This window comes from Aureimonas sp. Leaf427, from assembly GCF_001425485.1.
Taxonomy (GTDB): Bacteria; Pseudomonadota; Alphaproteobacteria; order Rhizobiales; family Rhizobiaceae; genus Plantimonas.
On the sequence record NZ_LMQW01000001.1, the window covers coordinates 57672 to 113563 of the forward strand.

General features: G+C 67.0%; 51 protein-coding genes and 1 pseudogene (2 of these 52 cut by a window edge). 25 read left to right on the forward strand and 27 right to left on the reverse strand.

What is annotated here, in order from left to right:
* Nucleotides 1–284, reverse strand: the beginning of a protein-coding gene (rpoD, locus tag ASG62_RS00210) for an RNA polymerase sigma factor RpoD (RefSeq protein ID WP_057180240.1). It extends 1699 nt beyond the left edge of the window; 284 of the gene's 1983 nt are visible here — the first part of the coding sequence; the start codon lies at nucleotides 282–284; its stop codon lies beyond the left edge, outside the window.
* A 316-nt stretch (nucleotides 285–600) separates the two neighbouring features.
* A complete protein-coding gene (gene dnaG / locus ASG62_RS00215; RefSeq protein ID WP_056689512.1) occupies nucleotides 601–2559 on the reverse strand; it encodes a DNA primase in 1959 nt (652 codons plus the stop codon).
* A gap of 479 nt (nucleotides 2560–3038) precedes the next feature.
* On the opposite strand from dnaG, the gene ASG62_RS27785 reads away from it, so the two are divergent.
* The gene (locus ASG62_RS27785) at nucleotides 3039–4076 is read left to right on the forward strand and encodes a calcium-binding protein (RefSeq protein ID WP_156381902.1); all 1038 of its coding nucleotides are present in this window, start codon (nucleotides 3039–3041) and stop codon (nucleotides 4074–4076) included.
* A gap of 131 nt (nucleotides 4077–4207) precedes the next feature.
* On the opposite strand, the gene ASG62_RS00225 is transcribed toward ASG62_RS27785, so the two are convergent.
* Nucleotides 4208–4663, reverse strand: a complete 456-nt coding sequence (locus ASG62_RS00225) for a GatB/YqeY domain-containing protein (protein ID WP_056689515.1) — start codon at nucleotides 4661–4663, stop codon at nucleotides 4208–4210.
* Nucleotides 4664–4994: 331 nt separating this feature from the next.
* Between ASG62_RS00225 and carA the strand changes: the two genes are divergently transcribed.
* The 7 genes from carA (at nucleotide 4995) to ASG62_RS00260 (ending at nucleotide 13086) form a co-directional block, all read left to right on the forward strand.
* Nucleotides 4995–6176, forward strand: a complete 1182-nt coding sequence (gene carA, locus ASG62_RS00230; protein WP_056689517.1) for a glutamine-hydrolyzing carbamoyl-phosphate synthase small subunit — start codon at nucleotides 4995–4997, stop codon at nucleotides 6174–6176.
* 139 nt (nucleotides 6177–6315) lie between these two features.
* Complete coding sequence (locus ASG62_RS25180) at nucleotides 6316–6699, forward strand: helix-turn-helix domain-containing protein (protein WP_082536950.1); 384 nt, start codon at nucleotides 6316–6318, stop codon at nucleotides 6697–6699.
* Between the two features lie 320 nt (nucleotides 6700–7019).
* Complete coding sequence (gene carB, locus ASG62_RS00240) at nucleotides 7020–10535, forward strand: carbamoyl-phosphate synthase large subunit (RefSeq protein WP_056689519.1); 3516 nt, start codon at nucleotides 7020–7022, stop codon at nucleotides 10533–10535.
* Between the two features lie 308 nt (nucleotides 10536–10843).
* A complete protein-coding gene (gene greA / locus ASG62_RS00245) occupies nucleotides 10844–11317 on the forward strand; it encodes a transcription elongation factor GreA (RefSeq protein WP_056689523.1) in 474 nt (157 codons plus the stop codon).
* 6 nt (nucleotides 11318–11323) lie between these two features.
* Nucleotides 11324–11593 (forward strand): BrnT family toxin, encoded by a 270-nt coding sequence (locus ASG62_RS00250; protein ID WP_056689525.1) that lies wholly within the window; start codon nucleotides 11324–11326, stop codon nucleotides 11591–11593.
* Complete coding sequence (gene brnA / locus ASG62_RS00255; RefSeq protein ID WP_056689527.1) at nucleotides 11580–11795, forward strand: type II toxin-antitoxin system BrnA family antitoxin; 216 nt, start codon at nucleotides 11580–11582, stop codon at nucleotides 11793–11795. Before ASG62_RS00250 ends, brnA begins: the two co-directional genes overlap by 14 nt.
* A gap of 217 nt (nucleotides 11796–12012) precedes the next feature.
* Entirely contained in the window at nucleotides 12013–13086 is a 1074-nt protein-coding gene (locus ASG62_RS00260; RefSeq protein ID WP_244487450.1) for a glycosyltransferase family 4 protein, read from the forward strand.
* A gap of 308 nt (nucleotides 13087–13394) precedes the next feature.
* On the opposite strand, the gene ASG62_RS00265 is transcribed toward ASG62_RS00260, so the two are convergent.
* Together ASG62_RS00265 and ASG62_RS00270 are read right to left on the reverse strand one after the other, a co-directional pair.
* Nucleotides 13395–14219, reverse strand: a complete 825-nt coding sequence (locus ASG62_RS00265; protein ID WP_056689529.1) for a glycosyltransferase family 25 protein — start codon at nucleotides 14217–14219, stop codon at nucleotides 13395–13397.
* A gap of 24 nt (nucleotides 14220–14243) precedes the next feature.
* Nucleotides 14244–16040, reverse strand: a complete 1797-nt coding sequence (locus ASG62_RS00270; protein ID WP_056689531.1) for an ABC transporter ATP-binding protein — start codon at nucleotides 16038–16040, stop codon at nucleotides 14244–14246.
* 148 nt (nucleotides 16041–16188) lie between these two features.
* Here ASG62_RS00270 and ASG62_RS26105 point away from each other — a divergent pair, with 148 nt between their 5' ends.
* Nucleotides 16189–16422: a hypothetical protein gene (locus tag ASG62_RS26105; protein WP_056689533.1), complete on the forward strand. Its 234-nt coding sequence runs from the start codon at nucleotides 16189–16191 to the stop codon at nucleotides 16420–16422.
* Here the strand turns inward: ASG62_RS26105 and ASG62_RS25185 are convergent.
* Nucleotides 16409–16690 (reverse strand): annotated as a pseudogene (locus ASG62_RS25185) (transposase); the annotation flags it as partial. The gene ASG62_RS26105 and the pseudogene ASG62_RS25185 overlap by 14 nt on opposite strands.
* 711 nt (nucleotides 16691–17401) lie before the next feature.
* On the opposite strand from ASG62_RS25185, the gene trxB reads away from it, so the two are divergent.
* The 4 genes from trxB to ASG62_RS00295 all read left to right on the forward strand — a co-directional run bounded on the left by trxB (nucleotide 17402) and on the right by ASG62_RS00295 (nucleotide 23729).
* Nucleotides 17402–18373 (forward strand): thioredoxin-disulfide reductase, encoded by a 972-nt coding sequence (trxB, locus tag ASG62_RS00280; protein WP_056689535.1) that lies wholly within the window; start codon nucleotides 17402–17404, stop codon nucleotides 18371–18373.
* 189 nt (nucleotides 18374–18562) lie between these two features.
* Nucleotides 18563–21190, forward strand: a complete 2628-nt coding sequence (mprF, locus tag ASG62_RS00285) for a bifunctional lysylphosphatidylglycerol flippase/synthetase MprF (RefSeq protein WP_056689537.1) — start codon at nucleotides 18563–18565, stop codon at nucleotides 21188–21190.
* On the forward strand, nucleotides 21187–22569 hold the full coding sequence (locus ASG62_RS00290) for a virulence factor family protein (protein WP_056689539.1): 1383 nt from the start codon (nucleotides 21187–21189) through the stop codon (nucleotides 22567–22569). Before mprF ends, ASG62_RS00290 begins: the two co-directional genes overlap by 4 nt.
* A 263-nt stretch (nucleotides 22570–22832) precedes the next feature.
* Nucleotides 22833–23729, forward strand: a complete 897-nt coding sequence (locus tag ASG62_RS00295; protein ID WP_056689540.1) for a LysR family transcriptional regulator — start codon at nucleotides 22833–22835, stop codon at nucleotides 23727–23729.
* A gap of 301 nt (nucleotides 23730–24030) precedes the next feature.
* Here the strand turns inward: ASG62_RS00295 and ASG62_RS00300 are convergent, their stop codons facing one another.
* Entirely contained in the window at nucleotides 24031–24645 is a 615-nt protein-coding gene (locus ASG62_RS00300; RefSeq protein WP_056689761.1) for a glutathione S-transferase family protein, read from the reverse strand.
* 124 nt (nucleotides 24646–24769) lie between these two features.
* Between ASG62_RS00300 and ASG62_RS00305 the strand changes: the two genes are divergently transcribed.
* On the forward strand, nucleotides 24770–25240 hold the full coding sequence (locus ASG62_RS00305) for an Lrp/AsnC family transcriptional regulator (protein WP_056689764.1): 471 nt from the start codon (nucleotides 24770–24772) through the stop codon (nucleotides 25238–25240).
* Between the two features lie 82 nt (nucleotides 25241–25322).
* On the opposite strand, the gene ASG62_RS00310 is transcribed toward ASG62_RS00305, so the two are convergent.
* Nucleotides 25323–26207 carry a LysR substrate-binding domain-containing protein gene (locus tag ASG62_RS00310; RefSeq protein ID WP_244487451.1) on the reverse strand — a complete coding sequence of 295 codons (885 nt, stop codon included), beginning with the start codon at nucleotides 26205–26207 and terminating at the stop codon, nucleotides 25323–25325.
* Between the two features lie 80 nt (nucleotides 26208–26287).
* Here ASG62_RS00310 and ASG62_RS00315 point away from each other — a divergent pair, with 80 nt between their 5' ends.
* Nucleotides 26288–26677, forward strand: a complete 390-nt coding sequence (locus tag ASG62_RS00315) for a tautomerase family protein (protein WP_056689541.1) — start codon at nucleotides 26288–26290, stop codon at nucleotides 26675–26677.
* A 39-nt stretch (nucleotides 26678–26716) separates the two neighbouring features.
* On the opposite strand, the gene ASG62_RS00320 is transcribed toward ASG62_RS00315, so the two are convergent.
* Nucleotides 26717–27385 (reverse strand): glutathione S-transferase N-terminal domain-containing protein, encoded by a 669-nt coding sequence (locus tag ASG62_RS00320; RefSeq protein ID WP_056689542.1) that lies wholly within the window; start codon nucleotides 27383–27385, stop codon nucleotides 26717–26719.
* Between the two features lie 20 nt (nucleotides 27386–27405).
* Nucleotides 27406–28611 (reverse strand): pyridoxal phosphate-dependent aminotransferase, encoded by a 1206-nt coding sequence (locus tag ASG62_RS00325; RefSeq protein ID WP_056689544.1) that lies wholly within the window; start codon nucleotides 28609–28611, stop codon nucleotides 27406–27408.
* A gap of 220 nt (nucleotides 28612–28831) precedes the next feature.
* Between ASG62_RS00325 and ASG62_RS00330 the strand changes: the two genes are divergently transcribed.
* The gene (locus ASG62_RS00330; protein WP_056689545.1) at nucleotides 28832–29443 is read left to right on the forward strand and encodes a glutathione S-transferase family protein; all 612 of its coding nucleotides are present in this window, start codon (nucleotides 28832–28834) and stop codon (nucleotides 29441–29443) included.
* 10 nt (nucleotides 29444–29453) lie between these two features.
* On the opposite strand, the gene ASG62_RS00335 is transcribed toward ASG62_RS00330, so the two are convergent.
* Nucleotides 29454–29981 (reverse strand): superoxide dismutase family protein, encoded by a 528-nt coding sequence (locus ASG62_RS00335; protein ID WP_056689546.1) that lies wholly within the window; start codon nucleotides 29979–29981, stop codon nucleotides 29454–29456.
* A 186-nt stretch (nucleotides 29982–30167) separates the two neighbouring features.
* On the opposite strand from ASG62_RS00335, the gene ASG62_RS00340 reads away from it, so the two are divergent.
* Both ASG62_RS00340 and ASG62_RS00345 read left to right on the forward strand, forming a co-directional pair.
* Nucleotides 30168–31097 carry a DMT family transporter gene (locus tag ASG62_RS00340; protein ID WP_056689547.1) on the forward strand — a complete coding sequence of 310 codons (930 nt, stop codon included), beginning with the start codon at nucleotides 30168–30170 and terminating at the stop codon, nucleotides 31095–31097.
* The gene (locus ASG62_RS00345) at nucleotides 31094–31489 is read left to right on the forward strand and encodes an acyl-CoA thioesterase (protein WP_056689549.1); all 396 of its coding nucleotides are present in this window, start codon (nucleotides 31094–31096) and stop codon (nucleotides 31487–31489) included. The genes ASG62_RS00340 and ASG62_RS00345 overlap by 4 nt, the downstream gene beginning before the upstream one ends.
* A gap of 47 nt (nucleotides 31490–31536) precedes the next feature.
* Here the strand turns inward: ASG62_RS00345 and ASG62_RS27100 are convergent, their stop codons facing one another.
* Nucleotides 31537–32037, reverse strand: a complete 501-nt coding sequence (locus ASG62_RS27100) for a hypothetical protein (protein ID WP_056689550.1) — start codon at nucleotides 32035–32037, stop codon at nucleotides 31537–31539.
* Between the two features lie 222 nt (nucleotides 32038–32259).
* Nucleotides 32260–33546 (reverse strand): extensin family protein, encoded by a 1287-nt coding sequence (locus ASG62_RS00355; protein ID WP_244487452.1) that lies wholly within the window; start codon nucleotides 33544–33546, stop codon nucleotides 32260–32262.
* Between the two features lie 226 nt (nucleotides 33547–33772).
* On the opposite strand from ASG62_RS00355, the gene ASG62_RS00360 reads away from it, so the two are divergent.
* Entirely contained in the window at nucleotides 33773–34057 is a 285-nt protein-coding gene (locus ASG62_RS00360; RefSeq protein WP_056689552.1) for a hypothetical protein, read from the forward strand.
* A 4-nt stretch (nucleotides 34058–34061) separates the two neighbouring features.
* Here ASG62_RS00360 and ASG62_RS00365 read toward each other — a convergent pair whose 3' ends face one another.
* The gene (locus tag ASG62_RS00365; RefSeq protein ID WP_156381903.1) at nucleotides 34062–34394 is read right to left on the reverse strand and encodes a hypothetical protein; all 333 of its coding nucleotides are present in this window, start codon (nucleotides 34392–34394) and stop codon (nucleotides 34062–34064) included.
* 161 nt (nucleotides 34395–34555) lie between these two features.
* Between ASG62_RS00365 and ASG62_RS26115 the strand changes: the two genes are divergently transcribed.
* The 3 genes from ASG62_RS26115 to uvrB all read left to right on the forward strand — a co-directional run bounded on the left by ASG62_RS26115 (nucleotide 34556) and on the right by uvrB (nucleotide 39196).
* Complete coding sequence (locus ASG62_RS26115) at nucleotides 34556–34831, forward strand: hypothetical protein (protein ID WP_056689554.1); 276 nt, start codon at nucleotides 34556–34558, stop codon at nucleotides 34829–34831.
* Between the two features lie 95 nt (nucleotides 34832–34926).
* Nucleotides 34927–35883 (forward strand): LysM peptidoglycan-binding domain-containing protein, encoded by a 957-nt coding sequence (locus tag ASG62_RS26120; RefSeq protein WP_056689556.1) that lies wholly within the window; start codon nucleotides 34927–34929, stop codon nucleotides 35881–35883.
* Between the two features lie 73 nt (nucleotides 35884–35956).
* On the forward strand, nucleotides 35957–39196 hold the full coding sequence (gene uvrB, locus ASG62_RS00380; RefSeq protein WP_056689559.1) for an excinuclease ABC subunit UvrB: 3240 nt from the start codon (nucleotides 35957–35959) through the stop codon (nucleotides 39194–39196).
* A 152-nt stretch (nucleotides 39197–39348) separates the two neighbouring features.
* Here the strand turns inward: uvrB and ASG62_RS25195 are convergent, their stop codons facing one another.
* From ASG62_RS25195 to ASG62_RS00385, 3 genes are all read right to left on the reverse strand, one after another.
* Nucleotides 39349–40137, reverse strand: a complete 789-nt coding sequence (locus ASG62_RS25195) for a deaminase (RefSeq protein ID WP_162245984.1) — start codon at nucleotides 40135–40137, stop codon at nucleotides 39349–39351.
* 294 nt (nucleotides 40138–40431) lie between these two features.
* Nucleotides 40432–40872, reverse strand: coding sequence for a hypothetical protein (locus ASG62_RS26125; protein ID WP_156381904.1), 441 nt, complete (start codon nucleotides 40870–40872; stop codon nucleotides 40432–40434).
* Nucleotides 40873–42415: 1543 nt separating this feature from the next.
* Nucleotides 42416–42943: a hypothetical protein gene (locus tag ASG62_RS00385; protein WP_056694808.1), complete on the reverse strand. Its 528-nt coding sequence runs from the start codon at nucleotides 42941–42943 to the stop codon at nucleotides 42416–42418.
* A 130-nt stretch (nucleotides 42944–43073) separates the two neighbouring features.
* On the opposite strand from ASG62_RS00385, the gene ASG62_RS00390 reads away from it, so the two are divergent.
* Both ASG62_RS00390 and ASG62_RS00395 read left to right on the forward strand, forming a co-directional pair.
* Nucleotides 43074–44234, forward strand: coding sequence for a PA0069 family radical SAM protein (locus tag ASG62_RS00390; protein WP_056694806.1), 1161 nt, complete (start codon nucleotides 43074–43076; stop codon nucleotides 44232–44234).
* Between the two features lie 357 nt (nucleotides 44235–44591).
* Nucleotides 44592–45374 carry a ribonuclease HII gene (locus ASG62_RS00395; protein WP_082537208.1) on the forward strand — a complete coding sequence of 261 codons (783 nt, stop codon included), beginning with the start codon at nucleotides 44592–44594 and terminating at the stop codon, nucleotides 45372–45374.
* A 261-nt stretch (nucleotides 45375–45635) separates the two neighbouring features.
* Here the strand turns inward: ASG62_RS00395 and ASG62_RS00400 are convergent, their stop codons facing one another.
* The 10 genes from ASG62_RS00400 to ASG62_RS00445 form a co-directional block, all read right to left on the reverse strand.
* Complete coding sequence (locus ASG62_RS00400; protein ID WP_056694804.1) at nucleotides 45636–46115, reverse strand: F0F1 ATP synthase subunit B; 480 nt, start codon at nucleotides 46113–46115, stop codon at nucleotides 45636–45638.
* 12 nt (nucleotides 46116–46127) lie between these two features.
* Complete coding sequence (locus tag ASG62_RS00405) at nucleotides 46128–46733, reverse strand: F0F1 ATP synthase subunit B (protein WP_056694802.1); 606 nt, start codon at nucleotides 46731–46733, stop codon at nucleotides 46128–46130.
* 85 nt (nucleotides 46734–46818) lie between these two features.
* On the reverse strand, nucleotides 46819–47046 hold the full coding sequence (locus ASG62_RS00410; protein ID WP_056500380.1) for a F0F1 ATP synthase subunit C: 228 nt from the start codon (nucleotides 47044–47046) through the stop codon (nucleotides 46819–46821).
* A gap of 84 nt (nucleotides 47047–47130) precedes the next feature.
* Entirely contained in the window at nucleotides 47131–47880 is a 750-nt protein-coding gene (locus ASG62_RS00415) for a F0F1 ATP synthase subunit A (RefSeq protein ID WP_056694801.1), read from the reverse strand.
* Between the two features lie 120 nt (nucleotides 47881–48000).
* Nucleotides 48001–48408, reverse strand: coding sequence for an AtpZ/AtpI family protein (locus ASG62_RS00420; RefSeq protein ID WP_082537207.1), 408 nt, complete (start codon nucleotides 48406–48408; stop codon nucleotides 48001–48003).
* 95 nt (nucleotides 48409–48503) lie between these two features.
* Complete coding sequence (locus tag ASG62_RS00425) at nucleotides 48504–49760, reverse strand: cell wall hydrolase (RefSeq protein WP_056694798.1); 1257 nt, start codon at nucleotides 49758–49760, stop codon at nucleotides 48504–48506.
* A gap of 216 nt (nucleotides 49761–49976) precedes the next feature.
* A complete protein-coding gene (der, locus tag ASG62_RS00430) occupies nucleotides 49977–51410 on the reverse strand; it encodes a ribosome biogenesis GTPase Der (protein ID WP_056694796.1) in 1434 nt (477 codons plus the stop codon).
* 85 nt (nucleotides 51411–51495) lie between these two features.
* A complete protein-coding gene (locus tag ASG62_RS25200; protein WP_082537206.1) occupies nucleotides 51496–52518 on the reverse strand; it encodes a tetratricopeptide repeat protein in 1023 nt (340 codons plus the stop codon).
* A gap of 291 nt (nucleotides 52519–52809) precedes the next feature.
* Entirely contained in the window at nucleotides 52810–55059 is a 2250-nt protein-coding gene (locus tag ASG62_RS00440) for a xanthine dehydrogenase family protein molybdopterin-binding subunit (protein ID WP_056694794.1), read from the reverse strand.
* Between the two features lie 16 nt (nucleotides 55060–55075).
* Entirely contained in the window at nucleotides 55076–55528 is a 453-nt protein-coding gene (locus ASG62_RS00445; RefSeq protein WP_056694791.1) for a (2Fe-2S)-binding protein, read from the reverse strand.
* Nucleotides 55529–55873: 345 nt separating this feature from the next.
* On the opposite strand from ASG62_RS00445, the gene ASG62_RS00450 reads away from it, so the two are divergent.
* Nucleotides 55874–55892, forward strand: partial view of a putative bifunctional diguanylate cyclase/phosphodiesterase gene (locus ASG62_RS00450; protein WP_162246014.1) — the 5' end (the start) only. Its footprint extends 1883 nt past the window's final position; the window shows 19 of its 1902 coding nt (coding positions 1–19); the start codon lies at nucleotides 55874–55876; its stop codon lies beyond the right edge, outside the window.

Consider the following 55892-nt stretch of genomic DNA (forward strand, 5'->3'; position numbering starts at 1 on the left):
TCCTTCTCCTCGGCTTCCTTCTCCTCCTCGCCGTCGGCCTCCTCTTCCTCGACGACGTTGATGCCCATGTCGTTCAACATGGCCATCGTGTCCTCGATCTGCTCGGAGGTCACGTCTTCGGAGGTGAGGACGGAGTTTAGCTTGTCCATCGTGACGAAGCCGCGCTTCTTGGCGGCCTTGATCATCTTTTTGACGGCATCATCCGAGAGGTCGAGCAGAGGCCCGTCCGGGGTTTCCGGACGCTCTTCGACGGCCGTTTCGCTGTCCTTGGCCTTCGTCGCCATTCGTTTCCGTCTCCAGTTCGCGCGCCAAGCCCGCTGCAGTCCGAGCCGGCCGCGCAAGGCTGGGGCGTCGCGTTCCCGACCTTAGCCGCAGACCGTTAACGTCCGCTTAACCATATTGCGCATCGCCGCTCGTCGCGGTCCCACGCACCATGGCGCCTGTAAGAAGGCGCAATGCCCATCGATTTCAAGTTCGCCGTCGCACGAAAGGTTCTAAAAAGAGTTCCCATGCCGCCCGAAAGCCGCATCCGTACGCTACCGACCTCTTCAGCCCCATGAGATCCAGCCCATAGCGCCCTTTACGCACGAATGCGAGATTTCAATAGCCTTTGGTCGCACGGCCCGACAAAATGCCGAAACCGTCGATCAGAGCTTCCGTCCCGTTGGGGTCCTGCAACTCGCGCTTGACCTCCACCACATGGGCGAAAGCCTGCTCGGACGGCTGCACGCCGAGCGCCTCTTCAGCCGTCCTCAATTCCCTATTTAGAGACCGGGACCGGTGATGCAAGTGGAGCGCCTGGCGCAGCGACTCGCGCGCATCCTCGGGCGCTGCGCCCGACAGGAAGCTCCAGTCCCCCCGCAAGCGCACCTGCGTCTCGAAGGCCTCGAACATGTCCCGCATGCCGCGATCGGCCAGCGCCTTCAGGAGCACCTCCCGGTCGTTGACGGCGGACGCCGAGACGACGTCGAGCACGGCCGAGCGCAGCTTTGCGAGGTCGCCCGGCTGGATGTCGAGATCGGCGAAATAGTCGAAGGCCTCGTCGAAGAGGACGGGATGATTGATGAAGCCGACGACGATCGTCGTCTCGCGCAGTGCCGGCGTCGTTGCGGCGACCGGCTTCAGGAGGCGCGAGCGGGTCAGCCGGTCTGAGGCGACGACGCGCTTGGAGGCCGAGCCCAGTCGGGGCTCGTCACGCCCGCGAAACTCCCGCCCGCCGCCACCCTCCGGCCGGCGTCCGCCGGCGCCGCGCTTGCCGCTCCTGTCGCGGCCCGGCGATCCAAAGAAGGCGCGCAGGCGCTCGTCGACGTCCTGAAGATAGTGCCGGCGCACGCTCTCGTCGCCGATCTGCCGGGTCAGTCCCTTCAGCCGGTGTTCCAGATCCGCCCGGCGCTCGGGCGTGTCGAAGGCGCCGCCGGCGGTCTCGCGCATCCAGAGGAGATCGGCCAGCGGCCGCGCGCTCCCCAGCACCGCCCGGAAGCCATCGGCCCCGCGCTCGCGAACGAGATCGTCCGGGTCCTGTCCGCCGTCGAGAAGGGCAAAGCGCAGAGAGCGGCCGGGTTTCAGCGCCGGCAGCGCCACCTCGGCCGCGCGATGCGCCGCCTTCAGGCCGGCCGGATCGCCGTCGAAGCAGAGGATCGGTTCGGGCGCATTGCGCCAGAGGAGTTCGAGCTGGCGATCGGTCAACGCGGTGCCGAGCGGGGCGACGGCATTCTCGAAGCCGGCCTGGGCGAGCGCGATGACGTCGACATAGCCCTCGACCACGACGAGCGTGCCGGCCGCCTTGGAGGCCCGGCGCGCGCGCGCGATATTAAAGAGCGTCGCCCCCTTCACGAAGACGTCCGTCTCGGGCGAGTTGAGATATTTGGCGGAGACGTCGGACGACAGGGCCCGGCCGCCGAAGGCGATGACGCGCTCCTGGGCGTCCTCGATCGGGAACATGATGCGGTCGCGGAACCGGTCGTAGGAGACCGCGATGCCCTCGCCGTGGACGACGAGACCGGCGGCCTCGATCTCGGCCTTGCCGACGCCCTTGGCCGCCAGGAACTCCTTCAGCCGGTTGCGGCTCTCCGGCGCGTAGCCGATGCCGAAGAGCTTCTGCGTCTGCGGATGGATGCCGCGATCGCGCAGATAGGCGCGCGCCTTCGCGCCCTCCGGCTCCTGCAGCATACCCTGGAAGAAGCCGCTTGCAAGCTTCAGCGCATCGAGGATCGTCGCGCGCTGTCCGTCCCGCTTCTCCGCCTCCGGATCGCGGGCCGGCATCTGCAGCCCCGCCTCCCCCGCCAGCCGCTCCACGGCCTCGGGAAAGGAAAGGCCCTCGGCCTCGACGAGAAAGCGGAAATGATCGCCCGACACGCCGCAACCGAAGCAGTGGTAGCGGCCCTTGCGGTCCTCGCAATGGAAGGAGGGCGACTTCTCGGAGTGGAACGGGCAGCAGGCCCAGAAGTCGCCCTTGCTGCTCTGGGTCTTCCGGCGATCCCAGGTCACGCGCCGGCCGACCACGTCCGAGATCGGCACGCGGTCGCGAATGTCGTCGAGAAACTGAGGCGAGAAGCGCATGGGACCGATGATCTTGAAATGAGCGGCGTTCGATCCGACGGGACCGCGCCGCCGGAACGAGACTAGCAGATGTCGCCTCCGGAGTCAGATCGCAATGGGCGGGCCGCCATGAGGAGGCCAACGTCGCACGCCTGTCGCCGTTGGACGCTACACGCGGGGCGCGCACGGACTGCCTTCGGAACCCTACGAACCCGAGTGGGTAAGGTAAATTATTGGTTGTGGCCTCAAGAAAGACAAAATTGCATTAACCAGCCGTTCATCATCTTGAATACCGCATACTGTTATGTCATTCGAAGTCTAGCGGCGAGCTTCGCTCACGAATTTCGTGAATTCATCGTCGCCAACGAGATTATATCAGGTTTACTGACCAGTTCTATTCTCGATTTGACACAGATTTGAACGAATAGACTCCAGTCTTAGCGACAGCGGGCTGGTCTTCGCCCCATCACGTCTCAAAATGACGCAACAGGAGCCTGGAAGTGGCAACGATCTACGGCACAGTCAACGACGACATTCTCTACGGCACTAACAGCGATGATACGATTTTCGCTGGCGAAGGAAACGACACGGTTACAGGCAACAAAGGCTTGGACACCGTTTACGGCGGCGCAGGCAATGATCGCATTTCCGGCAGCGACGGTGACGACAAGCTCTTCGGCGACGACGGTGACGATCGTCTTTTCGGCAATGGCGGCAACGATGAGCTGCATGGCGGCGCCGGCAACGATAATCTCGACGGTAGCGACGGCGACGACACGCTCTTCGGCGACGACGGCGACGACATCCTGAACGGCAATGGCGGAAACGACCACCTCTACGGCGGCGCCGGCAAGGACTTCCTTTTCGGCTCCAACGGCGCTGACTATCTCGACGGCGGCGACGGCAACGACAACCTCCAGGGCGCCGACGGCAACGACATCCTGCTCGGCGGCAACGGCAACGACTGGCTAAGCGGCGGCGAAGGCAACGACAATCTATATGGCGGCGAAGGCAACGACGAGCTCGTCGGCGGCACGGGAACCAACGAGCTCTACGGCGAGAACGGCGACGACACGCTGGTCGGCGGCAACGAGGTCGACTCCCTGTTCGGCGGCGCCGGCAAAGATCTCCTGTTCGGCAATCTTGGTCGCGATCAGCTGACCGGTGGCGCTGGCTCGGACATCTTCCAGTTCCGCACGACCGCGGATTCGGCCGTCGGCGCGGGAAACCGCGACCAGATCCTTGATTGGACGCCGGATTCCAAGAGCTACGTCTGCCACAAGGGTTTCGTGACCGTTCAGGGCGACCAGATCGACCTTTCGGCCATCGATGCCGACAGCAGGGCATCGAACGGCGACACCGCCTTCAAGTTCATCGGCTGCGGCAACTTCACGGCCGCCGGCCAGGTCCGCTACTTCTTCGAGAACGGCAACACGATCGTTCAGCTGAACACGGACAACAACCGCTGCACCGTCGAGTCCGAAATCCAGCTCACCGGCATACGCGATCACCTCGTGGCCTCGGACTTCATTCTCTAAGCCTTCGGGCAAAGCTTAGAACACCGCACGATCGGGAGGCCCGGACAGTCCTTGTCCGGGCCTTCTGCATGACAACCCGATGCCCTTCGGCGTTCTTAGACGCGGCAGAAGCCCGCGTCCTAACGCACCCGTCAGCCGGCGGTCAGCTGGCGCTTCACCACGCCGTTGGCCTTGCCGAAGTCCATCTGTCCGGCATGGCGTTCCTTCAGCGCGCCCATGACGCGGCCCATGTCCTTCATGCCGGCCGCGCCGAGATCGGCGATGGTCGCGGCGACGGCGGCCTCCATGCCGGCCTCGTCCATCTGCGCGGGCATGAAGCCGGCGATGACGGCGATCTCCTCGCGCTCCTTGGCCGCAAGCTCCGGGCGCGCATTGTCCTCGTAGATCTTGGCCGATTCCTCGCGCTGCTTGACCATCTTGGTCATGATCTGCACGATCTCGTCGTCGGACGCGGCCTCGCGGTTCTGCCCGCGATTGGCGATGTCCTTGTCCTTGATGGCGGCGTTGACGAGGCGCAGCGTGCTCGTCCTCGCGGCGTCGCGCGCCTTCATGGCGTCTCTCAGGGCTTCCGTGATCGCGGCGCGCATGGCGGCCTCCTCGTCCGTCGTTTCAGGGGTCGTTGATGGCGCGTTCGGCAGCCGGCCTCTAGCCGGCTCCTGCCTTGCAAAGCCGTTCCGGGGAGGTAAACTTGGGCAAAACCATGCGCAAGAGACTTGCGGTCCGGGCCGGGAGCGTCGATATCGAGGCTCGACAGAAGCCGGCGCCTGCCCGACGTCCGTCCGCCATGCCCGGCGGCCGGGCGTTTTCGCGCGACGGGTCGGACAAGCGTTCGGTGCGCCGGACAGGCCGACCGAACCCGTCCTTGCCGGCAAGACGCCCGGACCCGAGAGGGTCGCTAGGAAGATTGAGAGGTACGCCATGACCGAAGCCTGGACCACCCGCATCCCGACCGCGCTCCTGGTGCTTGCCGACGGCACGGTGATCGAAGGCGACGGGCTCGGCGCCACCGGCATCGTCGAAGGCGAGGTCTGCTTCAACACGGCGCTGACCGGCTACCAGGAAATCCTGACGGACCCGTCCTATTCCCGCCAGATCGTCACCTTCACCTTCCCCCATATCGGCAATGTCGGCGCCAACGAGGAGGATGCCGAAGACCTCGTTCCTGCCAATGCCTGTGGCGCGGTCGGCGCGATCTTCCGTGCCGAGGTCTCGACGCCCTCCAACTACCGCTCGTCCGGCGGCCTCGACGCCTGGCTGAAGAAGCGCGGCGTCATCGCTTTGTCCGGCATCGACACCCGTGCCCTCACCGCCCACATCCGCGAGCGCGGCGCGCCGAACGCCGTCATCGCGCATGATCCCAATGGCGTGTTCGACGTCGAGGCCCTGAAGGCGCGTGCCAGAGCCTGGTCCGGCCTCGTCGGTCTCGATCTCGCCAAGGACGTCGCCGTCGGCCAGTCGGTCGTGTGGAACGAGAAGGCCTGGGTCTGGAACGAGGGCTTCGCCCGCGAGGAGGCGCCCCGCTACAAGATCGTCGCCATCGACTACGGCACCAAGCGCAACATCCTGCGCCTCATGTCCGACCGCGGCGCCGAGGTCATCCTGATGCCCGCCACCGCGACGGCAGAGGAGGTCATGGCGCACCATCCCGACGGCGTGTTCCTGTCGAACGGCCCGGGCGATCCGGAAGCGACCGGCGACTACGCCGTGCCGACGATCCAGGGCTTGATGGAGACGGGCGTTCCGATGTTCGGCATCTGCCTCGGCCACCAGATGCTGGCGCTGGCGCTCGGCGGCAAGACCGAGAAGATGCACCAGGGCCACCATGGCGCGAACCATCCGGTGATGGACCACACGACCGGCAAGGTCGAGATCGTCTCCATGAACCACGGCTTCGCGGTCGAATCGGCCTCGCTCCCCTCAAGCGTCGAGGAGACGCACATCTCCCTCTTCGACCAGTCCAATTGCGGCCTTCGCGTCCGCGACAAGCCGATCTTCTCGGTCCAGCACCATCCCGAGGCCTCCCCCGGCCCCCAGGATTCGCACTATCTCTTCGACCGCTTCTTCCAGATGATCGACGAGAAGCGCGCCGGCACCGCTTGACCGGAACGGATGGGGAATTAAGCAGACCGGTGAAAAACTTCGCCGGCTGACCATCCCGGCATCTTGATTGTGACAGCCTGAGCGGCTCTCTCGAAGCCGTTCGCCCGTTCCAAACGGGCTTCGTCGCAGGAGGGATGCCGTGGAACCCGACGAATTTCGCCAGTGGCGCAAGAGCCTCGGCTGGAAGCAGAAGGACGCTGCCGAGAAGCTCGGCCTGAAGAAGCGCGTCATCCAGTATTACGAGAAGGGCGATCGCGACGGGAAGGCCGTCGCCATTCCGACATCGGTGGAACTGGCCTGCCTTGCCCTCGCGCTCGGCCACGACGCCTGGGACGGCGAGGTCGCCGCCCGCGCCATCGAAGGCCGCACCGCGCCGACACCGCTCCCCGATGATGCGCCGCTAGAGGCCCTGGCCGCGCTGGACGGGGCCGATGGAGACGGCCCCTCCCCGGAAGCGCAGGCCTTCGTCGAGCCGGGCGAGGCATCCCCGTCGAACGACGGACATCCCCACGACCACGGCTGACGCCCGGACGATCGGTCCGGACGGACTGTGGCGGGCAGCATGTCCCTGACCGGACTCGGACTTCGGCAGAATCCGGTGGCGGGGCATGGTCGAACTCGAGCGGCGCTTGAGCATCTCTCGCTCAAGTTCGTCCGGCCGAGGGGCTCATCCACCCGGCCAACCGGCCTTGAATCGCACGAGCGTCCCGCCGGGCCTTTCACTGCGCGATGCTTTTGCCTATAAGCCGGTCCTAGCCTGACGAACCGTCCTCTGCCACCGGCCGCGAGCCTTTTCCGCGACCGGCTTTGGCGCGCGACGATGCTAGCCGACGAAAGACCGCCATGCCCAAGCGCACCGACCTGTCCTCCATCCTCATCATCGGTGCGGGACCGATCATCATCGGTCAGGCTTGCGAGTTCGACTATTCCGGCACGCAGGCCTGCAAGGCGCTGAAGGCGGAAGGCTATCGGATCATCCTCGTCAATTCCAATCCGGCGACGATCATGACCGACCCGGATCTCGCCGACGCCACCTATATCGAGCCGATCACGCCCGAGGTCGTCGCCAAGATCATCGAGAAGGAGCGCCCCGACGCGATCCTGCCGACGATGGGCGGCCAGACCGCGCTGAACACGGCGCTCTCGCTGAAGCGCATGGGCGTGCTCGACAAGTTCAACGTCGAGATGATCGGCGCCGACGCCGCCGCCATCGACATGGCCGAGGACCGCGCCCTCTTCCGCGAGGCGATGAAGCGGATCGGGCTGGAGACCCCGAAATCGCTTCTCGCCAACGCGACCGAGGCCAAGAAGGCCGACAAGAAGGTCTACGAGGACAAGAAGGCGGCCATCGTCGCCGAGACGCCGGCCGGCGAAGCGCGCGACAAGGCGCTGGCCATGCTGGAATACGAGTGGCTGGGCGGCGAAGTCGAGCGCAAGCAGCGCTACATGACGCGCGCTCTGGCGGCCGCGGCGGAGGCGCTCGACGAGGTCGGTCTTCCCGCCATCATCCGCCCCTCCTTCACCATGGGCGGCACGGGCGGCGGCATCGCCTACAACAGAGGCGAGTTCTTCGAGATCGTCGAGGGCGGGCTCGACGCCTCGCCGACGACGGAAGTGCTCATCGAGGAGAGCGTGCTCGGCTGGAAGGAGTACGAGATGGAGGTCGTCCGCGACAAGGCGGACAATTGCATCATCGTCTGCTCCATCGAGAACATCGATCCGATGGGCGTCCACACGGGCGATTCCATCACCGTCGCGCCGGCTCTGACGCTGACCGACAAAGAATACCAGATCATGCGCAACGCCTCGATCGCGGTCCTGCGCGAGATCGGCGTCGAGACCGGCGGCTCCAACGTCCAATTCGCCGTGAACCCGGAAAACGGGCGCCTCGTCGTCATCGAGATGAACCCGCGCGTCTCGCGCTCCTCCGCGCTCGCCTCCAAGGCGACGGGCTTCCCGATCGCCAAGATCGCGGCCAAGCTCGCCGTCGGCTTCACGCTGGACGAGCTCGACAACGACATCACGGGCGGCGCGACGCCGGCCTCCTTCGAGCCCTCGATCGACTATGTCGTCACCAAGATCCCGCGCTTCGCCTTCGAGAAGTTCCCGGGCGCCTCGACGACGCTGACCACGGCGATGAAGTCGGTCGGCGAGGTCATGGCGATCGGCCGCACCTTCCAGGAGTCGCTGCAGAAGGCGCTTCGGGGCCTGGAGACCGGCCTGACAGGCCTCGACGAGATCGAGATTCCCGGCCTTCGCGCCCATTCCGTTGAAAAAGGGGCCAACGACGACCGCAACGCGATCCGCGCCGCGCTCGGCACGCCGACGCCGGACCGGTTGCGCATGGTGGCGCAGGCCATCCGCATGGGCACTTCGCTCGACGAGGTGCATCAGATGTGCCGCATCGACCCGTGGTTCCTGGAGCAGATCGACGGCATCATCCAGATGGAGGCCCGCATCCGCGAGCATGGCCTTCCGCAGGACGCCGCCAATCTGCGGCACCTGAAATCCATGGGCTTTTCCGACGCGCGCCTCGCTTCGCTCACCAAGCGCGAACCGGCCGAGGTCTCCCGCCTGCGCGAGCGGCTGGACGTGCACCCGGTCTTCAAGCGGATCGACACCTGCGCCGCCGAGTTCGCCTCGCCGACGCCCTACATGTACTCGACCTACGAGACGCCCTTCGCCGGCCAGCTGCGCTCGGAAGCCGAGGTCTCCGACCGTAAGAAGGTCGTCATTCTCGGCGGCGGTCCGAACCGCATCGGCCAGGGCATCGAGTTCGACTATTGCTGCTGCCACGCCGCCTTCGCCCTTCGGGACGCGGGCTACGAGGCGATCATGGTCAACTGCAATCCCGAGACCGTCTCGACCGATTACGACACGTCCGACCGGCTCTACTTCGAGCCGCTGACCGCCGAGGACGTGCTGGAAATCCTGCGCGCGGAGAAGGCCGCGGGCACGCTTCACGGCGTCATCGTGCAGTTCGGCGGGCAGACGCCGCTGAAGCTCGCCGAAGCGCTGGAAAAGGCGGGCATCCCGATTCTCGGCACTTCGCCCGACATGATCGATCTCGCCGAGGACCGCGACCGCTTCCAGAAGCTTCTGATGAAGCTCGGCCTCGCCCAGCCGCGCAACGGCATCGCCCATTCGGTCGAGCAGGCCCGCACGATCGCCGGCGAGCTCGGCTTCCCGCTCGTCGTGCGCCCGTCCTACGTGCTCGGCGGCCGCGCCATGCAGATCATCCACGACGAGGGGATGCTCCAGTCCTACCTGCTCGACACCGTTCCCGGCCTCGTGCCGGAGGAGATCAAGCAGAAATATCCGAACGACAAGACCGGGCAGATCAACACGCTGCTCGGCAAGAACCCGCTCCTTTTCGACACCTATCTCACCGACGCGATCGAGGTGGACGTCGACTGTCTCTGCGACGGCTCGAACACCTATGTCTCCGGCATCATGGAGCATATCGAGGAGGCCGGCATCCATTCGGGCGATTCGGCCTGCTCCCTCCCCGTCCATTCGCTCTCGCACTCGATCGTCGAGGAGCTGGAGCGCCAGACCTCCGCCCTCGCCCGCGCGCTGCATGTCGGCGGGCTGATGAACGTGCAGTACGCCATCAAGGACGGCACGATCTTCGTGCTGGAGGTGAACCCGCGCGCCTCGCGCACGGTGCCCTTCGTCGCCAAGACGATCGGGCGCCCGATCGCCAAGATCGCCGCCCGCATCATGGCCGGCGAATCGCTGGATCAGGCCTTCGCGCCCTATGGCGGCAAGATCGACCCGAAGACGATCCGCCATGTCGCGGTGAAGGAGGCGGTCTTCCCCTTCGCGCGCTTCCCCGGCGTCGACATCCTGCTCGGACCGGAGATGAAGTCGACGGGCGAGGTCATGGGCCTCGACCGCGACTTCGCCATCGCCTTCGCCAAGGCGCAGCTCGGCGCGGGCGTCGACCTGCCGCGCCACGGCGCGCTCTTCGTCTCCGTCCGAGACGAGGACAAGGACGGGATGCTGCCTGCCGTCAAGCGTCTGGCCGATCTCGGCTTCAAGGTCCTGGCGACCTCGGGCACGGCCCGCTTCCTCGGCGAGAACGGTATCGCGGCGCAGAAGATCAACAAGGTGCTGGAGGGACGGCCGCATATCGAGGACGCCATCCGCAACAGCCGCGTGCAGATCGTCTTCAACACGACGGATGGCCAGAAGGCGGTGTCCGATTCGAAGTCGCTCCGCCGCGCGACGCTGATGCACCGCGTGCCCTACTACACGACCCTGGCCGGCATGGTGTCGGCCTCCGAGGCGATCGAGGCGCTGCGGGCGGGCGGGCTTGAAGTGCGCTCGCTGCAGTCCTACTTCCTGCCCGCTTAACGGGGGTCGGTCCCGGCTGAAACCGCGCGCTTTCGAACGCGGCCTCAGCCAGGACCGGACCCTGAGAATTGACAGAGCGGCGGGACGGCAGCATCTTCCCACATCGACGGGTCGAAGCGCCCGCCCCATCGGCGGGTCGAACCCCTCGTATGAACGATCACCAAACCGGTTCCGACGCCCAGCGGCGTGCGGGGCCTGTTCTTTCTTGGGCCAGGGCGTTCCGCCCGGCTCATTCCGACCGGGCTTTTCCCGGCATAGCGATACGGGAACGTCGGCCGGATGGCCGGCGCTCCGGAGAGGTTGAAGGCATGGATAAGTTCCCGATGACGAGCGCCGGCTTCGAAACGCTGAAGGAGGAGCTCCGCCGCCGCCAGCAGGAAGAGCGCCCGCGCATCATCGCCGCGATTTCTGAGGCGCGCGCCCATGGCGATCTTTCGGAAAACGCCGAGTATCATGCCGCCAAGGAGTCGCAGAGCCTGAACGAGGGCCGCATTGCCGAGCTCGAGGACTACACGGGCCGCGCCGAGGTGATCGACGTCTCCAAGCTGTCCGGCGAGAAGATCAAGTTCGGCGCCATCGTCAAGCTCATCGACGAGGATACCGAGGAGGAGAAGGTCTATCAGATCGTCGGCGACCAAGAAGCCGACGTGAAACAGGGCCGCATCTCTATCTCCTCGCCCATCGCCCGCGCCCTGATCGGCAAGGGCGAAGGCGACACGGTCGAAGTCGCCGCACCCGGCGGCGCCCGCTCCTACGAGATCATCGAGCTGCGCTGGGGCTGAGGGCGGGTGACGACGAGGTTCGAGTACGATCCTGCGAAAAGCGCATCGAACCTCGTCAAGCACGGCATCGATTTCGAGGAGGCACAGAGACTTTGGGCCGACCCGCGCTTCTATGTGTTCGTCGCGCAGACGGAACTGGAGCGGCGCTACATCGGAATTGGACGGCTCGACGACCGCCACTGGACCGCGATCTTTACACATCGCTCCAGACGTCTGAGACTGATATATGTTCGCCGTTCGCGAGCATTGGAGATCGAACGCTATGAAGGCCAGTGACTTCGACAGGGCTTTCGACGACGGTGAGGACATCGACCATCTCATCGATTGGACATCCGGCCTGCGGCCCAATCTGGAGGCGCACCGCGTCGAGCTCGACATTCCATTTTGGATGATCAGCAAGATCGATCGGGAAGCAGAGACGCTCGGCGTCAAGCCGCAGGATCTGATTCAACGTTGGATTTCCGAGAAGCTATCCTGACCTCTCCCAACATCTACCTCGCCACCGCACCGTGCTCGAGACGGCCGATCTCCCCCATCGAGGGGAAGATGTCCAGCAGGATAGAGCGGAACGCCTCACGTGGACGGCTGGCGTCGTCACGTCGGCCGACAATCTCCAAGCTCTACACCGTCCGCGCGCCCCTCCGCCTCCCGAGCCCTTGTCGAGGAGCGGCATATCTCCCTCAACGGGGGAGCTCATGCCTCTCTTCCTCGGCCACGCCATGAACCCGCGCCACATCGAGGTCATCGCGCCGAACTTCAAGCACCGCCTGTCCGGCGTCACCTCCACCATCATCCAGCTCGTTCCGCTTCAAGCACGCTCCCTCGGCATCGCCGTGCTCGGCCCCGGCCTGCCTGCGCATCTGCCGCGCCTTCGCGTCCGCGATCTTCCGCGCCTCTGGACCCGGCCCGCCGCCCGCTCCGTGCGGGTCTTCCACGCACGGCGCAATGTCGAGATGCTGGCGGGCCTTGTCCTGCGCGATGGCCTGCGCATGCCGATGCGGCTCGTCTTCACGTCGGCCTCGCAGCGCCATCATACCGGCTGGACGAAGTTCCTAATCCGGCGGATGGATGCCGTGATCGCGACAAGCGACAAGACGGCAGCCTATCTCCAGGTCCCTTCGACCACCGTCCGCCACGGCATCGACACCGAACGTTTCGCGCCCGCCCCGGACTCGGCCGCCGCCAAGGCCGGCCTCGGCCTCGATCCTGCCACGCGCTACATCGGCTGCTTCGGCCGCGTGCGGCATCAGAAGGGCACGGACGTCTTCGTCGATGCCATGATCGGCCTCCTGCCCTGGCGCCCCGGCTGGTCGGCGATCGTCGCCGGCCGGGCGACGGCGGAGCATCTCGCCTTAGAACGCGAGCTAAAGGCTCGCACCGCCGCCGCCGGTCTCGCCGACCGCATCCTCTTCGTCGGCGAGCACCGCGACATCGATCGCTGGTACAAGGCGCTCCATCTTTTCGTCGCGCCCCAACGCTGGGAAGGCTTCGGCCTGACGCCCCTGGAGGCGATGGCAACGGGTGTGCCGGTCGTTGCCACCGATGTCGGCGCCTTTTCCGAGCTGATTCTGGATGGGCAGACCGGACGCATCGTCGCGCCAGGCGATCTCGCGGCGCTGGAGCGGGCGGTGGGCGAGATGATGGACGACGAGCCGTTCCTCGGCCGGGCATCGGCAGCGGCGCTTGCGCATGTGCGCGCGGAATTCCCGTTGGAGCGCGAGGTGGCGGAGCTTCGAGCGGTTTACGAACGGGTTTGGGCTGGGGGTTGAGTTTTTTGCCCGCTAGTCGGAGGGCGTTGCCGTGTGATTGGGGGCCCGACGCTGTCCTAACGAGAAGCCCTGAGCGGCACGTTTAATGGCACCAGATATGCCACGGATCGCGCGAGGCACCCCCCTCTGTCCTGCCGGACATCTCCCCCGCAAGGAGGAAGATCGGCAGCTTTGACGGTCGATCGAAACCTTCAACCGTCCGAAACGAGCCTGAACCGTTTGCGATCAGCCTGATCTCTCCCCTTGCGGGGGAGATGCCGGCAGGCAGAGGGGGGTTGCGCCACATGCTATCGGTGAGCGATCAGCGCTCAGCGCACCTCACCCCATGCCTTCACAAGCCCCGCCAACGTCGCCTCCATCTCCCCGCGCACCACCTCCACCCGCCGATAGCGCCACCCGAACAGCCGCATCGCGTGGTCGCCCGCCAGCGCCACCTGCGTGGCGAGCCGGCGCGCGTGGAAGGGCAGGTTCGAGCGCGTCAGGGGAAGCCTTTGCCGCGGCGCCTGGATCGCGGTGGCCGATCCCGGCGGAACCTCGAACCCCCGCTCGGCAAGAAGATGCAGCTGCATTCCGAGCGCCGGCTCGATCTGGAAGGAGGCAAGCGCGCGAAGGCCGTGCAGGAAGGCGTCCACGGGGGCCGCGCCCCGCTCGGCCCGCGCCAGCAGCTTGCGCGCGCCCGCCGGCCAGAGCACGTAGGCGGCCGAGCCGGACTTGTCGCGGTGAAGGCGCAGGATCGCGGCGCGCTCCCCAATCGGCCGGGCCTGGCGCCCGACGAACCGCCGGCGTCCGAAGCTTTCGAGATTGAGGAAGTCGACGGCCTCCAACGCCGAGATCGCGGGCAGGAGCGAAGCGAGGCGCGGCGAGAGGACCACGTCGTCCTCCAGCACCAGCATCGGCGCATTGCCGGCCGCGACCGTCTGCCAGAGCCGATGATGGGAGAGGAAGCAGCCGAGCTCCGGCCGCGTCAGGGGACGCTCCCAGGAACGGCCGAGCCGTTCGACCTCGCCTTCGCCGATGCCGGCCGCCTCGACGGCAGCCATGCGCTCGAAGACGAGTCCGAGCCGTTCGGCCAGACACTCCATGAAGGCGCGGCGGTCCGCCGCGCGGTCGAGATTGATGAAGACGGCCCGCATGGGGCCGTCTTCTACACGATGGACCTATTCGGCCGCCAGCATCCCGCCCGCCTGCCGTTCGGCAAGCCGGCGGAAATGCCCGCTCGGCCGGCGCATCAGCATGTCCGGCGGGCCGTCCTCCACGATCCGCCCCCGCTCGAAGACGAGGATGCGGTCGAGCCGGGCGACGGTGGAGAGCCGGTGCGCGATGACGAGCGCGGTGCGTCCCTCCATCAGCCGCTCGCTCGCGGCCTGGATCATGGCCTCCGATTCGGAGTCCAGGCTCGACGTCGCCTCGTCGAGGACGAGGATCGGCGCGTCCGCCAGGAAGGCCCGCGCCAGCGCCACGCGCTGCCGCTCGCCGCCGGAGAGCTTGACCCCGCGCTCGCCCACCATCGTCTCGTAGCCTTCGTGGAGGCCGGAGATGAAGTCGTGGGCGCTCGCCAGCCGGGCCGCCGCCTCGATCTCGCCCCGCGACGCGCAAGGGCGGCCGTAGGCGATGTTCTCGGCGAGCGAGCGGTGGAAGAGGATCGGCTCCTGCGGCACGATGGCGATCCGGGAGCGCAGGCTGCCCTGCGCCACGGAGGCGATGTCGGTGCCGTCGATGCGGATGGCCCCGCCGTTCACGTCGTAGAGCCGCTGCACGAGCTTGACGAAGGTCGTCTTGCCCGAGCCGGAATGGCCGACCAGCCCGACGCGCGTTCCCGCTGCGATCGTCACGTCGAAGCCCTCGTAGAGAGGCCTCGCGTGGCGTCCGTAGTGGAAGTCCACCCGTTCGAACAGGATCTCGCCGGCCGGCACCGCGAGGGCGCCCGCGCCCGGCCGGTCCGCGACCTGGGGCTCGATCGCCAGAAGCGCGACCAGTTCCTCCGCCTCGTTCACCGCGCGCTGCAGGTTGTTCACATGCATGCCGATGTCGCGGAGATAGCCGTGCACGACGAAATAGGTCGTCAGCACGTAGGTCACGTCGCCGGGGCTCGCGGAGCCGTTCCACCAGAGGAGCAGCGCCGCGCCCGTCACGGCCAGCCGCACCGCCCAGAGGACGCCCGCCTGCAGCGTGCCGCTCCAGGTGTGGCGCATCCAGGTGATCCGCGTCTTGCCGCGCCAGTCGCCGATGGCGGCCTGCAGGCGCGCTTCCTCGCGCCCCTCGGCGCCGAAGGCCTTCACGACCGCGTTGCAGGCCAGCGCATCCGCCAGGACGCCGCCGACGCGCGTGTCCAGCTGGTTGGAGATCCGCGAGGCCGGCGCGATGTAGCGCGTCGAGAGGAGGACGGTCAGCACCGTGTAGGACACCGCGCCCACCGCCATGACGAGACCCATGACCGGCCAGTGCCAGGCGAGCAGACCCACCGTGCCGACGAGCACGACAGCTGAGGGCAGAAGCGCCAGAAGCAGCGTGTCGTGCAGCGTGTCCATCGACCACATGCCGCGCGTGATCTGCCGCACGATCGAGCCGGAAAAGGCGTTGGCGTGCCAGTCCGTCGAGAAATGCTGGAGACGTGCGAAGGCGCGGGCCGAAACGCCCGACATGATGCGCAGCGTCAGCGGCACGACGGCGGCCCAGGCGACATGGCGCAGGAGCACATAGGCAAGGCCGAGCGACGCCATGGCCGCCACCGCCGGCCAGGCCTCGCCGAACGCCGTGTCGCGATCGACGCCGGAAGCCGCCACCGCGTCGATCAGCCGGCCGGCGAAGAGCGGCACGAAGATGTCGGCCAGCGTCGCGGCAACGATGCTCACGACGAGCAGGGCCACCAGCGGCTTTTCCGCGGCCCAGTTGCGGACGGTGAAAGAAAGAACCGCCCGGATCGCGTCCGAGCGCTTCGAGGTCTCTGAGGTCATGGCTGTCTTCGGCGCGAGGATACGCCGCCTTCTCGAAGCGCTCTGCGCCCGGGGCGCCTTCAGATCGCTTGGAAACATGAGAACTGGTCGCATCGCGACCGGGCGTGGACGGCGTCTGGCGTCAGGCGCGAGAGGCCGAGGGCACGGGATGATCGCAACGGCCCATGAGCTGAGCGATCCCGGCGAGGAAGCGGCTATCGAAACGGATCATGCGGCCTCCCCTTTCCACGGTTCGAAGACGGGTGGGATGTTACGCAACCAAAGCCCCTTGCGCAACCTGCCTTGGCTCGAAAGTCGTGCGAACGGGAGCCCCGCGTTCCTCGGGGAGCTGCGAACTTTGGAACAAACCGCACTGACGCGGGCGATCCGGCAGCTTGAATGACGGCAACGAGCGCCTTCTCCGAGAGCTTCCGTGGCTCCAGGAACGGAGAGAAGTAGCTGCCCTGTCGGAGCTTGGGGATGCGGAGCTGCAACGAACCGAGCCGAATATCGAGCGAGCGATCCCGGTAGCCGTTGCAATAAGTCGCCCGCTCCACCGTTCGTTCGCGACGCCCGGTGCCGATCATGCCCTCCACGTCGGACTCCATGAGAAGCTGCATCAAGCTATCGACGATCGTCCTGAGAAAATCGCCGTCGCCCGCCTTCGCCAGAAGCTCGGCAAGCGGTCATCGGCTTCTCCGGTCAGGTCGAAGTCTCGCAACTCCGCCTTATCCGGCCGATGCGGTGACGACCTCCGTCACACCATCAAAGGTCCGAACTTCCCCCATCACCGCGGACACTACCAGAACCTGGGCAGCGCTCGGGCAGCGTGATGCCATCACGCCCTAACCTGGCGAACACCCCCGTTACGTCCTCATACGCCATCACGCTTCATGCCTCGATAACCGGTCGCAACGGGCCGAACGCGACAATGGTCTACCTCATCGACTGGAATGTCTCCATGACGCCTCTGCGACCTTCACACAAGCTGCCGGCAACTCGCCCTTGACACGACGCCAACTCAAAATAACTTGCCCTCCCGAAATACGAAAATAACAAGGTGCGGAAAAACTCGTTTGAGGAAAAACGACCGCAAATGAAGCTGGGCAATCACGGCGTCTCCCGTTGCTCAAGCGCCCCGATCTTTGGAACGACGTGCTTTGGCACGAGCCCTATGGCAGCTTAGATAAGGCTTCGGTCGGAGGGTGTTTTCGCCAAGCCGCCCGCCGATGGATAACAGAGCTCGAAAGCCCGGCTTCACACGGGCTCCGGCTTGGTCCCCTTGCCCGAGCATTGCCTCGCCTGGCGCGCTCGCCTATTGAAAAGACCTTTACGGCCCGCCACGTTTCGGGCTCGCCATCCTTCAGACGAGGAGTGCCGCCATGACCGAGCGCCATGCCGAGATCCTGATCATCGGTTCCGGCCCGGCCGGCTACACCGCGGCCATCTATGCCGCGCGCGCCATGCTGAAGCCGCTGCTCGTCGCGGGTCTCCAGGAGGGCGGCCAGCTCACCATCACGACCGATGTCGAAAACTATCCGGGCTTCGCCGATCCGATCCAGGGTCCCTGGCTGATGGAGCAGATGAAGGCGCAGGCGCTCCATGTCGGCGCGGAAATGGCGAACGACCTCATCGTCGAGGCCGATCTTTCGCGCCGCCCCTTCCGCCTTCGCGGCGACAGCGGCACGATCTACACGGCGGATGCGCTGATCGTGGCGACGGGCGCCCAGGCCAAATGGCTGGGCCTGCCCTCCGAGCAGCATTTCCAGGGCTTCGGCGTCTCGGCCTGCGCCACCTGCGACGGCTTCTTCTATCGCGGCAAGGATGTCGTCGTCGTCGGCGGCGGCAACACGGCCGTCGAGGAGGCGCTCTATCTCAGCCACATCGCCAAATCGGTCACGGTCGTGCACCGGCGCGACGCCTTCCGCGGCGAGCGCATCCTCACGAACCGGCTGATGGAAAAGGACAACGTCTCCGTCGTCTGGAACGCGGAGATCGACGAGATCCTCGGACGCGACAAGCCGATGAAGTCGGTGACGGGCGTCAGGCTACGCAACCGGCTGACCGGCGAGACCGAGGAGCGCGCGACGGACGGCGTCTTCATCGCCATCGGCCATGCGCCGGCCGTCGAGCTCTTCCAGGGCACGCTCCGGCAGAAGGCGTCCGGCTATCTCTGGACCGAGCCGGGCACGACGCAGACCTCGGTTCCCGGCGTCTTCGCGGCCGGCGACGTGGCGGACGACGTCTACCGGCAGGCGGTGACGGCCGCCGGACTCGGCTGCATGGCGGCGCTGGAGGCCGAGAAGTGGCTGGCGGCGGAAGCGGCCGGCGAGACGCGCCAGGCCGCCGAATAGGCCCTGTCCTCCACAACTCGCCCCACAACTTGGCGACGACGTCGATATCGACGCGGCGAACCCTAATTTCGCCGCAGTGCGGGGGCGTTGCAGGCGGCACGTCGGGGCAGGTCGGGCTTGCCTTGGCAGGCGGCATCGTCGAGACAGGCGGCGCGCCTCGCGAATGCCGGACTTGCAGGGAATACCATCATGGATGTCGCCTCGCCCAAGGCCTCCAAGCCGACGCCAGAGCCCGTGAAGGCAGCGGCGAAGCCGAGCAGGACGTCCCGGATCGTCGGTGCTCTCGCCGCCTATCGCCATCTCTTCGGCGTTCTCGCCGCGCTCGCCATTCTCGGCATCGCGGCCTATGCGCTGGTGAAGCTCACCCGCGAGGTGCGCTATGCGGAGGTCGTGGCGGCCTTCGACGCGACGAGTTGGACGGCCATCGCCCTCGCCCTCGTCTTCACCTTCGTCTCCTTCCTCGGCCTCATCGTCTATGATTTCGGCGCGCTGTCCTATGTCGGGCGGCGTCTTCGCATCTCGAGCGTCGCGCCGACCGCGCTCTGCGCCTATGCGGTCGGCAACACGGCGGGCTTCGGCCCCTTGAGCGGCGGCGCGATCCGCTATCGCGGCTATTCGCGCATGGGGCTCGGCCCGGAGGAAGTGGCCAAGGTCATCGCCTTCGTCACCGTCGCCTTCGGCCTCGGCCTGCTCGTGGTCGGCGCGGTCGGCATTCTCGTCGATGCCGAGACGGTGGCGCCGCTCCTCTCGGCCTCCCCGACCGCGCTGCGCCTCGCGGCCCTCGTCGGCCTCGTGCCGCTGGCGCTTCTCTTCGCGCTCGGCAGCAAGACGGTGCGGCTCGGCCGGTTCGGCGTGCGCCTGCCCGGGCGCTCGACGGTCCTGCGCCAGCTCGCCGCCACGCTCGTCGACATCACCGCCTCCGCCGCCGTCCTCTACGTGCTTCTGCCCTCGGGCACGATCGACTTCCTGACCTTCTTCTGCGTCTACGCCGTCGCGATCGGCCTCGGCGTCCTCAGCCACGTTCCGGCCGGGCTCGGCGTCTTCGAGACCGTGATGATCGCGACGCTCGGCGGCATGGTCGAGGTCGACCAGATTCTCGGCGCCCTCGTCCTCTACCGCGTGATCTACTATCTCGTGCCGCTGATCTGCGCGGCCCTCTTCGTCTCGCTGACGGAGATCCGCAGCGTCGTGCAGAGCCGCGTCGGCCTCGACTTCAAGGCGGCCGGCGGGCGCCTCGCGCCGGCCGTCCTCTCCGCCTTCTCCTTCGTTCTCGGCACGATGCTGATCCTTTCCAGCGTCACGCCGACCCCGGCCCATCGGCTGGACGTCATCTCCGACTACGTCCCGCTCGCCTTCGTCGAGGGGGCGCACTTCCTGGCAAGCCTTCTCGGCCTTGCCATGGTCGTCATGGCGCGCGGCCTCGCGCAGCGGCTCGACGGCGCGTTCCTCGGAACGCTTGGCGCGACGCTCGTCGCCGTGGTCCTGACGCTCGTCCAGGCGGCGGCCTTCACGGAGGCGTCCCTTCTCGGCCTTCTCGCGCTGATGCTGCTCGCCTCGCGCAAGGAGTTCAAGCGGCCGGCGTCGATCTTCCGGCAGGCGCTGACGGGGCCGTGGCTGCTCGCCATCGCCACGATCTGCATCGGCGCCGGCGCGGTCCTCCTCTTCGTCTATCGCGACGTCGCCTATGCGCACGATCTCTGGTGGCAGTTCGAGTTCGAATCGGAGGCGCCGCGCTCGCTGCGGGCGCTTCTGGGCGTCGTCATCTTCTCGAGCGCGGTCGCCGTCTGGAGCCTCGTTCGCCCCGCCATCGGTCATGCGGAGCCGCCGACGCCGGAGGAGCTGGAGCGGGCGACGGCCATCGTCGCGGCGCAGGACGAGGCCGACGGCAATCTCGTGCGGATGGGCGACAAGAGCCTCCTCTTCTCCGAGGACGGGCGCGCCTTCGTCATGTACGGCCGCAAGAACCGCTCGATGATCGCGCTCTTCGATCCGATCGGCCCGCGCGAGGCGTGGCCGGAGCTCGTCTGGCGCTTCATTGAAATGGCGCGCGGCGCGGGGTGCCGGGCCGTGTTCTATCAGGTCTCGCCCGATGCCCTGTCGCTCTATGCCGATGCCGGAATGCAGGCCTTCCGGCTCGGCGAGATGGCGACGGTCGATCTGGCGCGGTTCGATCTCGTCGGCGGCAAGCGGGCGGGCCTGCGTCAGGCCAAGGCCCGCGGCGCGCGGGACGGGCTGAGCTTCGAGGTCGTCGCGCAGCCCGGCGTCGCCGCCGTCCTGCCCGAGCTCACCGCCGTCTCCGACGCCTGGCTCGCCCGGCACGAGGCCAACGAGAAGGCCTTCTCTCTCGGCGCCTTCGAGGCCGGCTACATGCTGTCCCAGCCCGTCGCCATCCTGAAGCAGGAGGGCCGGATCGTCGCCTTCGCCAATCTCCTGCTCACGGACACCAAGGCGGAAGGCTCGATCGATCTCATGCGCTTCCACCCGGATGCGCCGGCGGGGGCGATGGACGTGCTCTTCGTCCACCTTCTCGAACATTTGAAAGCGGAAGGCTACGGCCGCTTCAACATGGGCATGGCGCCGCTTTCGGGCATGTCCGGCCGCAAGGTCGCGCCGATCTGGGACCGGGTCGGCACCACGGTCTTCGAACACGGCGAGCGCTTCTACAACTTCAAGGGACTGCGCGCCTTCAAGGCGAAGTTCCATCCGGGTTGGCGCGCCCGCTACATGACGACGGCCGGCGGGCTCAGCCCCGCTCTGGCCCTGGTGGATGTGACGCTCCTCATCGGCGGCGGTCTCAAGGGAGTGGCACAGCGATGATCGCCCATTGGAAGCGCCTCGCGGTCGGCGCAGGCCTTGCCGCGCTCGCCCTGTCCCCCGCCCTGGCGCAGGACGCGGTCACGGCGGATGCGATCGATCTCGGCTCGATCCCCTCTCCGCACATCGCCAAGCCCACCGGCGAGGTGAAGGCGCTCGTCGTCCTCCTCTCCGACAAGGCCGGCTGGGGCGCCGCGGAAGACGCGCTCTCGGCGACGCTGACGGGCGAAGGCGCCTATGTGCTGGGGATCGACCTGCCCTCCTATCTCGCCTCCCTGGAGAAGAAGACCGAGGATGGCGACGACAACTGCGTCTACACCGTCTCGGATATCGAGGAGGTCAGCCAGGAGATCCAGCGCTCCGCCGGGGGCAGCCTCTATCATCTGCCGATCGTCGCGGGCATCGGGGCCGGCGGCGCCATGGCGCTTTCCATCGCCGCCCAAACGCCGAACGCCACGATCGGGCGCACGATCGCCGTCGATCCCGCCCGCGGCATCGCCCTCAAGAAGGACCTCTGCACGCCTGCCCTTCGCAAGGACGAGGGCGGCCTCGCCGTCTACGGTCTGACCGAAGGCGAGATTCCCAATCCGATCGACGTGCGCTTCACCGAGGCCGCCGACGACGGGATGCGCGCGCATGTCGCCGATCTCGTCGCGGAGCATTCGGATATCGACGTCGACGATTCCTCCGACAGTGCCGCCGACACGCTGGCCGCCGCGCTGAAGGAGACGATCGAGACGCCCGACGAGGACGAGCTCGGCCTGCCCCTGACGCTTCTGGAAGCCAAGCCGACGTTGGACACGATGGCGATCATCATCTCCGGCGACGGCGGCTGGCGCGATCTCGACAAGGATATCGGCGACGTCTTCCAGAAGGAGGGCCTGCCCACTGTCGGCGTCGATTCGCTGCGCTACTTCTGGTCGGAGAAGAAGCCGGAGGAGGTCGCGGCCGATCTCGGCCGCATCATCGAGCTCTTCACCAAGCGCTGGGGCGTCAAGCATGTCGTGCTCGTCGGCTATTCGTTCGGCGCGGACGTGATGCCGACCGCCTACAACCTCCTGAAGCCCGCCGAGAAGTCGAAGGTCGCGCTGGTCTCGCTCCTGGCGCTCTCCAATGCGGCCAACTTCCAGATCTCGGTCTCCGGCTGGCTCGGCGTCGGCAGCAGCGACGACGACACGAACACGCGCGAGATCGCCAAGATGGACCCCAAGCTCGTCCAGTGCCTCTACGGCACGGAGGACGACGAGACCGTCTGCCCCGCGCTCAAGGCGACCGGCATCGAGCTTCTCACCACCGAGGGCGGGCACCATTTCGACGGCGACTACGCGGCGCTCGCCGACCGCATCATCGCGGGCCTGAAAACCCGCCTCGGGCCCTCGTAGATCGACGGCCGAGCCCGGAAATCGCCGGAGGCTGCGGGATATCCTTGATCCCTTGCCACGAATGCGATCTACGGATGGCCTGAATATCGGATGGATCATCCACCGCAGTTTCGGTCGGCGCGCCCGGACCGACCCGCCGATGAGAGCCGGCGGGTCTCGGGGAGGCCGAGGAGGCGGGCCCTGCGGCGACGATCCATCTGGCGCGACACGACGTTCAATCCGTGCAAGGGCGCATGGAGTGGGTCGACCACCGGGGACGGACGATGGCACTCGACTGGGACAAGCTGCGGATCTTTCACGCAGCGGCGGAAGCGGGCTCGTTCACCCATGCCGCCGACGTCCTCAATCTCAGCCAGTCCGCCATCTCGCGGCAGGTCGCCTCGCTGGAACAGGAAATCGGCGCGCCGCTCTTCCATCGCCATGCGCGCGGCCTCGTTCTCTCCGAGCAGGGCGAGCTTCTCTTCCAGACCGCCGCCGACGTTCTGAAGCGCCTCGAAATGGTGCGGGCGCAGCTGACCGAGACGCGCGAGAAGCCGACCGGCAAGCTGCGCGTCACGACCACGGTCGGCCTCGGCTCCGGCTGGCTGACGGAGCGCGCGAAGGAGTTCCTGGAGCTCTATCCCGAGCTCGAACTCCAGCTGGTCTTCGACAACGAGGAAATCGACCTCACCATGCGAAAGGCGGACGCGGCCATCCGCCTGCGCCAGCCGCAGCAGCCGGACCTCATCCAGCGCCGCCTCTTCACCGTGCATCTCCACGTCTATGCCGCGCCGTCCTATCTCGCGCGCTTCGGCACGCCCGAGACGATCAGCGATCTCGACCAGCACCGGCTCATCACCTTCGGCGAACCCGCCCCGCCCTACCTGCGCAACCTCAACACGCTGGAGACGGTCGGCCTTCCCGACGGGCAGACCCGCCAGACGATCCTCCAGATCAACAATCTCATGTCGATCAAGTCCGCGATCGAGCGCGGCATCGGCGTCGGCCTCCTGCCCGACTACATGATCGACAAGCAGTCCAAGCTCGTGCAGGTCCTGCCCGAGATGGAGATGCCGACCTTCGACACCTATCTCTGCTATCCCGAGCAGCTGCGAAACGCCGCCAAGCTCAAGGTTTTTCGCGACTTCCTGATCTCGAAGGCCCGCACCTGGTCGTTCTGACCGGGCGACTGCCCTGCGAGAGGCAGGCGCTTCGCTCGCCCAGACTCTATGCACTCAGCGCATGGCAGCCATGTGCTCAGTGGGATGGCTCGGCGTCAACGAACTGTTAAGTTTTGTTGGTCGGGCGCGGGACGGCACCTCCTCCCACCGCTTCGCTCCCGACCGTTTCCTCCCAAGGGATTGCCTGAAAAGGCAGTATTTTAGGCCGGGTTCTCTAGAACCCGGCTTTTTCTTTTTGGGGATGGCTCCTCGCCATGCCCGGCTGCGCGAGCGATGGCGCGGCCTCGCGCGGCGCGACCGGTCAGGCCATCGGCGCCTTTCGGAAAGCCTGCAGCGCCTCGGCCCTTTCGGCGAACCGGGCCAGCTTCGGACGCCCCCTCAACACCGCCTCGTCCGGCAGGACGAAGGTCGAGAAGCTCCAGGCGACGGCCACGGCCACGTCGGCCGCCAGAACGCGCTCGCCGAAGAGCCAGGTTTCACCGGTCTCGATCTCCGCCTCCAAGGACGAGTAGGCGGCGGCGAGTTGGCCGCGCACGCGGTCGATCCAGGGCGTATGCTGGCGCTCGGGCGGCCGCAGGCGAAACTCGTAGACGAGCTGGACCGTCTTCTCGCAGGCCGCCAAGGCGAGACCGACGAGACGCTGCGCTCTCGCCCGCTCGGCGACGGTCGGGGGCACCAGCCGCCGCTCCGGTTCCACGAAGGTCTCGAGATGGTCGAGGATCAGCGTCGAATCCATCAGGACCGTGCCGTCGGACGTCACCAGCGTCGGCGCCTTCACCACGGGATTGATCGCCGCGAAGGCCTCGAAGTCGCCGAACACCGAGAGCGGCCTGTGCTCGAAGTCGATGCCCATCAGGTCCATCGAGATCGCGACCCGCCGCACATAGGGGGAGTCCAGCATTCCGAGCAGTTGCATGTCGCATTCCTCGTCCGTCACCGGCATCGTTCCGGCCTCGGGAAGATGGCGCCTGCCTGTCGGACGTGACAGAGGAGATCATCGGCGCAAGACGCCCATTTCGAATGAGTTGAAGGTTTTCGGCATGGCCTGCCCCGATCTCGACGACAAGGACATGGCGATCATCGAGGCGCTTCAGGTCGACGGGCGCATGCCCCTCTCCGAACTCGGCCGGCGCATCGGCCTTTCCCAGCCGGCCATGTCGGAACGGGTCAAGCGGCTGGAAGAGAGCGGCATCATCTCCGGCTACGGCGCCCGCATCGACCCCGCCGCGCTCGGGCTCGGCATGGTCGCCCTCATCCGCCTGAAGACGGCCCACGAGCACATCCGCCCCTGCCTCAAGCAATTCGCCGAGCTGCCCTACATCGCGGAGATCCACCGCGTGACCGGCGAGGACTGCTTCGTCCTCAAAGCGATCGTCCCGACCCCGGCAGACCTTGCGACCATCGTCGACTCCATCGGCCGCTTCGGCCCGGTGACGACCTCCGTCGTCCTCAAGAGCGAACCGCCCCGCCCGATCGGCCGCGACCTGATGAAAGCCGCAAGGCGCCGATAGCGGGGTCGCGCGGCTGGAAAACGTCCCATGGCCGCGTCCGGTCCTACCGGTGAGCGTCGAGTTGAGCCTTCGAGGACGGGTATTACCCGATCGACTCGAGCAGAAGGGTCTTGAACAGGCGCACCGGTTCCATGGACGGAGCGGCGCCGCCATGAAGCGCCAGTTCGATCGAACCCAGGTCAGGCAAGCCGTCGTCACCAGGGTTTATGATCTTCAGATGCGGAGGCGCCGCATCCGCGGTGCGAACCGTCACTCCCAGTCCTGCCGTAACCGCCGCCCAGACACCGGACAGGCTCGTCGTCGCAAAGCTGTGGCGCCAGGGTTTTCCCATCCCGTCGAGAGCGACGATGGCCGCTTCCCTGAAGGCGCAGGGCGTGTCGATGGCCACGAGCGACAACGGCTCGCCGGGATCGGGATGGTAGTCGGGCGCCGCGATCCAGACGAGCCGACGCTGGCCGACGAGCTCGCTCTCGGCATTGCCAAGCCGTCCCCATGTCACCGCAAAGTCGAGCCGCCCGGTCTGGACGGCCTCCACCATCTTGGCGCCGGGATCGGCCCGCACCTCCATGCGGACCTTGGGAAAGCCCCTCTCGAAACGGGCCAGCAGAGACGGCAGCCACGTTTCCGCGAAATCGGACGGCACGCCGATCCGCACCCATCCCTCCATGTCGGTCAGGCTTCCCAGCGCCATGCAGGTCTCGTCGTTGAGATCGAGAAGGCGCCGGGCGTAGCTCAACAGCGTTTCGCCCGCTTCGGTGAGAACGAGACCGCGCCCCTGTTTGCGGACCAGCTTCTGCCCGATCTGACTCTCCAGCTTGCGAAGATGCAGGCTGACGGCGGACGGCGAGCGGCCAAGCCGATCCGCTGCTTTAACGAAGCTCCCGAGATCGATGCCGGTGACCAAGGTTCGAAGAGCATCCATGTCGAGATTGACCGAGGGGCGAACCATGCAGGATTTCTCGATCATCTATTAAGAACTTGTCGATTTTCATAAGGATGATCCGGCAGCATCATGTCTCGGTCAACCCTGATCGAAAGACCTTATCCATGCCCTTCGTTCACATCCGCGTCGCCGGGGCGGCGCTTCCGTCCGAAAAGATCGAGACGCTTCAGCGGGCAGCGACCCGACTCATGGCCGACCTGATGCACAAGAAGGCGGACCTGACCGCCGTTCTGATCGAGCAACAGGCTGAGGGCAGTTGGAGCGTCGGAGGTCATGTCGTGCCTTCGGCAGCGCATCTCGACGTCCAGGTGACAGCTGGCACCAACAGTCCGGACGAAAAAACGGCGTTCATCCGCGAGGCTCATGCGTTGCTGAGCGACACGATCGGATCATCCCTGCCGCTTGCGACTTATGTCGTGGTCCAGGAGATCGCTGCGGATGCGTGGGGCTACGGGGGTCAAACCCAGGCGGCGCGAAGCTCGAAGCCCAGCTAACGCCGGATCGATGCACCCTTCGCCATGGCGACGAGCGTCTTAGCCGAGCCGCGTCTCGTAATGCTCCCGCCGCCAGTCCGCCGGCTCGGCCTCCGCTTCCGCGAACCAGCGCTTCACCAGCGGATGGTCGTGGATCGCGGCGATGTAGCCTTGCGCGACGTCGGTCGCGTCGAGGCCCCAGGTGCGGATGCGCGTGGCGACGGGGGCGAACATGGCGTCGGCGATGCCGGCCTCGGCGCCGTTGAGATAGGGGCCGCCCGTCGCGACCAGAAGCTCGGCCCAGAGTGCGCAGATGCGCGCGATGTCGGCCGTGGCCTCGTCGTTGGCGGCGGCGTCACGGGCTTGTGGCGAGGCGACGGCGCCCATGATGGTCGGATAGGTCCGGCGCAGCGGCAGAAATCCCGAATGCATCTCGGCCGAGGCGCTGCGCAGGAGCGCGCGCAGGATGCGGTCCTCAGGCCAAAGACCCGGCGCGAACTCGGCGCAGTACTCGCCGATGGACAGCGAATCCCAGATTCGCGCGCCCTGATGTTCGAGATAGGGCACGAAGCCCGCCGGCGTGCGCGCCTTCACCTCGGGCGTCGCGCCGCCGGCCAGCGGAAAGGTCGTGATCTCGACGTCGAGCCCGGCCATCTGCACGGCCAGCCAACCGCGCAGGCTCCAGGAGGAGTAGCGCCGCGTGCCGATGAAGAGCGTGCCGTCCGCCATGGGTCGAGGCTCCCTGCCGATCAGGCGTCGAGGCTGGCGCAGAAGCGCTGGATGCGCGAACAGGCGTCCTCGAGCAGCGTCTCGGAGGTCGCGTAGGAGATGCGGAAGTTCGGGCCGAGGCCGAAGGCGGAGCCCTGGACCACGGCGACGCCCTCCTGCTCCAAGAGCTCGGTGACGAAGTCCGCGTCCGTCTCCAGCCGCTTGCCGCTCTTGGCCACCTTGCCGATCAGGCCCTCGCAGGAGGGATAGACGTAGAAGGCGCCTTCCGGGGTCGGGCACTTGATGCCGGTCGCCTGGTTCAGCATGGAGACGACGAGATCGCGCCGACCCTCGAAGATCTGGCGGTTCTTCGGGATGAAGTCCTGCGTGCCGTTCAGCGCCTCGACGGCGGCCCATTGCGCGATGGAGCAGGCGCCGGAGGTCTGCTGGCCCTGGATCATGTCCATCGCCTTGATCAGCCGCAGCGGTCCGCCGGCATAGCCGATGCGCCAGCCGGTCATGGCATAGGCCTTCGACACGCCGTTGATCGTCAGCGTGCGCTCGTAGAGGGCGGGCTCGACCTCGGCGGGCGTGGTGAAGGTGAAGTCGCCGTAGACGAGATGCTCGTACATGTCGTCGGTCATCACCCAGACGTGCGGGTGGCGCATCAGGACGTCCGTCAGCCCCTTCAGCTCGGCGCGCGTGTAGGCGGCGCCCGAGGGGTTGGAGGGCGAGTTGAAGAGGAACCACTTGGTGCGCGGCGTGATCGCGCGCTCCAGCGCCTCGGGCGTCAGCTTGAAGTCCGATTCGATGCCGGCCTCGATGAAGACGGGCGTTCCGCCGCAGATGGCGACCATCTCGGGATAGCTCACCCAGTAGGGCGCGGGGATGACGACCTCGTCGCCGGGGTTCATCGTCGCCATGAAGGCGTTGAACAGAACCTGCTTGCCGCCGGTGCCGACGATCGTCTGGGCCGCGGAATAGTCGAGGTTGTTCTCGCGCTTGAACTTCTTGGAGATGGCCTCGCGCAGTTCGGGAATGCCGGAGACCGGCGTGTACTTGGTCTCGCCGCGGCGGATCGCGTCGATGGCGGCGGCCTTGATGTTGTCGGGCGTGTCGAAGTCGGGCTCGCCGGCGCCGAGGCCGATCACGTCGCGGCCCTTGGCCTTCAGCTCGCGCGCCTTCTGGCTGACCGCGATCGTCGCGGAGGGCTTCACGCGGTCGAGGATGTCGGCGAGGAAGGCCATTCTATCAAGCTCCGAAACAGGGCATCAAGGCGAGGTCGCGGCGCCCGGTCGGCGCATCCCCGCGAAAGCGGGCGGACACTAGGCGCGGGTCCTTCGCCATGCAAGACGCCGCACGGGTCGCGCTCATCAATAAAGCTGATGCCGACGATCAGCGAAACGGCCTGGACGCATCGGTCCCAGCCCGCCACGTTCTCCCTAACGACGCGCTTCGGAGACAGACATGATCACGATCCACGGCATGGCGGACAGCGGCAACTGCTACAAGCCGCGCCTTCTCTGCGCCCTCACGGGGCGCCCCTTCCGCCATATCGAGGTGTCGATGCTGGACGGCGGCACGAAGCAGCCGGCCTTCCTCGCGCTGAACCCCGCCGGCCAGGTGCCTCTGCTCGAACTGGAGGATGGCCGGCGTCTGGCCGAGTCGGACGCGATCCTCTGGCATCTCGGCCAAGACACGCCCTTCGTGCCCGCCGATCCGTTCGAGCGCTCGCAGATGCTGCAATGGATGTTCTTCGAGCAGAACGGGCACGAGATGCACATTGCCGCGCGCCGCTCGCTGCTCGTCTATGCCGAGCGCCGGTCGGCCGCGACGCCCGAGCGGCTGGAGATGACGCTCCAGCGCGGCACGGCGGCGCTCGGCATCATGGAGGCGCATCTCGAAACGAGGCGCTTCTTCGTCGGAGAGGCTCCCAGCCTCGCCGACATCGCCCTCTTCGCCTACACGCATATCGCGGACGAAGGCGGGTTCGACCTGTCCGCCTTCCCCGCCGTCACGGCATGGCTTACCCGGATCGTCGAGCTTCCCGGCTTCCGGCCGATGACCTGGTTGCCGTAAGCTCGGGCCCTCAGGGCTTGGCGTAGACGACGCCGCAGGCGATGCGGTCGCCGGACTTGCCGGCCGGCTGCGAGGCGTAGTCGTCGGGGCCGGCATGGATGACGATCGCCGTGCCGTCCGCGTCGTTCAGCGGCGCCGGGCCGCCGGCGAGGGTCACGGCCGTGTTGATCACGTCGAAGCTCGCCGCCCCGTCGGTGGCCGAGAAATTGCCCATGTCGCCGGCATGCGCGCCGCCGTCGACCATGAAGCCATGCTCCTTCTCGGTCGGGTTGTAGTGTCCACCCGCCGATTCGAACTTGCCCTCGCAGACGCCGGTCTGGTGGAAGTGATAGCCATGCGCGCCGCCGGCCGGCAGGCCCTTCAGTTTGGCCTGGATGAGAACACCGGTCGGCACCTGCGTCAGCGTCACCGTGCCGTGGTCGGCGCCGTCCTGGCCCTTCATGACGACGGTCACAGGCTCCGGCGCGGCCGTCTGGGCGAGCACGGCGGTCGAGGAGAGTGCGAGGGCGATCGAGGCGGCGGCGAAGAGACGGGTCATGACATGGGTCCTTGTTGAGGCGAAGGTTCGGGCGACCGGGCCGGCGGCTGGCCGGCGACGGGTCTTCCCGAGCCAAACGCCGCCCGCCCGCCGCCGTTCCGATGAAGACGACCGGAAGCCCGGTGCTTCCTTTCCGCAGCATCACCCTGATAGACGGAGGGCGATTCCATCCGAGAGTTTCGAACCATGTCGCGCCTTTCCGCCAATCTTCTCCTCCTTCTGGCGGGCGCCGTCTGGGGCATGGGCTTCGTCGCGCAGTCCAGCGCCATGTCCGATCTCGGCCCCTGGTCCTATACGGCGGCGCGCTTCTTCCTCGCCGCGCTGACGCTCTTGCCCTTCGCGATCTGGGAAGGCCGGCGCGCGCCGCGCGCGCTCGCCCGCCGCGAGATCGGCGGCTTCGCGCTGATCGGCGCCATGCTCTTCGCCGGCTCGATGTTCCAGCAGGTCGGCATCCTCTATACGACCGTGACGAATTCCGGCTTCCTCACCGGCCTCTACGTGGTGATGACGCCGATCTTCGGGCTGATCCTCCTGCGCAGCGTGCCCCATTGGGTGGTCTGGCCGGCGGCGGCGCTGGCGCTGTTCGGCATACTTCTGACCGGCGGCGGCACGCTCGCGCGGATCGGCCTCGGCGACGCGCTCACCATCGTCGCGGCGGCCGGCTTCGCGCTGCAGATTCTCTTCGTCGGCCGCTTCGGCAGCGCCAGCGGCCGTCCGCTCACCTTGAGCTGCATCCAGTTCGCCACGGTCGCCGGGCTCGCCGCCATCGGCATGATCGTGCTGGAGGCGCCGACGCTCGAAGGCTTCGCCGCCGTCTGGCCGCAGACGGTCTATGGCGGCGTCATCTCCGCCGGCTTCGCCTTCACGCTCCAGACGATCGCCCAGCGCTACACGACGGCGCCGCAGGCCGCGATCTTCCTTTCCTCCGAGGCGCTCTTCGCGGCCCTCTTCGGCGCGTTGATCCTCGGCGAGCGCATTCCCGCGATCGGCTTTCTCGGCTGCGCGCTGATCTTCGCCGCCATGCTCGCGGTCGAGCTCGTGCCGCAGATCGGGCGGCGCCCCTCCCCCACAACCGGCGACCTGCCCACAACCGGCGACCTGCGGAGCCCCTCATGAGCGACATCGAACAGACCGAGCCGCGCGGCGAGCTGACCATGCGCCTTCTCGCCATGCCGGCGGATGCCAATGCCGCCGGCGACATCTTCGGCGGCTGGGTCGTCTCGCAGATGGATCTCGCCGCCGCCATGACGGCGGCGGACCGCTCGCGCTCGCGCGTCGCGACGGTGGCGATCAACACGCTGGTCTTCCGCAAGCCGGTGAAGATCGGCGACACGCTCTCGGTCTATTCCACGATCCAGAAGATCGGCCGCAGCTCGATCACCGTCTCGCTCGAAGCCTGGGCCCAGCGCTACCAGACGCAGGATCAGGTCAAGGTCACGGAAGGCGTCTTCGTCATGGTCGCGATGAACGAGGCGGGCGAGCCGATCGCCGTTCCGCCGGAGGCCTGACCCGAACGGTCGGGCCTCCGGCCTTCGTCAAGGCCGAGCTTTACCGATCAGTTGGCCGGCGCGACCGGCGGCGTGTCGCCCACCAGCGGCGGCACCGAGCCGGGAGCCGGCGGCGTGATCGGCGGCACGGTCAGGTCCGAGGCCGGGGGCCTCGGCAGGCCGGAGGGGCCCCGTCGGTCGCCGACGAGATCGATCAGCGGCCGGCTCGCCTCGATGCAGGGCGCGAGCGCCTCCGAGCCGCATTCGACCATCAGCCGCGCATCGCCCATGCGAAGATGGAAGCTCGCGCCGTCGCGGTCGCGGCCCTTGCCGTGCGGCCCGCCGGGTCCGCGTTCGCCCGGGCCCCGCTCGCCCGGCCCACGCTCCATGCGGGGGCCGCGCTCGCCGCGCGGTCCGTCCTCGCCGGGACGCGGCGGCGGGGCCTCGCCGGCCATCGGCGGCATGTCGGCGCCGGGCGGCGGCGGCGGGGGCGGGGGCGGCGTCTGGGCGGCTGCGAAGCTCGTGGAAGCGGCGAGAAGAGCCGCGACAAGTGCGATGCGGGTTTTCATGAGGCGTCCGTCGTGTCGGGCGCGCCGGGCTGGCGCGCGTGGACTTGGAAAATCGTCCACCCGCCGCATCGTTCCCGTCTTATACCAGCGGCCCTGACCTTCGACACGTCGAAGGCAGGGCGAAACGGCGGCATCAGCCGCCACCGCGCCGGTCGGCGCGGGATACCAACGGCCCCTTGTCGGGGCCGCTGGTATTAGCGCCGCTCCTTCAGCCCCATCCGATCACTTGCACACCGTGCGCCGGCGCTGCTTGGCGTCGAGATGGAGGTGGTCGGCATGGGCGCGGTTGTAGCCGGGGCCGAGCACCGTGCCGAAATACTCGCAGGCGCTCTTGCGAACCGCGCCCTGGAAGGCCTTCTCGCGGAAATCGAAGAAGCCCTTCTTCTCCACCGCCACGACCGAGCCGTCCGCGAAGCCGAAGCCGGCGACATCAAGCGCATTGCCGCTCGCATGCTCGCTGATCGAGCGCGAGCCGGCGATGCGCGAGCAGCGGTAGGACGAGGCGTTGATGACGGCGGTCGGGCGCTTCAGGAGCTTCCAGCGGGCGGCCGGCTTCACCTCGTCGCGCATCCATTCGGCGACGCGCAGCGCGGCCGCGCAGTTCAGCGTCGCGGCCGGGCGCATGGCGATGCCGGAGGCGATCTCGGTGATCTTCACGGGATGGTCGATGCCGCAATTCTGCCCCGTGCCGATCGAGCTGACATCGACGAAGCGCACGCCGAGCTTGGCGAGCTGGCGCCGGCACATCTGCTCGGCCGCCGGCATCGGCTGATAGCCGCTCGGCGCCTCCCGCTCCAGCGCGCCGCGGCCCGGCAGCTCGGCCGGACGAAGCACGCGGCGCGGCGGGGCTCGCGACAGGAGATCGGCAAAGCTCGGCCGTGACCGCCGCTCCAGCACCTCCGGCGCCTTACGGCGCGGCGGCGGGTTCGCGCCGGGCGTCACGTCCGTCAGCCCCTGCCAGGGGTCCTCGCCCAGAGCGGCACCGGAGCTCTCACCGCCGAGCCCCTCACCCAGGGCATCCTCGCCGGGAATCTCGATCGGATCGGCCAGCGGCGCCAGCGCACCGCCGCCCTGCGGGCGCATGGACGCGGCGGCGGCCGGCTCCTCCTCGCCCAGCACCTTCGGCTCGTAGAGCTTGACGTGACCATCGCCGTCCTCCGGCTCCGGCTCGAATTCCGGCTCGACCTCCACCTCTCCGGCGGGATCGGCCGCCTCGCCCGGCCCGATCGAGGCCGTCAGCGGCTCGGCGTCCGGGGCGCTTTCCTCGGGCTCGAAGGGCGGCTGATAGCTCGGGGTCGAGGGGGCGTAGGCCGAGGGGCTCGGCACGTAGACGGCGGCCTTGCCGGGCACCGGCGCCTTCGGTACGGGGCCGCCCCAGAGAAGCTTGGCGCCGCTCGGCGTCACGGCGACGCCGCCTTTGTCCATCGCGGCCGCCGAAAAGATGCCCGCCGCCGCCATGCAGGCGGCGACGGGCAAGGTGAGACGCCATCCCTTACGCGGAAACACCATCGGACGGCTTCTCCTTCTCCGCAAACCGGTGCGGATGCGGAAAAACGATAGACATGAGATGGTTAAGGGCGCCTAACCAAAGCCCTGGAGGGATTGGCGGGGCGCCGTCTCTTTTGCCCCGCGCTTTGGCGACCGGTCCTCTACCGGCGTGCATCGGGAACCCGGACCGGAGCGCGAGGTTCAGGTTTCGAGACGTTCGGGAGACGACGAGGAAAGGGCCGAGACGATGGACAGACGCCCGATCATGGTTCTGCTGGCCCTGCATCTGACGGCCGGTTCCGCCGACGCCCAGAACCAGGGCGAACGGCGCCGCGGCGAGCCCGAGCCCCCGCGCCTGGAGCGGCGGGACGACCAGCGCCGCCAGCCCGAGGCCGACCGCCGGTCGCGCATCGACCGCGCCGAACGCAGCATCCGCGAGCGCCGCAACCAGCGCGGCGGCGAGGACGCGGCGCCTTCGGACGACGGAGACGGGATGATCTACCGCCGCTCCAACAGCTACCGGCGGTGGTGAGCGATCAGGCCATCCGGGCGAGCGAGATGCCCTTGGGCTTGTGGCGCGGCTGCTCGTCCTCCTGGACGGCGGGGTCGCGCGACTGCTCGTAGAGCACGATGCCCACCGTTCCGGCTGCGCGCACCAGCGAGCGGTCGTCGCAGTGCAGCGCCAGCCGGAAGGCGAGGCTGCGAAGGTGGCGCCGGTTGTAGCAGAAGGCCGCGAGCGCCGCCCGCTGCGCCACCGGCAGGCCCATGGAAATGGTCTCGACGGTCGTCGCGTCGGCCCGGAGAAGCAGGCTCAGCATCTCCAGCGGCACGGGGCACGCGGCTTCGTTGGCGATCGGTCGTCCCTGCATGTCAAACCCGCCCGTGAATCGGCGGCTGGACAAGCAACCGCACCTGTCTTCGATCTCGCCGGAGTGTACCCCGTCCGCCTTACGGCAAGCTGGCCTCGCGGGAACTCTCGGCAGCGTCGCGCCGTTTTCCGATCACACCGCGAATCACGAGGAGCTCTCCCATGAATCGAGCAGCATCCCATCAGGCCGGCGAAGGCAGCGCATTCCCCGAAGGCCTCGGCGACGACAGCGGGGTCCGCCAGCCGGTCGATCCCTTCGAGACCCTGCCGCGCGGCGGCTCGAACGAGGAGGTCGGCTTCGGCTCGCTGGCCTTCGAGGACAGCGTCATCGTCGAGCGCTCCGGCGGCGAGCGCTCCGGTCGCCGGATGCAGCGCGGAGCCGGCCCCGGCGCCGCCGTCTCCCGCCTGCGCCTCTCCCGCGCCTTCGCCGCCAACTAACCGCCCCGCGACGCCGCCCGGATTTCCCGGCGGCGTCCCTCTTTCGAAAGGGCCGCGCTCCGGTTTATGGAGAGCGGCCATTCGGGAGAGATCTCATGACCCTTCGACAGACCAGCATCGGCGGCATCGCCCTTCTTCTCGGGCTCCTCGCGATCCCGGCCACGGCCTCCGCGCAGGCCGCCTGCGACCCCGCCTATCGCATCGGCCCCGGCGATACGCTCGCCCGCGTCGCGCGCCTTTGCAACGTCTCGCCGGATGCGCTGCGCCGCGCCAATCCCCGCACGCAGTGGGACCGCCTTCGCATCGGCGCCGTCGTCGAGATCCCGAATGCCGGCCCGCGCCGCCCGCTGCCCGGCCGGGGCGCCGATGTCTACGTGATCCGTCCCGGCGATACGCTGCGCTCCGTCGCCCGCGCGCTCGGCGTCGACGTGAACGCGCTTCTCGACGCCAATCCCGGCCTCAGCCAGCGCGATCTCGTGCCCGGCCGCGAGATCCGGCTGGGCGGGCGGGGCGCACCGCGTCCGCCGGTCGAGGCCGAGATCGACCTCTCCATCCGCGAGCGCGACGCCGAGCCCGGCGGCTTCGTCACCGTCGAGATCGAGGGCCTGCCGCCGCGCGCGCCCGTCTCCCTGCGCGCCGGCCCCGAAGGCTCGCGCCTCTCCGTCGAGCGCAACGGGCGCTCCGGCCGCGACGGCTCGGCGACGGTCGAGATCGACATTCCCGAGCGCGCCCGTCCCGGCGACGTCTGGCGCGTCGAGGCGCTCGATCCGCGCGGCCGTCCCGTCGCCTCCGCCCGCGTGCGCATCGCCGGTCAAAGCCGGGAGCCGGGCCGGGGCCCCGACCGGGGCTTCACCGTGTCCGGCCTGCTCACGCGCGAGGGCGTCGAGTGCCCCGCGCTCCGCTCGGCCGACGGCGAGCTCTACACGCTGTCCGGCCGGATCGGCGGCTTCCGGCCGGGCGACACCGTCACCGTCTCGGGCCGCCCGACCCAGCGCTCGATCTGCCAGCAGGGCACCACGATCGAGGTCGAGCGCATCGAGCAGAGCCGCTGAGCGTGACGCTTCGTCCCTGATCGGACACCCGCCGGGGCTTCACCCGGCGGGGGCCATCGCCCATATTGGGACCATGGCCAAGAAGACCTCCCCCAAGCGCTCCCCGATTCTCGACTTCGCGGACGCTTCCGAGCGACTGGAACGGGGCGAACGCGTGGAGCCCGGTTTCGGCGAGAGCCCGCAGGCCGCCTTCGAAGGCGCGCCCCTCTCCGGCCCCCTCTCCGGCTGGGCCGACCAGATCGCCAGCCAAGCCGAAGTCGAGGCCGAGAAGGCCGCCGCGCGCGGCACGATCGAGGCGGAGACGCAGGGCGCCCCGGAGACCCAGGGCACCCCGGAAAAGCCCCGTCTCAAGCCGAAGAAGCCGAGCGAGAAGAGCCTGAAATCCGCCCGCGGCACGTCCATGGGCGGCACGAGCGATCCGAAGCAGCGCGCCGCGGCCGGGCTCAATCCCGTCGCCGGCATGGATGTCAGCCTGGAGGAGGCCGGCTTCCTGCCCGAGGGCGGCGTCACCGCCACGGTGGACGCGCTGACCAAGCTGATCACCGAGGGCAATCCGCTCCTGAAGGACGGCAAGATCTGGCTGCCGCATCGCCCGGCCCGGCCGGACAAGTCGGAAGGCGGCATCCGCTTCACGCTGAAGTCCGACTTCGCCCCCGCCGGCGACCAGCCCACCGCCATCCGCGACCTCGTCTCCGGCATCCGCGACGAGCAGGATCAGACGCAGGTCCTCCTCGGCGTCACCGGCTCCGGCAAGACCTTCACGGTGGCGCAGGTCATCGAGCAGACGCAGCGCCCGGCGCTGATCCTCGCGCCGAACAAGACGCTGGCCGCCCAGCTCTACGGGGAGTTCAAGAACTTCTTCCCCGACAATGCCGTCGAGTATTTCGTCTCCTACTACGACTACTACCAGCCCGAAGCCTACGTGCCGCGCTCCGACACGTTCATCGAGAAGGAATCCTCGATCAACGAGCAGATCGACCGGATGCGCCACGCCGCGACGCGCGCGCTTCTGGAGCGCGACGACGTCATCATCGTCGCCTCCGTCTCCTGCATCTATGGTATCGGCTCGGTCGAGACCTACACGGCCATGACCTTCCAGATGGCGGTCGGCGACCGGCTGGACCAGCGCCAGCTCCTCGCCGATCTCGTCGCCCAGCAGTACAAGCGCCGCGACATGGACTTCGTCCGCGGCAGCTTCCGCGTGCGCGGCGACACGATCGAGATCTTCCCCGCCCACCTGGAGGACCGCGCCTGGCGCATCTCGCTCTTCGGCGACGAGATCGACGCGATCCACGAGTTCGACCCGCTCACCGGCGCTAAGACCGACGACCTGAAGTCGGTGAAGATCTACGCGAACTCGCACTACGTCACGCCGCGCCCGACCCTCCAGCAGGCGGTCAAATCCATCAAGCTGGAGCTGCGCCAGCGCCTGGAGGAGCTGACGCGCGCCGGCCGTCTCCTGGAGGCTCAGCGGCTGGAGCAGCGCGTCGGCTTCGACGTCGAGATGATCGAGGCGACCGGCGCCTGCAACGGCATCGAGAACTATTCGCGCTATCTCACCGGCCGCCTGCCCGGCCACCCGCCGCCGACGCTCTTCGAATACATGCCGGACAATGCGCTCGTCTTCATCGACGAGAGCCACGTCACGATCCCGCAGATCGGCGCCATGTATCGCGGCGACTTTCGGCGCAAGGCGACGCTGGCCGAATACGGCTTCCGCCTGCCCTCCTGCATGGACAACCGGCCCTTGCGCTTCGAGGAGTGGAACGCGATGCGCCCGCAGACGGTGGCGGTCTCGGCCACTCCGGGGCCCTGGGAGATGGAGGAAGCCGGCGGCGTCTTCGCCGAGCAGGTCATCCGGCCGACCGGCCTCATCGATCCGCAGGTCGAGATCCGCCCCGCGCGCTCCCAGGTCGACGATCTCCTCGGCGAGATCCGCGAGACGGTGGACAAGGGCTACCGCGTCCTCTGCACGGTGCTCACCAAGCGCATGGCCGAGGACCTCACCGAATACTTCCACGAGCAGGGCATCCGCGTGCGCTACATGCACTCGGACATCGAGACGCTGGAGCGCATCGAGATCATCCGCGATCTCCGCCTCGGCACGTTCGACGTGCTCGTCGGCATCAACCTCCTGCGCGAGGGCCTCGACATTCCCGAATGCGGCCTCGTCGCCATTCTCGACGCCGACAAGGAAGGCTTCCTGCGCTCGGAAACCTCCCTCATCCAGACCATCGGCCGCGCCGCGCGAAACGTCGACGGCAAGGTGATCCTCTATGCCGACCGCACGACCGGCTCGATGGAGCGCGCCATCGCCGAGACGAACCGGCGCCGCGAGAAGCAGGAGGCCTACAACACCGAGCACGGCATCACGCCGCAGAGCGTGAAGGCGCATATCGCCGACATTCTCGACAGCTATTACGAGAAGGACCACGTCCGCGTCTCCACCGGCCCGCACGCGCCGGAAGGCGTCATGGTCGGCGCGAACCTCAAGGCCCATCTGGACGCGCTCACCAAGCAGATGCGCGACGCCGCCGCCGATCTCGACTTCGAGCGCGCCGCCCGCCTGCGCGACGAGATCAAGAAGCTTCAGGCCAAGGAGCTCGAAATGGGCTCGGCCTCCGGCGACACGCTGTCCGACGCCGTGTCCCTGGAGGAGGAAACCCTCTCCCCCATCACCGGCCGCTCCAAGCACGGCAAGCGCGCCCGCCGCGACACGGCCGCCGCCGACGCCCGCTTCGGCCCCAACGGCGAGCCCCTGAAAGCCCGCGGCGCCCAGGCGCCCGACAAGAACCCCGGCCTTCCCCCCACCCTCGGCAACCGCGCCAACCCCGTCTTCGGCCCGAACGGCGAACCCCTCGCCGAACGGATCAAGGGCGATGGATCATCGAGCTCGACCGATTCTTCTCCCCTGCGGGGAGAAGGTGCCCCGAAGGGGCGGATGAGGGGAGGCCCAGCCTCCACCCCTCACCCTGAACCCGTCGAAGGGCGAGGCTCCAACCCCGGCTCCCTCTTCGCCAAACCCTCCCTCGACGACATGGGCCCCGGCACCGACCTGCCGACGCCCCACCGCCCGGAGGCCAGCCTCTTCCGCAAGAATTCGCTGGACGAGATGACGGTCGGCCGCACGGAAAAGCCCAAGCACGACGGCCAGCTCCCCCAAAAGCCCGCCGCCCCCGCCAAGCCCAAACCCGCCGCCGACGACGCCAAACCCGTCCGCCGCGAGCGCGTGGGGCTGGGCAGCTACGAGGACCCGGGCGAGGTCAAGCGGAAGGGGCGCCGAACGGGGAAGACGGGAAGACCGGGGCGATAAACGTTTATTTTGGTGACAAGCTGAAGCGCTTATAAAACCACGAAGCGTGCTTTTAAGAACGCGGCTTTTGATCCTATCCTGTGTGACGGTATTACACTGGCCGACCGGATTTTAAGCCGCGTAAGTGATAGCTCATATTTCTGTCTTGCATGTTATGTATGCTCGGAAGCCCTTACACTCATTAAACGCCCTAATGCACTTGCTCCATCCTCAATTACGCTTTGCTCAAGGGTTTTGTAGAATGCATATTTGTAGTCGATTAGCGGTCTTTTCTTAGATTTTATATAAGGCTCAAAATTTGCTCCATTTTTTCGCTTTTCGCGCTCGAAAAGTTCTCGATAGCGTCGTGGGGTAACGCCGAAAAAATGTTCAAATTTGACAGCAGAATAATCCTGAAAGCTGCCTCTCGCCTCCTGCTCGATTTGGATTGAGTCAGCATGCAAGTCGCTTGCAAGACTCTTGGGATACGGCTCGAGAAAGATAACTTTCTCAATTCCCGCAGCAACAATGTGCTTAGCGCACATATGGCAAGGAAATGTGGTACAGTATAGAGTCGACTCTTTAAGCGATAGCCCCAACCTTGCAGCATCAGATATTGCTGACATTTCTGCATGGATAATACGGCCGTACTCCAAAGCATCCATAAACTGCGACTCTTTGACAGCAGGGAGCTTTAATAGCTCATCAAGCGGCCCACTGTAACCGAGGGCTTGAGTTATTTCTAATAGGATCTCTTGTTTTCTGATATCGTTTGAGTCTTGACCTTTTACATATTCACGAGCGTCGAATGGCTCTTGGTCTGCCCAGTACGTTCCGCCGCCTGCACGGGGAACTTCGTTAGATCCCATAGCAATGATTTCGCCCGTGGGATTAAATACAGCAGCGCCAACTTGCCTAGAAAGATCTAATGTACGAAGCGCCGCACCCTTTGCAGCGAACATTCCATACTCCATACGCGACGGAGATATAGAATTTGACGAGAACAACAGTTCACAGAACCTATTTACTTGATCTTTGACAGACTTTTTAACATAGTCTGATGATACAATGAAGTCCGCATCATGGAATATCTTTGAGACTCTCTGACCATGATCATTTTCTCGCTCGTTCTCGTCTCGTACGACCAACTCATTTGCGACTGACATGTATCGAAGGTATTCGGCAGAGTTGTAACTATGGGCAATTTTCTTAGAAAGATTGTAGAGTCGGGTCTCCCTCCTCGAGTAGATAGAAACTTAAAAGAAGAGCTTTCCATATACAGATCTGAAAAGATCAACCTCCTCCTTTCTTTTGAACTGGTGGATAAGGTATACGGTTTTGTTGAAAGCAAATTCAGGTGATCTTCGCCCCAGCTTGATTCGCTCTCTCATGATTCTAAATATTGTATAAGCAGCTAAAACAGAGTCGTCTTTGAATTGCCTTCTAACATCGTTTCCGAACTCGATATAACTCTTTATTCTTTCATCCTCATGTGCATTTTTGAGCTTTACTTTGCTTTTTATTGATCTATCAATATTACCAAAATAGTCAGTTACTTTAAGTGTGACAACCTTATATCCTTCGGAATTGAAGAAATTCTTAAAGGATTTAAGGGTTGAGCTTATATCTGTGCCGACCGGCGCAACAAAGCCAATGAACAATTCTGGGAACAAAATCGTTTTAATTGCATTATGCATTTGTGTATATCGCAGTTTTTCTGTTAGGGTAGCGTATCGTGCGAGTCGCAGAACGCAATTGGGAGGAAATATGGCGAACGAACAAAAGGATGCCGCCAACTTCAAAAAATTGCAATCTCTTGTTGAGGCAACCAAGACCCAGAGTGACGAGCTTTACGCTCAGTGGCGCCACCAGTCTCTGATGATTCAAGAGCCTTCCGAAGATGAAGCCTCTGAAAATTCTAGCCTATCTTCGAGTGGCAAGAATGAAATAATCTATTTGTTCTAAATAAACAGGAGGTTGCAGCATTAAGACCTGCTGCAACCTCTTCATGTTTATTTTAAATTCTTTTTTGCTAAACTTATCCCCGCCTTCCCCGCCTCCCCTATCCTCCTCGTCACCACCAGCCCGCGAGACGGGCGCGAATGATCACCGGGATCGTTCGGGGGCTGGGGGGCGGGTCTTGGGAGGATGCCTTCTTCGGAAAGGCRRAGCCCCTCGGTCAGGATGTTCGCGTCGGCCCTGCGACAAGCGGGGTTGCGGGAGAGATGAGGCGCGGGACCTGGGGCGAAGTCGTGGCCCAATGCCGAGGGTTGCGGGAGAGATGAGGCGCGGGACCTGGGGCGAAGTCGTGGCCCAATGCCGACCTCGCGACGCCGCACGAAGCGGGATTAACCATCCCGTCCACGACGATCGGACGGATCCGGCTTGGTCGCCGGATATCCCGACAGACGCCCGCGCGTGGACGCCGGAGGCGGACCAACCACACCACATACCCCCTACCGGAGGGTCTTCCTCCGGCGTCCCGCCGCTCCCGACAAGGACGGCACCGAGCATCCCCGGCTTCAGGCTCCGCCCGCCGGCTCGACCATCACCCCGGCGCGAAGGCGTGCGGGCGCTTCCATGCGTCGCAAGGCCCAACGAAGAGCAACCGTTCAGACCAAAAACCGCCCGTAACGCGCCTGATCTCCCTCTTTGCGGGGGAGATGGCCGGCAGGCCAGAGGGGGGTGCCTCCCGCCGACCTCTCCACCGGCATCCTGCGAACCGTTCAGAGCACAGCGCCCCTGCGCACCCCCCTCTGCCTGCCGGCATCTCCCCCGCAAGGGGAGAGATCAGGCGGCGGGGCGGACAGCGGTCGTCCTGATCGGTAGCGGAGCATTTCGGTCAGACGCCGACTCGACCATCACCCCAGCGCCCAAGGCGTGCAGGCGTTTCGGCACATCGGACGACCAGTTCAGACCACGCGCCGCCGGCGAAGCTGCCTGATCTCCCCACCTGAGGGGGAGATGTCCGGCAGGACAGAGGGGGGCGCCGTCGAGCACGACCGTTAACGGGGTGCAAAGCCAAGACCCTCCGAGGCGAGCCGCGAGGCGCCCCCCCTCTGCCTTGCCAGGCATCTCCCCCTCAAGGGGGGAGATCAAAAGCATCTCGACCGTCTCACACTTCGGCCAACTCACACCGAAGAGGCAGCCCCCGCCCCGCATGGTCCACCATCACCCCGGCGCGATAACCCGCACACGCCTCGACGCATCGAAGAACCAGCCCCGACCCGCTCCCTCCCCTCATCCGCTCCGTGCCGCCACCCGGATCGCCGCGTTCAGGCGCGTCGTGGCGACGCCCTTCGCCATGGCCTCGATCGAAGCGGCGCTCTTGGAAAGCCCCACCGCCTGCGCCTTCGGAAGCAGCAGTCCTTCGGTCAGCGCGGTCCGCTTCTGGCGGAGGCGCGCGAGGAAGCTCGGCCGGTCCTGCGTGCTGCGGGAGAAGCGGGCGGCGTGGGGCGTGCGGGTGCCGCGCTCGACCTCCGAGAGATGCACCGTGACGTCCTCGATCCAATCCGAGGACAGCCGCGAGCCCGCCTCGATCAGAAGCAGCCAGTCGCCCTTGGCGGCGGCGACGACGGCGGAAAGGTCCGCGGCCGGCGCGACGCGGCAGCCGGCATGGTCGGCGACCTTGCGCGTGCCCGCATCCATCCCGACATCGAGCACGACGACCTCGCGCACGAGGCCTTCCACGGCGCCGGACACGAGCGAGGCGAGGCTCGTGCCGAGGGCGGGGGCGTCGTCACCGGCTTCGATCAGGACAGTCAGCATGCCTTTCGCTTAGCGGATCGGCCGAACCGGGAAAAGCCGAAATCCGTCTGTCCATTTTGTTCTTGTATTGTTCTCATTTCACCGTTAGGACTTTGATCATAGATCGACGATTGGATCGGAAGTGCCTCCCATGCAGAGCGTCCAGATCGCAGACCGCGCCGCCTTCGCCTCATCGAACGGCATCGACATCGCGGACCATATCATCGCCGAATCGGGCCTTCGCCTCGCCTTCGACCGGCGACGCGGGCGGGGCGCGGCGACGAACGCCTCCGGCCGCTACGAGCCCTTCGCGCGCAGCGCCTACGACGACGGCTGGAACTCGCTCGACGAGCTTCCCGCGTTGAGGACCGACGTCCAGGTGGAGAAGCCGAAGACGATCATCACGAGAAACGCCTCTCCGGACATTTCCTTCGACCGCTCGGTGAACCCCTATCGCGGCTGCGAGCATGGCTGCGTCTATTGCTTCGCCCGGCCGAGCCACGCCTATATGGGCCTCTCCTCCGGCCTCGACTTCGAGACCAAGCTCTTCGCCAAGCCGAACGCGGCGCAGCTCTTGGAGGCGGAGCTGTCCAAGCCCGGCTACGAGCCGCGCTCCATCGCCATCGGCACGAACACCGATCCCTATCAGCCGATCGAGAAGAGCTGGCGCATCATGCGCGAAATCCTCGAAGTGCTGGAGGCCGCCGATCATCCGGTCGGCATCGTCACGAAATCCGCGCTGGTGACGCGCGACATCGACATTCTCTCGCGCATGGCGGCCAAGGGGCTCGCCAAGGTCGCGCTCTCCGTCACGACGCTCGACCGGACGCTCGCCCGCGCCATGGAGCCACGCGCCGCGACCCCGGCCAAGCGGATCGATGCCGTGCGCGCGCTCAGCGAAGCCGGCATCCCGACCATGGTCATGACCGCGCCGATCATTCCCGGCCTCAACGACCACGAAATCGAAAAGCTGCTCGAAGCGGCGGAGGCCGCCGGCGCGAAGGAAGCGGGCTACGTTCTCCTGCGCCTGCCGCTCGAGGTCAGCCCGCTCTTCAAGGACTGGCTGCTGCGGCATTATCCCAACCGCTACCGCCACGTCCTGTCGCTGCTGCGCCAGATGCGCGACGGCAAGGACTACGATGCGGAATGGGGTAAGCGCATGAAGGGCACGGGCCCCTACGCCTTCCAGATCAAGCGCCGCTTCGAGCTGGCCGCGCGGCGCCTCGGCCTTAACGAGAGCCGTCTGAAGCTGCGCACCGACCTCTTCCGCGCCCCGAAGTCTCAAGCGGGGGTACAGCTGTCGCTGCTCTGACTTCGGACTGACGTTCTAGGCGCAATATGGTCCGTCCCGCTGACGCGCGCAGCACAATTGGTGAAGCACCGAGCGAAGACCGAAGCGACACGAAGCCCGACGCCTCCCGGAAACGGGATGCTTCGGACGATGCCCATCCACCGAGAGATCTCGGGATGTTCGAATGACGAATCGTCGGCCGCTCTCGTGGCCGGCGCTGCCTGTCGCGGGCCGACCCCGGTCGCGGCGGGCCTTGTGGAGAATCGGGGAATGCGCGAGTTTCGCCGCACGATGGCTCGCCTTGACCCCGATTCTCCCGCCTCTTCTCCGATGGTTTCGACGGCCAACGGCGATTCATCCGCGTTCTCTGCCGAGCCTATGGGGCTGCTGACGGAGGATGTTGCGACCAAGGTCGATCTGCCGGCGCTTTCAGCCACGGGCTTCAGCCTGAAACCCGCTTCGAAGCAACGTGGTCGGACCACCGGCACCACCGTCTCGCGCGGCGAGATACCCTCTGCAGCGGGGACCGAGCCCACCCCTGCCAAGGGCCCGGATTACGCGATCGAATCCGAACGGCTCGATCGCGGCGCCCGTCATGTCGCGGGCGTCGACGAGGCCGGGCGCGGGCCGCTGGCAGGTCCGGTCGTCGCCGCCGCGGTCATTCTCGATCTGGCTTCCCTGCCGAAGGGGCTCGACGATTCCAAGAAGCTCACCGCCGCCGAGCGCGAGCGCCTCTTCGACGAGATCGTAGCCGGCGCCGCCTTCTGCGTGGCGTCCGCGAGCGCCGCGGAGATCGATCGCCTCAACATACGGCAGGCCACGCTTCTCGCCATGACGCGGGCGCTGGCCGGCCTGGAGCGCCAACCCTGCCACGCCATCGTCGATGGGCGCGACGTGCCCGCTCTCTGGGCTTCGCGCGGTACGGCAGTCATTTCCGGCGATGCCCGGTCGCTCTCCATCGCCGCCGCGTCGATCGTCGCGAAGGTCACGCGGGACCGGATGATGCAGCGCCTCTGCCAGGCCTTCCCCGCCTACGGCTTCTCCCGTCACATGGGATACGGCACGGCGGAGCATCGCCTGGCCCTCGACCGCCACGGCCCCTGCCCCTTCCACCGCATGACCTTCAGCCCGATCCGCCAAGGCGTCCTCGATCTCGGCTGAGACGGCGAAGGCCCCCTCGCTCGTGCGGACAGAGCGGCCCGGCCTAAAGTCTGTCAGGTTCATCCTGAACCAGACAGACTGTGGATTCCTTCGTTGTCGTTTGTCTTTTCGAGATAACCGGTTCCCACTGATCCCCGACAAACTCCAGCGTCGCTCTCGACCCGATCCCCGAGCCGGCGCTCCCGACAAAACGCCCGCGCACAGCGAAAACGCCGCGGCCTCTCGGCCACGGCGTCTCACATTCAGCGGGATCGAACCCGATCAGTTCAGCTGCTTGCGCACATCCGCGATCGACTGGTCGATGAACTGGCCGCTCTGGCCGGAAGCGTTGCGGTCGGCGATGATCTTGGTCGCGGCGGCGACGGCGATGTCGACGGCCGAGGCGCGGACTTCGGCGATGGCGTCGCTCTCGGCCTGGCTGATCTTCAGCTCGGCCATCGAGGCGCGGCGGGCGACGTAGTCCTCGCTCTTGACCTTCGCCTCCTGGAGAATGGCGGCGGCTTCGCGGCGGGCGCCTTCGACGATCTCGCGCGCTTCGGTCTCGGCATCCTTGCGGCGGCGCTGATACTCGGCGAGTTGCGCCTTGGCCTCTTCCTTCAGCGCCCGGGCCTCGTCGAGATCGGAGCGGATGCGGGCGGCACGGGCGTCGAGCGCCTTCGTGATCATGCCCGGCACCTTGAAATAGGAGACGAGGATCAGGAAGAGGACGAGGGCGACGAAGGCCCAGAACGTGTTGTCCATCTCGGCTTCTCCTTAGGCGCGGACGGCGCGGACGGCGCCGGCGACTTCGTCCTGCGACACGTCGATCCCGGCAATCGCGTCGAGGATCGACTGGGCCGCCTCCTCGGCGATCGCGCCGACATCGGCGAGCGCGCTCTGCTTGATCTCTTCGATGCGAACGCGGGCGGCTTCGAGCTTGGCGTCGAGATCGCCCTCGACCCGGGCGCGCTCGGCGTCGGCCTCGACCTTGGCGGCCTCGCGGGCCTCGATGGCGATCTTGTGCGAGCGCTCGCGGGCGCTGGCGAGATCCTGCTCGTAGGCCGCGAGCGCCAGATCGGCGTCGGCCTTCATGGTCTCGGCGGCGGAAATGTCGAGCGCGATCCGGTCGCGGCGGTTCTCGATGATCCCGCCGAGGCGCGGCAGGATCGCCTTCTGCAGAAGGATGTAGAAGAGGCCGAAGCTGATCGCGAGCCAGAGGAGCTGCGAGGGAAAATACTGTGCGTCCATCGGCGGAAACACGGTGCTGTGCCCAGCGCCCTGTTCGGTGAGTTCGCCATGGATTTCGGATTCCAGACCCGGCAGTTCGGCATGGCCATCAGCGGGAGCTTGTGTCTGCGCGTAGGCCGCGGTCACGAACATGGGGTCTCATCTCCGGGGGAAGAAAGGCCGGCCGGTGGCGATAGCGCCAACCCGGCCGGCGATCAGACTGTCGCTGCTTTGCGGATCAGACCGCGAAGAGCAGCAGAAGCGCGACGAGCAGCGAGAAGATGCCGAGAGCTTCCGTCACCGCGAAGCCGAAGATCAGGCGGCCGAACTGGCCGTCGGCAGCGGAGGGGTTGCGCAGCGCGCCGGCGAGATACTGGGCGAACATGTTGCCGAGGCCGAGGGCCGTACCGGCCATGCCGAAGCAGGCGAGACCAGCGCCGATGTAACGTGCAGCTTCCGCGTCCATGGGAATCTCCTTTGTGTGGAAGTCGTTGAGTGGCTGTTTGAGGAAACGAGGACCCGGACGGGCACCCGCGACGTAACGGAGCGATCAGTGGTGCGGATGCACCGCGTCGTTGAGGTACATGCAGGTCAGGACCGCGAAGACGTAGGCCTGGAGGAAAGCCACCAGGAATTCAAGTCCGGTCAGCGCGACGGTCATGATCATCGGCAGGATGGCGCCGCCGACGCCGACGGCGCCGAGCGCCGAGAGCGAGACCACGAAGCCCGCGAAGACCTTCAGCGTGATGTGACCCGCCAGCATGTTGGCGAAGAGACGAACCGAGAGCGAGATCGGCCGCGACAGGAACGAGATCACCTCGATCAAGACGACGAAGGGCAGGATGACCCCCGGCACGCCGTGCGGGACGAAGAGCTTGAACCAGGAGAGCCCGTGCTTGGCGATGCCGTATCCCACCACGGTGAGGATGACGAGCAGCGCCAGCGCGAAGGTGACGATGATGTGGCTCGTCACCGTGAAGAAATACGGGAACATGCCGAGCAGGTTCGCCACCAGCACGAACATGAAGAGCGAGAAGACGAGCGGGAAGAACTGCATCCCGGACTTGCCCGCCGCGTCGCGCAGCATGTTGGCGATGAACTCATAGCTCATCTCGGCGATCGACTGCGTGCGGTTCGGCACGAGCGCGCGATTGCCGGTCGACCACCAGAGGAAGCCGGCGGCAACCGCCGTCGTGGCGACCATGAACAGCGACGAATTGGTGAAGGAGAAATCGAGCCCGCCGATCTCGATCGGCACCAGCTTCTGGATCACGAATTGATGGAGCGGGTCGTTAGCCAAACTTCACTGCCCTTTAGCTGCGGCAGGCTCCCGGCGGAGCCCTCCTGCCCCTCGTCGGAGCCGCCCTGCCATAGCCGCATGGTTTGGCGCGCGCAACCGTTTCTTCGCCTTGATCCCGACCTAATCTGCGGGATCGGCATCCTTTTCCACGGGTGTGGCCTTCGCCGCGGGGACGGGCCCGGCCTGCGGCACCCGCCCGACCGATCGCAGCACGTTGAGAACGCCGGCGACGAAGCCCAGGAGCAGGAAGACGATGAGGCCGAAGGGCTGCGTGCCCGCGACCTTGTCGACGAGATAGCCGATGCCCGCTCCGGCGATGACGCCCGCGACGAATTCGCTGGCGAGCTTCATCCCGTCCGCCGCGCCCCGGATCGACGAGCCCGGCCCGTCCTTGGCGGGCTTCTCGGCAGCGCGCTTGGCCGAAAGCCGGGCCTCCAGCGCCTCCCGGCGCGCCACGAGCTCGGCATCGGGCACGGGCTCCGGGGGCAGATCGGGTTCGGCTTCTCCGGGACGGCGGCGATCGGACATGACGGAACGTTCCTTCCCGGCGACCGGCCGGCACCCGTCAGGCATGGAGGGCCGGACGCTCCGCCGTCAAGCGCCGGGGCGCCGCCCGGGAGCCCTTATCGCCAGCCGCCACCATAGGTGCGGTAGAAGATATGGCGACCGATCTTGTCGACCTCCTGCATGGCGTTGGCCCAGCGGGGATGGACGTAGGTCGCATGGTAGTGGGTGGAGGAGCCGACGTCGGCGAGCCAGATCTTGCCCTCCGAGACCTTTCCGGCGATCTCCTTGGCCAGCGCATAGGCGCGCTTGTTGAGGATGCGGTCCTTGATGGCGTCGCAGGCGAAGGAGAACTGGCAGCGATTGCGCCAGGTCTTGTTCTGGTAGACGACGCCGCAGATCGTCTTCGGATAGGTCGGGTTGCGCACCCGGTTCAGGATGACCTGCGCGACGGCGGCCTGGCCCTCCTCCGATTCGCCGCGCGCCTCGAAGTAGATGCCGGTGGCAAGGCAGGTCTGCTCCTTCGCCGAGAAGGCGGAGGCCGGAAGCGGCGTCGCGGCCCAGGCGTGGTCGTCGCGCCCGAGCGGGGGAACGAAGTCCCGGCCGGCGGGTCCTGTGTCCTTGAGGATGCGCCCGAAGAGGCTGGCGACCGGGTTGGCGGCAGGCTCCGTCGCGGCGTAGCCGAGCGCGGAGATCTCGCTCGCCGGCGCGCTGGCCGCGATCAAGGCCGGCGCGGCCTTGCCGCCGCTCTTCTTCGATTGGATGGCCGCGATCATCACGCGGTCCGGCGTGCCCTTGCGCAACGGGGAGTCGGCCTCGACCTTCGGCTCGAAGGTCATGGCGACCTCGATCGCGCGGTCGGCGGCGACGGGCTTGGCGGCGGCGGTCATGAAGCCGGCGGTCGACAGATCGACGCTCGGCCGCAGAAGGCTCTGGCGCTCCAAGATGGAGCCGGCGCTGAAGGCTTTCGGCAGCGAGCGCGGCGTCGCGGCGAGGACGCGCCGGCTCTTGTCGCGGCGGTTGACGCGCGCCTCGTCCGGCGTCTCGAAGCTCTCGCGGCCGGTCTCCATCGTGTAGACGCCGCCCGCCGCCTGGAAACCCGCCCCCTTCGGCGCGGATGTCGACCGGGCCCCGTCGGCGAAGGCGAAGGTGGCCTTCTCGATCGAACCTGCGGGCGAGGGAATGAAGGTCGCCTGCCAGCGCGCCTGGTTGCGAGGGCCTTCCAGAAGGCTCGTCATGTCCTGAAGCGCGATATCCGCGGTCGTCAGAGGAAGCATCGCGAGCCCCGCCCCGAGAATGAGAGCGAAGCGCTTCGGGACGGCCGGACGGCGCCCGATCAGGTCCCTCAGCGCGGGGCGCTTCGCCGTCTGTTCCATGCCCCGACACCTCGTCCCGTTCATCACAGGGGCGATTGTGTTTCGTTAACCTTGTTTCTTGGTTAACGAGGCCTGAAAGAACACGAGAATTCCGATCGGTGGGCCAAAACCGGCGCCGGGAGGCATCGAGGCGGCGCCGGGCCGGCGTCCTGCCAAGCCATTGTCAGGGAACGATATTGTGGTGAGGAAGACCGGCCGGACCGATCTCGTCTCGCCTCAGGTGTATTTCTTGGCCCGGCCGGCGAAGGGATTGTCCGGTTTGCGCAGGCCGAGGCGGATGGGAACGCCGGCGAGGCCGAAGGTCTCGCGCAGGCCGTTGACCAGATAGCGCGTGTAGGACGTGCCCAGCGCTTCCGGTCGGGTCGTCGAGATCATGAAGGTCGGCGGGCGGCTCTTCACCTGCGTGATGTACTTGATGTTGACGCGACGTCCGGCGACGGCCGGCGGCGGATGGTGCGCGACGACGCGCTCCAGCCACTTGTTGAGCTTGGCGGTCGAGACGCGCTTGTTCCAGGTCTCGTGCGTCGCCATGATCGCCTGCATCAGGCGGTCGAGCCCCTCCCCGGTCTCGCCGGACACGGTGACGGCCTGGATGCCGCGCGCCTGCGGCAGGAGCCGCTCGGTCTTCTCGCGCAGATCGGCGAGCACGGCCTGCCGGTCCTCCACCAGATCCCACTTGTTGAAGGCGATCACGGGCGCGCGGCCCTCGCGCATGATGAGATCGGCGATCGAGAGGTCCTGCCGCTCGAAGGGAATGGTCGCGTCGAAGACGACGACCACGACCTCGGCGAAGCGGATGGCGCGCAGCGCGTCGGCGACGGAGAGCTTCTCCAGCTTTTCCTGCACCTTGGCGCGGCGACGCATGCCGGCCGTGTCGAACATCTTCACCCGCCGGCCGCGCCACTCCCACTCGACCGAGATCGAATCGCGGGTGATACCGGCCTCCGGGCCGGTCAGAAGCCGGTCCTCGCCGAGAAAGCGGTTGATCATGGTGGACTTGCCGGCGTTCGGCCGGCCGACGATCGCGATGCGCATCGGCTTCGTCGCGTCATAGGCCTCGATCGGCTCGTCGTCGTCGAACTCGATATCGGTCTCGGCGATCGAGACGAGCGCCGTGTCCGCCTCGTCCTCGGCCTCCGGCTCCTCCTCGAAGGCGGCCTCGCCGAGCGCGCCGACGATGGCGTCACGCAGGTCGCCCATGCCCTCGCCGTGCTCGGCCGAGATCGGCACGGGTTCGCCGAGGCCGAGCGAATAGGAATCGTAGAAGCCGGAGTCCGAGCCCTTGGCCTCCGACTTGTTGGCGACGAGGAGAACGGGGCGGCCGCGCTTTCGCAGGAGTTCGCCGAAGGCCTGATCCTGCGGGGTGATGCCGCTCTTGGCATCCACCATGAAGAGCGAGAGGTCGGCCATGTCGATGGCGCGCTCGGTCTGGGCGCGCATGCGCCCTTCGAGCGTGTCGTCCACCGCCTCTTCGAGACCGGCCGTGTCGACGATCTCGAATTCCAGATCGAGCAGCGAGGCCTCGCCGACGCGGCGGTCGCGCGTCACGCCGGGCCGGTCGTCCACGAGGGCGAGCTTCTTGCCGACCAGCCGGTTGAAGAGCGTGGACTTGCCGACATTGGGTCGGCCGATGATGGCGATGGTGACCATGAGGTTCGGCTCCGGCGGATGAGGCATGATCGCAGGCCCTGGCGGAAAAGCCAGGACCCGGCCGATGCACGAAAGACGAAAACCGTCAGCTGGGCGGGACGGCCGGCGTGGCCGGCGCGACGGGAATGGTGGCCGGCGCGGGCGCAGGCGAAACGGGAGCATCGACCGGCGCGGCCGGCACCGGGGCCGGAGCCTGCGTCGCGGCGGGCGGCACGGCATCGGTCGCGGGAGCGGCGTCCGCCGGCGCGGCGGTCGGCGCCGGAGCGGGCGAGGTTTCGGCAGGCGCCTGCGTCACGGGTGCGGCGGCAGGGTTCTCGGCAGGCGCGGCATCGGCCGCCGGAGCCGAGGTCGCAGCCGGCGTCTCGGGCGCGGCGGCAGGTGCCGCCGGCTCGGGCGTGACGGAGGCCGGCGCCGGAGCGGTCTCGACCGCCGGATCGGCGGCCGCGGGCGGTAGGCTGCCGGCCGCGATCATCTCCAGCATCAGGCCGGCCCGCAGCGCGATGCCCGAGGGGGCGCCGCCGCCGTCGCGAATTTCTTGGAAGAAGGTCTTGGCGCCGTCGAGGTCGCCGGTCTTCCAAGTGGAAAGACCGAGCGTCTCGCGGGCCGCGAAGCGAAGGGCGTTGTCGTCGCCTGTCAGCCGCTGGACGCGGGCGCGAACATCGTCCACCGAGCCGGTGTCGACGAGGATATAGGCGGCGCGGATGGCGGCCATGTCGCGCAGCGGCTGTGGCGTCTTGGAATCGTTGGCGATCCCGTCCAGAGCCTCGACCGCGGCGGCCGGGTTGCCCTCCGCGACGCGGACGGCCGCGATGCGCATGCGGGCGAGGTTCGGATAGGCGCCGTAGCCGTCCGCGGCGAGCGCTTCCAGTTGCGTGACGGCCTCGGCGAAATTGCCGGCCGAAGCGAGGTCGAGCGCCGCCAGATAGCGGTCGCCGGAGGCGTTGGCCTGACGCTCGGCATAGGCCCGCCACGCGACGAAGCCGGCCGTCGCCAGGACCGCGATGACCGCGACGGCGATCAGCGCGCGCCCGAAGCGGGTCCAGAGCGCCCGCGTGCGGTCGTGGCGGATCTCTTCGTTGACCTCGCGAAAGAAGCTCTCGTCACTCATGCTGAACCGTTACCTCAGAACCCTGCGATGGCCGCCGGGGCGAAGGACGGCCGCTCGATCATCTCACCATCGAGCGCTTCAGCCGGGGCCCGTGCGAAGGCCCGCGTCGCATCCCGTGCCGTCCGGCACGGCGGCGGCCGATGCCGCCGAACCGCTCGCCCCGGCCCGCGACGATGCGCATGGCCGAGGACATAGAGAGGCGTTCTAACGATTTCTGCCGCAAACGAAAGGCCTCAAAGCCCGCCGGCATGGTGGGCCTCGCTCGGCAGGGAGGCCGGACCCGCCTTCCCCTCAGCTTCCCGAGGAGAGAGCGGGCAGGAAGGGCAGGCTGCGCAGCCGCTTGCCCGTCGCCGCGAAGATGGCGTTGCCGAGGGCCGGCGCGGCCGAGACCGTCGCCGTCTCGCCGATGCCGCCGGGCTCCTCGGTGCTCGCCACGATATGCACCTCGACCGGAATGCTGTCGCTCATCCGCAGCTGGCCGTAATCGTCGAAGCTCGTCTGCTGCACCTGGCCCCCATCGACGGTGATGCCGTTGTGGAGCGCGGCGGAGAGGCCGAAGAGGAGACCGCCCTCGACCTGCGCCTCGACGATGTCGGGATTAACGACATGCCCGCAATCGACGGCCGCGACCGCGCGCTTCAGCGTGACCGCTCCGTCCCCGTCCATCGCGATGTCGAGGACGACGGCGATGTAGCTGCCGAAGGAGAGATGCAGCGCGACACCGCGCCCCTCGCCCTCGCCGGGCTGCGCGGCGCCCCAGCCCGCCTTCTCCGTGGCGAGCTTCAGAACGTTGGCCGCCCGCGGATTGTCGCCGAGCAGCGCCATGCGATAGGCGACGGGATCGGCGCCGACCGCATGGGCCAACTCGTCCATGAAGCTCTCGACGACGAAGATGTTGTGGGTCGGGCCGACGCCGCGCCACCAGCTGACCGGCACCGGCGGGTCCTTGCGCACCCAGTCGACGAGGAGGGCGGGAAAGCCGTAGGGCGGCTCCGCGGCGCCTTCGACCGCGTCCGAATCCAGCGTTCCGTCGGGCAGACCCGTCGGCAGGTAGCTGCCGAGCACCGAGCCGCCGGTGATGTGGTCGATCCAGGCGATGGGCTTGCCGTCCCCGTCCAATCCGGCCGAGATGCGGTCGTAATAGGCGGGCCGGTAGAGATCGTGCCGGAAATCCTCCTCACGCGACCAGACGACCTTGACCGGATAATCCACCTGCCGGGCGATCTCGACCGCCTGGCCCACATAGTCCGCCTCGAGCCGGCGGCCGAAGCCGCCGCCGATCAGCTGGTTGTGGAGGACGACCTTCTCGATCGGCACGTCGAGGATCTTGGCGGCCAGCGCCTGCGCCGCGGTCGGCACCTGCGTGCCGCACCAGATCTCGCAGCCGCCGTCCCTGACATGGACGAGGCAGTTCACCGGCTCCATCGTCGCATGGGCGAGGAAGGGCAGCTGGTAGACCGCCTCCACCTTCCGCGCCGCGCCCGCGAAGGCGCCGACCGCATCGCCCTCCTGCTTGGCGAGAACCGGCGTGCCGGTCTCGGAGGCAGTCTTGAGGTCGGCGAAGATGAGCTCGGTCGTGAGACCGGCATTCTGCCCCGCTCCCCATTCGATCTTCAGGGCGTCCACGCCCTGGCGCGCCGCCCAGTAGTGATCGCCGGTCACGGCGACGGCGTTCTTGATCTTCACGACGTCGCGCACGCCCTTCACGGCGCGCGTCTCGGTCTCGTCGACCGCGCCGAGCGTTCCGCCGAAGATCGGACAGGCGACGACGGTCGCGATCTTCATGCCCTCGACCTTGACGTCGATGCCGAAGACGGCGGTGCCGTCGGTCTTGGAGCGCCCCTCGACGCGGGGCGCGGGCGTGCCGATCAGCGTGAACTTGGCAGGGTCCTTCAGCGGCACGTCCGTCGGTAGCGGCAGCTTGGCCGCGTCCTCCACCAGTTCGCCGTAGGTCGCCGAACGGTTGCTCTGCGCATGCGAGACCGTGCCGCGAGAGACCGTGCAGCTGGCGGGATCGACGCCCCAGCGCTGCGCGGCGGCGCCGACGAGAAGCGTGCGCGCGACGGCGCCGGCCTCGCGGAGGGGTCCCCAAGTCGCGCGGATCGAGGTCGAGCCGCCCGTCGTCTGCGACTGGAGCAGCGGCTGCTTGTAGAGCTCCTCGTTCGGCGGGGCCGGGAGGACCGTCACCTGATCGAGCCCGACCTCCAGCTCCTCGGCGATCAGCATGGCCTCGGCCGTGTGGATGCCCTGCCCCATCTCGATATTGGGAATCAGCAGCGAGATCTCGCCGGCGGGGTCGATGCGCACGAAGCCGCCGGGCGCGAAGCCCTGGAAGGCGGCGCCGGTCTCGCTGCCCTCGACCTGTTCCCCGATGGCGCGAAGGCTCGGCTGCTCGCCGCTCTCATGCGCCCAGACCTTGCGGCCGAGGGGCGACAGCGCGAACCCGATGAGAAGGCCGCCGCCGAGGATGGAGCGGCGCGTGACGATCGTCCGGTCGCGGGGCCGGGCCGCGTCGAACGCGGATGCAAGGGAATTGCCCATGGCGTCTTCCTTCCCGTCAGGCCTGAGCGGCCGTCTTGATGGCCTCGCGGATGCGCGGGTAGGTCCCGCAGCGGCAGATATTGCCCGACATCGCCTCGTCGATCGCGGCGTCGTCGGGCTTGGGGTTGGAGGCGAGCAGCGCGGTGGCGGACATGATCTGGCCGCTCTGGCAGTAGCCGCACTGGACCACCTGATGCTCCAGCCAGGCCGCCTGGATCTTGGCGCCGGCTTCGGTGTCTCCCACCGCTTCGATCGTCGTCACCGCCGAGGTGCCGACGCTGGAGACCGGTGTCACGCAGGAGCGCACCGCCTCGCCGTCGACATGCACGGTGCAGGCGCCGCACTGGGCGACGCCGCAGCCGAACTTGGTGCCGGTCATGCCAACCACGTCTCGCAGGACCCAGAGGAGCGGCATGTCCTCCGGCACGTCGACGCTGTGACGTTCGCCATTGATGGAAAGCTCGAACATGGGACCTCCAGGCTGCGGCCACGGCCGCGCAAGAGAATGGAAACGCTCCAAGGTAGATGCCCTCTCCAGCGGGAAGACAACCTAAAAACCGTTCCAGCCGGCGGCAAAGACCGGAACACCCGATCCCGTGCCGAGCGGATCGTCGGCCGCATCGGAGGGACTTCGAGTCTTCGTGTATCGGCGGCATGACGATCGGGCCGAAACGACCCGGAATGAAGAAAATTGCATAGTCGCTTCAACCGGACCGTCACACTTCGCAATTAAACGTCACTGCATGTCGATGGGACCTGCCTGATGTTTCGCAATCTGGTTATTTGGCTGACCCTGCGTCATGCGTCGCAAGACATGTTGCTCGCACAGTTCA

Excerpts from the sequence above, each read along its gene's own strand:
- carA (WP_056689517.1), top strand. The coding sequence starts at position 4,995 with ATGACCGAAGCCTGGACCACCCGCATCCCGACCGCGCTCCTGGTGCTT.
- brnA (WP_056689527.1), top strand. The coding sequence starts at position 11,580 with ATGAAGGCCAGTGACTTCGACAGGGCTTTCGACGACGGTGAGGACATC.
- ASG62_RS00440 (WP_056694794.1), bottom strand. The coding sequence starts at position 55,059 with ATGGGCAATTCCCTTGCATCCGCGTTCGACGCGGCCCGGCCCCGCGAC.
- ASG62_RS00335 (WP_056689546.1), bottom strand. The coding sequence starts at position 29,981 with ATGACCCGTCTCTTCGCCGCCGCCTCGATCGCCCTCGCACTCTCCTCG.
- ASG62_RS25195 (WP_162245984.1), bottom strand. The coding sequence starts at position 40,137 with ATGTTCGCTGCAAAGGGTGCGGCGCTTCGTACATTAGATCTTTCTAGG.
- ASG62_RS00295 (WP_056689540.1), top strand. The coding sequence starts at position 22,833 with ATGGCACTCGACTGGGACAAGCTGCGGATCTTTCACGCAGCGGCGGAA.
- ASG62_RS00425 (WP_056694798.1), bottom strand. The coding sequence starts at position 49,760 with ATGGAACAGACGGCGAAGCGCCCCGCGCTGAGGGACCTGATCGGGCGC.
- ASG62_RS00310 (WP_244487451.1), bottom strand. The coding sequence starts at position 26,207 with ATGATCGAGAAATCCTGCATGGTTCGCCCCTCGGTCAATCTCGACATG.
- ASG62_RS00330 (WP_056689545.1), top strand. The coding sequence starts at position 28,832 with ATGATCACGATCCACGGCATGGCGGACAGCGGCAACTGCTACAAGCCG.
- ASG62_RS26105 (WP_056689533.1), top strand. The coding sequence starts at position 16,189 with ATGATCGCAACGGCCCATGAGCTGAGCGATCCCGGCGAGGAAGCGGCT.
- ASG62_RS00265 (WP_056689529.1), bottom strand. The coding sequence starts at position 14,219 with ATGCGGGCCGTCTTCATCAATCTCGACCGCGCGGCGGACCGCCGCGCC.
- ASG62_RS00300 (WP_056689761.1), bottom strand. The coding sequence starts at position 24,645 with ATGCAACTGCTCGGAATGCTGGACTCCCCCTATGTGCGGCGGGTCGCG.
- ASG62_RS00390 (WP_056694806.1), top strand. The coding sequence starts at position 43,074 with ATGCAGAGCGTCCAGATCGCAGACCGCGCCGCCTTCGCCTCATCGAAC.
- ASG62_RS00290 (WP_056689539.1), top strand. The coding sequence starts at position 21,187 with ATGATCGCCCATTGGAAGCGCCTCGCGGTCGGCGCAGGCCTTGCCGCG.
- ASG62_RS00355 (WP_244487452.1), bottom strand. The coding sequence starts at position 33,546 with ATGGTGTTTCCGCGTAAGGGATGGCGTCTCACCTTGCCCGTCGCCGCC.
- uvrB (WP_056689559.1), top strand. The coding sequence starts at position 35,957 with ATGGCCAAGAAGACCTCCCCCAAGCGCTCCCCGATTCTCGACTTCGCG.
- ASG62_RS00260 (WP_244487450.1), top strand. The coding sequence starts at position 12,013 with ATGCCTCTCTTCCTCGGCCACGCCATGAACCCGCGCCACATCGAGGTC.
- greA (WP_056689523.1), top strand. The coding sequence starts at position 10,844 with ATGGATAAGTTCCCGATGACGAGCGCCGGCTTCGAAACGCTGAAGGAG.
- ASG62_RS00420 (WP_082537207.1), bottom strand. The coding sequence starts at position 48,408 with ATGTCCGATCGCCGCCGTCCCGGAGAAGCCGAACCCGATCTGCCCCCG.
- ASG62_RS00325 (WP_056689544.1), bottom strand. The coding sequence starts at position 28,611 with ATGGCCTTCCTCGCCGACATCCTCGACCGCGTGAAGCCCTCCGCGACG.
- ASG62_RS00305 (WP_056689764.1), top strand. The coding sequence starts at position 24,770 with ATGGCCTGCCCCGATCTCGACGACAAGGACATGGCGATCATCGAGGCG.
- mprF (WP_056689537.1), top strand. The coding sequence starts at position 18,563 with ATGGATGTCGCCTCGCCCAAGGCCTCCAAGCCGACGCCAGAGCCCGTG.
- ASG62_RS00225 (WP_056689515.1), bottom strand. The coding sequence starts at position 4,663 with ATGCGCGCCGCGATCACGGAAGCCCTGAGAGACGCCATGAAGGCGCGC.
- ASG62_RS25200 (WP_082537206.1), bottom strand. The coding sequence starts at position 52,518 with ATGAGTGACGAGAGCTTCTTTCGCGAGGTCAACGAAGAGATCCGCCAC.
- ASG62_RS00405 (WP_056694802.1), bottom strand. The coding sequence starts at position 46,733 with ATGTTCGTGACCGCGGCCTACGCGCAGACACAAGCTCCCGCTGATGGC.
- ASG62_RS00395 (WP_082537208.1), top strand. The coding sequence starts at position 44,592 with ATGGGGCTGCTGACGGAGGATGTTGCGACCAAGGTCGATCTGCCGGCG.
- carB (WP_056689519.1), top strand. The coding sequence starts at position 7,020 with ATGCCCAAGCGCACCGACCTGTCCTCCATCCTCATCATCGGTGCGGGA.
- ASG62_RS27100 (WP_056689550.1), bottom strand. The coding sequence starts at position 32,037 with ATGAAAACCCGCATCGCACTTGTCGCGGCTCTTCTCGCCGCTTCCACG.
- ASG62_RS00385 (WP_056694808.1), bottom strand. The coding sequence starts at position 42,943 with ATGCTGACTGTCCTGATCGAAGCCGGTGACGACGCCCCCGCCCTCGGC.
- ASG62_RS00315 (WP_056689541.1), top strand. The coding sequence starts at position 26,288 with ATGCCCTTCGTTCACATCCGCGTCGCCGGGGCGGCGCTTCCGTCCGAA.
- ASG62_RS00360 (WP_056689552.1), top strand. The coding sequence starts at position 33,773 with ATGGACAGACGCCCGATCATGGTTCTGCTGGCCCTGCATCTGACGGCC.
- ASG62_RS00365 (WP_156381903.1), bottom strand. The coding sequence starts at position 34,394 with ATGCAGGGACGACCGATCGCCAACGAAGCCGCGTGCCCCGTGCCGCTG.
- ASG62_RS00410 (WP_056500380.1), bottom strand. The coding sequence starts at position 47,046 with ATGGACGCGGAAGCTGCACGTTACATCGGCGCTGGTCTCGCCTGCTTC.
- ASG62_RS00400 (WP_056694804.1), bottom strand. The coding sequence starts at position 46,115 with ATGGACAACACGTTCTGGGCCTTCGTCGCCCTCGTCCTCTTCCTGATC.
- ASG62_RS00345 (WP_056689549.1), top strand. The coding sequence starts at position 31,094 with ATGAGCGACATCGAACAGACCGAGCCGCGCGGCGAGCTGACCATGCGC.
- ASG62_RS00445 (WP_056694791.1), bottom strand. The coding sequence starts at position 55,528 with ATGTTCGAGCTTTCCATCAATGGCGAACGTCACAGCGTCGACGTGCCG.
- ASG62_RS26125 (WP_156381904.1), bottom strand. The coding sequence starts at position 40,872 with ATGCATAATGCAATTAAAACGATTTTGTTCCCAGAATTGTTCATTGGC.
- ASG62_RS00320 (WP_056689542.1), bottom strand. The coding sequence starts at position 27,385 with ATGGCGGACGGCACGCTCTTCATCGGCACGCGGCGCTACTCCTCCTGG.
- ASG62_RS26120 (WP_056689556.1), top strand. The coding sequence starts at position 34,927 with ATGACCCTTCGACAGACCAGCATCGGCGGCATCGCCCTTCTTCTCGGG.
- dnaG (WP_056689512.1), bottom strand. The coding sequence starts at position 2,559 with ATGCGCTTCTCGCCTCAGTTTCTCGACGACATTCGCGACCGCGTGCCG.
- der (WP_056694796.1), bottom strand. The coding sequence starts at position 51,410 with ATGGTCACCATCGCCATCATCGGCCGACCCAATGTCGGCAAGTCCACG.
- ASG62_RS00340 (WP_056689547.1), top strand. The coding sequence starts at position 30,168 with ATGTCGCGCCTTTCCGCCAATCTTCTCCTCCTTCTGGCGGGCGCCGTC.
- trxB (WP_056689535.1), top strand. The coding sequence starts at position 17,402 with ATGACCGAGCGCCATGCCGAGATCCTGATCATCGGTTCCGGCCCGGCC.
- ASG62_RS00270 (WP_056689531.1), bottom strand. The coding sequence starts at position 16,040 with ATGACCTCAGAGACCTCGAAGCGCTCGGACGCGATCCGGGCGGTTCTT.
- ASG62_RS26115 (WP_056689554.1), top strand. The coding sequence starts at position 34,556 with ATGAATCGAGCAGCATCCCATCAGGCCGGCGAAGGCAGCGCATTCCCC.